The sequence below is a fragment of the Aliifodinibius sp. S!AR15-10 genome (assembly GCF_031569985.1).
Taxonomy (GTDB): domain Bacteria; phylum Bacteroidota; class Rhodothermia; order Balneolales; family Balneolaceae; genus JAMQKA01.
On the sequence record NZ_JAMQKA010000021.1, the window covers coordinates 1 to 57,671 of the forward strand.

Genomic DNA, 57,671 nt, shown 5'->3' on the forward strand with positions numbered 1-57,671 from the left:
GCTGACGCTGGTCGGGAGTTAGTTCTATCGTTGGGGCAACATTCATGAGCGTTTAATTGAGGGTTGGAGGGAATATACGATGTCCCCAGCTAATAATTACTATAATTTTTGAAATTAAGTACTAGTATCTACAACACACGCTATTGAGGGAAAAGAGATAACCGAATACTTTGGAATAGTCACCGGGGAAGCAATACTTGGTGCAAACATATTCCGGGATTTTTTTGCCGGCATTCGGGATATTGTCGGTGGCCGCTCAGCAGCATATGAGGACGAGCTGCGAAAAGCCCGTGAAATTGCGATCCATGAAATGGAACAAAAAGCGCGTGAACAGGGAGCAAACGCCGTTATCGGGGTTGATATCGACTATGAAACAGTTGGCGCCCAAGGCGGCATGTTGATGGTGAGTGTAAGTGGGACCGCCGTCGTAGCCAAATAAATCTGTTCAATAGAAATCCACCCAGTCACTGCTTTTGCGACCGGGTGGATTCTCAATTATTGGCTTAGAAATAACCTTACAATACAGAAGAACTGATCTCAATATCCGCCTCTGCCCAGGCCTCGTCAAATTGTTGTTTAACTTGTCGGGCTTCATCCTTCCTGTTCTGGGCCTCCAGGCTCTGGTAGAGCCCCATCAACGACCAACCGTTGTTCTTCAGCTTTTCGAGGTCCTGGCGATACACCTGCTCAGCCTCTGTTGCTTTGTTTGCTTTCAATAATACGGCCCCCAAAGATTGCCGCACCGGCACATGCCATGCGGCCGGTTCGCTGTAGACCAGGTTATCCTCAAATTCTACGCCCTCCTTGAGCAAACGAACGGCGTCCTCGTAGTTACCCTTTGCAGCTTCTATTTCGCCTGCCACCACACGCTGCGCCACTTTGGCAATGCTAGACGATGGATTCGTATAGTTGGCAACCAGTTCTTCAAGCGATGCATCCTCCACGAGTTGGTTCAAGGCCGTCAACTCTTCCTCAGCCTCTTTGATGTTCCCTTTCCGTACAAAAGCAATCCCACGAGCATAATGCCATACCAGCTGGTTGTGCTTGTAGGGACTGGGGTCCGGGATGGTGAGGATATCATTCCACTTTCCAAACCTCACATAGGCCAACAGCGGGGTTGAATAATAATCTTGTAAAAAAGGAAGTGCCTCCAGCATTCCCACCGGCACTTTTTCTGCCGTTTTCTTGGCCGCTTCTATCGCTGTTTCGCTGTTACCCAACAGGCTGGCAGCCGACCACAAAAAGTGGATGTTGTGCGGGAAATAGCCCAGCGGATACATGCCTTGGGAGTAGCACTGTGAAATGTAATCCTCATCGGCGGCGATGGCAGAAACATTTGCCATTGCGGCGTCTCTGTATCGCCCTACCCTAATAAAAATATGTGATGGCATGTGAACCAGGTGGCCCGCGGCGGGCATTAAACCACCTAATATTTCAGCACTGGGCACCGCCAGTTCCGGTTGTGGCAATTCCACCATGTGGATATAGAAGTGGTGAGCGCCGGGATGCTCCGGGTTTAGCTCAATTGCGGTTTCAAGGGCTTCTTTGCCCTTCAGTGTACCGGGATTCGGATTTCCCTGGCCATCCCAGTAATTCCAGGGCATCGTATTCATCACCGATTCAGCGAAGAACGTCTGGATATCCGGATCATCGGGATAATCTTGTACAACCTGTTCCATTGCTTGCATATAAGCAGTGTTTAGTGCATCCAGGTCCGATTTTAGCTCGGGGCTGGTGCGTTGCGCCAAAGCCTGGATCAATGCTTTCTCTTTTTCTGAGGCCTCCCCGTCCATAGCTATCGCCTTCTGTATCGCCTGGTAGGCGTTTATTTTTCGTTCATCATCAGGAAATGGATCGTTGATATTTGGCCCTAATGCATATGCCTGTCCCCAGTATGCCATCGCAAGGTTGGGATCCAAACGAGCAGCCTCAGTAAACGAACGATGTGCTTCAGCATGATTAAAGGCATATGCCAGTCTCAATCCCTGGTTAAAATAGGCTTGTGCTTTGCTGTTACTCGTTGACACCGGGTAATGGTGATCGCCAAGATTATCAAACAGCGGAGCCACCGGATCATCAGAAGCTTCAGCATTGAATTGAAATTTAACCGCTGATCCTATATCCACTTTATTATCCAATGAAAGGAATGCAGCTTTTGATAATTCGGCCAACTCATTACTACTCCGATCTTCAGAACAGCTTACAAGCCATAAAGAAGAGTACACGATCAAACATAGGCTTAGTAGTCCTGCTGGTTTTCTCATGAGTTATTTAATTTATTGTCAGGTAAGAAAAGCGAGATAATGACGTAAAATACTGTTTTTATTCTACTTATATCTTAAAATTTAGTTCCCTCCTGCCTGCATTGACTTTGAAATCAGGTCTACCTGAAAATCAATTCCGTATATCGAAGTACTCTTTCCTTGTCAATCGATATTGTATGACGCTGAAATATTCTGCTCCCTTTTTGATATGCTCAACCAGTTCTCCCTCTTTTATCATCCCGTTATTTTGCATCACCTTACCGGAAGCGGGATTCTTGACCAGGTGAATGGCGTAAATCTTGTTTAAATCTATTTCTTTAAACCCGAATTTTATCACTTCTTTAACAGCTTCGGTAGCGTACCCGTTATTCCAAAAGGGTTCTCCTATCCAAAATCCCAATTCGGCGCGGTTAAAGCGCTTATTCACTTTAAGGCCAATAGCCCCAATCATTTCATCCTCTTGGAGGTGACAGATTGCAAATAGATATTTCGATTTATCCTCAAAACCCTCGTTGGCCATGTTTAGCCATTTCACCGCATCTTTTTCTTGATAGGGATGAGGAATGTTAAGCGTCATCTCGGCAATTTTGGGATGACCTGCATACGTAACAATTTGTGGTATATCTCGCACTTCCGGCTTCCGAAGACGAATTCTTTCGGTCTCTATAGTCGGAAATACGTCCATAATATCTATTCCGCTAAGGTTTTAAGTCGACTTGCTGGAAAGCCGATGGTTATAAAAATAAAGTAGTCCCATAGCTACCCCCCATTGGAGTGCTACGGTTGCCACAGAAAACGGGCTGAGCGGATTATACCAGCTTTCAGGGGCATATGTAGAGGCGCTGAGATAGATCCACCATACGAGCAGAGAAATCACTTCAATCGGCACCACATACTTGATAATCACTTCCCACCATTTTCCCAGGGAGTATTTGCTACTTTCAGTATTAACCACTGTATTCCTGAATTTCCCGGGATTGAATTTAATAATAGCAAATGACATAAATGCCCCGGAGACCATCAGTCCCACCCCCCACACAAAGTCCTGGTTGGCCAAAAAGTCAACTGAGATCGCAGATGGCAAACCAAACAGAAAGCCAACAGTGCAAACGGCAACGGTCGCTTTGGTCCTTGAGAAACCCAGATCCACCAGCACGCGGCTAGCCAGTTCAATCATGGAAATCAGTGAACTAAATGCAGCGAATGTCAGTCCCAGAAAAAACAAAATAGCAAAGATGGTGCCTGCAGGCATCTTAAAAAACAGCTGTGGCATCCAGATGAATGTTAGTCCCGTTGATGCCGGACCCGATGTTTTCATGACATTGAGAATTTCCCCGTTTGTCATTTGTGGAGTAAGTGTGCCAAATACTGTAGAAAAAATGATGATAGCCGCTACCAGCGATATAATGTTATTCCCAATACCGGTCTGGAAGGCACTGATCGTTATGTCATCTTTCTTCCGCATGTAGGCTGCGTATGTCAAAATGAGCCCCCATGCAGCCCCCGTATCCCAGGCATTTTGAGTGAGAGCCTCCAACCAGACTTCGGGTCTGCTCAAAGTTGACCAGTCTGGGGTAAACAGGTATTCGATGCCGGCTCCACTCCCTGGCAGCATAACCGCCCGTACAAGGGAGATAATAAGCACCAAAAACAACGAGGGTATCAAAACTTTGTTGATTCGCTCTATTGAAGCGATGCCCTTGATAACAACATATCCTCCACCGATAATCATAAAGGCATGCATCACGGAAGGGAGTATCGATTCCTGGAATCCTTCCCACATCATATTGGCATGTACCATGCTTTCTGGGAGACCGGCCGTAACAGAGGCAATTAAATAGTAAAGACACCACCCCGCCACCACACTGTAATAGAACATAATAGCGGTGGCTACAAAACCGATAAAGCCGCCCATCCAGCCAAAATTTTCTCCCACAAGTTTTACAAACGATCCTATAACACCTCTGCGCCCATGACGACCGATACCGTATTCTGCAATGATAAGTGGGATAGAAAAGAGGAATAGGAAGCAGACCCACGCAATAAGGAAAGCTCCTGCACCAGCTTCTCCCCCATTTTGAGCTGCAATACGTGGAAACCGCCAGATATTGCCCGTTCCCACTGCAATACCAAGTACACTTAATATTAGCCCCAGCTTAGAAGAAAATAGCTCTTTTTTACCTGTGTCATCAGCAGCCATATAAAAAATTTTAGTTACAGCTTTATTGGTTGGAGTGATTTTTAATCAATTTTCAGCAGACAGGCAAATGAGGTTTTTTTACGCTATTAACAATATTAACAATCTCGCAAAAGCGCTTTGAAAGTTTCAGCAAAATAACTGAGAATTGCGCTCGTTTTGGGTTCTTTAAAAGTGAATGTAAGATGTCGTTGGTTCTCCATATTAATTATTTTGAATCCATACCACCGTTGCCTATTATTGCGTTCTCGCAAATTATCGACCTGAATTAGTTAAATAAACCTGACAAAACCGCTGGATGTTTAACGACCACAAATCGACCAATCGCACGCTTGCGCTTTTCGTTTTCCTTGCTTCTCTGATCCTTTACGTGCTAACGATGGCACCCACGGCCAGCTTTTGGGATGCCGGGGAGTTTATCGCCGTGGCCCATGGGCTGCAGGTCAACCACCCGCCGGGGGCCCCGTTCTATTCACTACTGGGGCGGCTTTTCTCGATGTTCATGCCGGCCTCTTGGGTAGCGGTCAGCATCAACTTCATCAGCGCCCTCGCTTCGGCGCTGACGGTCATGCTGTTATTCTTGATCATTGTGCGACTGGTCCGCGAGTGGCAGCCCGACCCGGACGCGATGGGTGCCGCCAGTAAGATTGCCATGTTTGGCGGGGCCGCTCTCGGGGCCCTCACCTTTGCGGTCACCGACACCTTCTGGTTCAACGCCGTCGAGGCGGAGGTCTACGCCCTGTCGATGTTCTTCACTGCCGCAGTGGTCTGGATGGCCCTGAAGTGGTCGGAGCATCATACCGAAGAGTACAGCGAGCGTTGGCTTCTTTTGATTGCCTACATGTTCGGCCTAGCCCTTGGTGTTCACCTTCTGAATCTCTTGGCACTGTTTTTTGTAGCGCTGATCGTCTATTTCAAGAAAAAGGACGTCTCGCTGCTATCAATGGCTGTAGTGGGAGCCATTGCGGTCGCCTCGTTCCTGGTGATCTACCCGTTCACCGTGCAGATGCTGCCAAGCATTTTGGATAATATCACGCGGGCAAGTTACGGTCTGATAGGACCCATTTTCTTTATTATTCTGATTATCGGGGGGATCTCCTGGGGGATCTACTACACCCACACCCGCGGGCACCGCATTGCCAACCTGGTGTTGCTGAGCTACGCCATGATCCTGATCGGTTACTCCTCCTATTCGATCATCTTTATCCGCTCGATCGCCGACCCGCCGATCGACGAGAACGACCCGGAAACCGTGGAGGCGTTTATCAGCTACCTCGAGCGGGAACAGTATGGGGACACCCCGCTGCTGACCGGCTACACCTACGACAACGCCCAGGGACGGATCAACCAGCAACAGGAGGTCTTCTTCCCGCGGCGCTACTCCCCGCAGCACGCCCAGCAATACAACCAGTACAGCAGCGACTGGGAGTTCTTCCTGGACTACCAGCTCAATCACATGTATATCCGCTATTTCAACTGGAACTTTATCGGGCGGGAGGCTGACATCCAGGACACCGGCTGGCAGGCCGGCTTCAGCGAAAGCCAGTATGAGGACAACCCTGCCCACAATAGCTACTTCTTTATCCCATTCCTGCTGGGGCTGTTCGGGATGATCTTCCACTTCCAGCGCGACTGGAAACGAGCCCTGTCGGTGTTGGTCTTGTTTATTATGACCGGTTTTGCCATTATCATCTTCCTCAACCAGACCCCGATGCAGCCGCGCGAGCGGGACTACGCCTACGTGGGCTCCTTCTTTGCCTTTGCCATCTGGATCGGCATGGGCGGGGTCGGGCTGGTGGAACTGGCACGGGAGCTGACCAAGGACAGCAAGGGCGCCGCCTGGGGCGTGCTGGGGCTGCTGTTTGCGGCCGCCCCGCTGTGGATGGGCTACCAGAACTTTGACGACCACGACCGCAGCGAGCGCTACGTGGCCCCTGACTACGCGTGGAACCTGCTGCAGTCGACCGCCCCCAATTCTATCCTGTTCACCAACGGCGACAACGACACCTTCCCGCTATGGTACCTGCAGGAGGTAGAGGGCGTGCGCACCGACGTACGGATCGTCTGCCTGAGCCTGCTGAACACCGACTGGTATATCAAGCAGCTGCGCGATCAGTGGTCCCATGAGTCGGCCCCGCTGCCAATATCACTGACTGACCAGGAGATTGCCGATATTACCGAAAGTTTAACACTGTATGAACCGGATACGGTAAACATCCCCGTCAATAAAGATCTTCTGCGAAGTGCCTTTTCCGGCGATCAGACCTACAAAGAAACCATTGGCGTAAAGCCAGACACATCCCTTCAGTTATATAAAGAAGGCGTCGATTTCAACATGCCGGTTGATTCCCTGGACAACGAAGTCAGCTGGTATTATGAAGGACGACCTGCGGGCAGAGACCAAGAGGGAAATCAACGTTTTTATACGCAGGTGCAAGACAAAGTGATCCTTGACATCCTAAAGACCAACCAATGGTTGCGCCCGGTCTATTTTGCTAACACCGTCTCCCCCAACAGCCAGATGAACCTGCATTCCTATTTCCGTTTTGAAGGAAAGGCTTTTCGCGTCGTCCCCAAAAAGCATTCCAGTCAGGGCGGTTACGGCTGGATGAATACCAAGATTCACACTGACCGGCTCAAACAATTCCGGTTCAGAGAGTGGGATAACCCGGACGCTTATTTTGATGAAAATATTCGGCGAATGCTCGGGAACTATCGGTACGGACTGACTCAACTGGCCGATAATTATCGAAGAATGAACATGCCAGACAGTGCCGCCAAGTGGCTGCGCTGGGGCGAAGATAAAATTCCATTTAATCACGTTCAGGGCAATGTAAACTCACTGGTACTCTATGCCTACTCCTATGCACAAAACGGTGCCGTAGACGATGCTTTGGCTCTTGCAGAGAAAGGGAAAGAAGAGATAATTGGGAATCTGACCAGCGTCATGGATAGCTATGATCGCCTGCAAAGCCGCATCATGGAACTGGATGCCCAGGCAAAACAGGCCAAACGAAATGCCGACATGGCCGAACAGGGCCGGCTGCGCAGCCGCATTCAAAGTGTCATATCTCAACGACAAAACATGGCTAACGAAATCAGTTACAGCATCAGTCATTTGACGATCCTGCAGCGCATCTACTTTATGGCCGGCGAAGACCAGGCCGCTATAGCCCTTGCAGAGCGCGTAAACGGCATTACGATGGACCGCGTGAGTATTCCAACTTCTGAAGAGGAGAATAAGGCCCAGGTTGACCGGTACAATATTGACTAGATTTCTTATTACAGCTAGGTATCGTATATTTGATGACTGAAGTTTGAAGATTCACGACTTAATTATGATACACGAATTCACGAAAGAAAATATAGACGCCATCGCCGACGTGCTCCAGACAAAGGCTAAACCACTGGGGAATGATGTATTCCGATTTGAAGTTTCTGATCCCGAAGAAGGTCGACGCCTGGCCCTAGAAATTCACTTGGGTATGGAGGTCAATGATGAGCGTATGAACATGGTGTCGGTATATGCGCAAAACACCTTCCTACAGCTTCACAACTGCACTGCTTTTATTGCCAGCGACATGCTTAAACAGGTTACGTTTTTCGGTAGACAGCAGCATATGACATCTGGATTGATTGTGGAGCAAGGGGCCGGATGCAGCCTCTATGCAAACGTCGAAGAAGCAATTCTGAACAGTGATTTCACCCAGCTGCCAGAGGATCTCATGATGTGTGCCATCGCCCTCTCCCTTACCGAATCTATTGACCTGGATGATTTTTCCTTTGACGACGAGGACTAATTTGAGAAGGATTGAGTGATTGGAGGATTGAAGGGGTGATGACTTGAGAGATTAAATGGATGAATGATTAAAGGATTGATTGACTGTTTGCTTTATGCCACTCAAAGAAACGGAAGTTAGCGTTTTTAACGAATCGGGTCGTTCGGTGCCCATCGATGAACGGATTGCCCGAAAATGCATCTCTGAAGTTGCCCGCCAGGAAGCCTGCTCCTTCAGCATGATTGAAGTGGTATATGTTGACGAAACAAAGATCAGGGAAGTCAACATCAAACACCTGGATCACCATTATGTTACAGATATCATTACTTTCCGTTATGACGAGGATCACACCAATACAGATATCGAAGGAACCCTGTTTTGCTGTGCACAACGCATCGCGGAACAGGCAGGAGAATTTGCTGAAGATGAAGACACAGAGTTCAAACGCGTGCTGATTCACGGTTTGCTTCATTTAGCCGGGTATAATGACAAGTCTGATGAGGGGAAAAAAGCGATGCGTGAGCGGGAAGATTTTTACCTGCGCCATATTTAGTCTAACCGTGAGCTCTGAGGTAAAAATTGATAGAGGCGCACTGCATGCGTCATTTTTGGAACAAGAGTCGTTTGTTTTACGTAGCGAAAGGGTTAGAAAATAGACAGATACGTGCGATATACTTTCCAAATACGTCGCACTTAGATCAAAAAATCTCCATTAAATGAGTATAAGATGGAAGAGCAGCCGTTAGAGAAATCCGGTCAGCAAACGGCCCTGGATGTTGCCAAAAGAAAAACCAAGAACTATGCCCGCAGCCTGTGGGATATCGTCTCTCGCTATGCGGTTACCACAAGAATCAAGGAGCAGCCGTCAGATATCGCGGAGCCTCCCCCCCGTTTTGAATACAGCCGAAAAGGCTGGCTGACGCTACTCAGCATTTTCCCATACCTCCTGCTGGCAATGTTTGTCACTTCATTCTTTTGGGACTTTCAAGGAATAATAATTGAGCCATTTGGCCTTCAGCTGCAACTGCAGGGGCTGCTTAAAATACTGAGTATCAGTGGACTGATCGGCTTTCTTACCAACTGGCTGGCCATCACCATGCTGTTCAAGCCCTCCCAGAAACGCCCGATTTTGGGATACGGATTAATTCCTGCACAAAAAGAGCGCATTGCCTGGCGACTTTCGCGGGCGGTCTCTGATGATTTGATCAACCCAGAGATCATCAAACAGAAAATCCATGATTCGCAGGTAATCAGCCGTTATCGCGAAGATGCTACACAATATCTCAAAAACATCATCGATGATCCCTCCTTTCGTGAAGAGTTAAAAGCATGGGTGGTGGAATATGTTGACGAGATGATCGCTGATCAGGAAATCAGGGCGGCTATCGCCGAAAAAATCCTGATCCAAATTGAGGATGCACTTGAGAATAAATCGATAGAAAAAGTTGCACTCAAAGCCTATTCCTTTATCAAAGGCCAGGAAATGCAGAAAATTATTGAAGAGTCATTAATACGTCTGCCTGCCTCGGTTGAAAGTGGACTCGACAAAGTGGATAACCTGCTTGACCGCCTTCCGGCTACGCTCGATAAGCACAGTGATGCCATCGAAAACCTGGTGACCTCCATCCTGTACCGACTGGTAAACCAGTTGGATGTGCAGACACTTGTTGAAGAAAAGCTTAATGAGTATGATGAACAAAAGCTCACTAATATTATTCGCAGCGCCACCAACGAACAGTTGAGATATATCCAGTACTTGGGCGCTGTCCTGGGAACCATCGGTGGTTTTGTGATTTGGGAACCTTTGCTTAGCATCCTTTTCCTGGGTATGACCGGCTCCCTCATACTTCTTATCGACTACATTGTATTTAAGCACTCCGGGAATTATTAAGCCTATATACTTAAAAATAATTATTTAAGCTTATAGACTTAAAATTTTAATATTTAAGTCTGCAGGCTTATATTAGGTGGGAACAAAAGCCAAATACCATGGGAAACAGATTAATATATGCAGTCATAACAGGGGACCTTGTTGATTCCTCAAAAGTGGGCCAAGAGCACCGCGAATTACTTATTAATACTCTAAAAGAGTCTTTCAAGCTGACAAATAGCTTGAATACGGACCCTGAAAATTCCATATCGTTTGATATTTACCGCGGAGATAGTTTCCAGGGTGTTATTCCGGATCCCAGCTTGGGATTGGCGGCAAGTCTTGTTATCCGATCCTCACTGCGCAAAGCCCAGCCCGAGAGTAGTCCCGTGAGCTGGGATGCCCGTACAGCGATCGGTATTGGGAGTATCAACAACCTGCCGGAAGCCGTATCGGAGGGTGACGGAGAGGCCTATCGGCGTTCCGGTCCCCATCTGGACAAAATGAAACCTGAGCAGCGGCTCGTGATCAACACCCCATGGAAGGAAGTAAATGATGAGATGCGTCCCCCCGCTGCCCTGCTCGATGCCGTGATCGCCAAATGGTCTCCTCCCCAGGCCGAGATTGTGCTGGAGCTCCTTAAGGATAAATCGCGAATCACAATCGGTGAAGAGTTTGGTATTTCGCAGGCGGCTGTACACTACCGTGTAAAGGGAGCCGGCTGGTTCGCTATAAATCAATTTTTACTCCGCTACAAAAATATTATTCAAAAGAAGAAAACCGAATGATTGGTCAAGCTGAAATCCTGGTATTATTTCGAATATTAGCAGCTCATCTTTTTGCCGATTTCCTGCTACAACCCCAAAGCTGGATCCAAAAAAAGAGAGACTATAACATTCGGGCGATCCAGTTCTATTATCATGTGGGGGTGGTGGGAGTGCTGACCTACCTGTTCCTGGCAGACTGGTCTCACCTTTTACTTCCTCTTTTCATCATGGGAACGCATTTTGCCATTGACTGGTGGAAATCGGAGAGGCCGGGGAAAGCCCGCTATTTCATGTTGGATCAAGCGGCCCACCTGCTGATGATCCTGGCAGGATGGATATTTTATACGGGAATAGGTACTACAGCTGGTGATTTCCTTGGGGCCTTGGTAAACAGTCCTGCCTTCTGGGTTATACTCATCAGTTATATTGTTGCAATCTGGCCCTTTGGCTACCTGGTGGCAATGATTACCACGCGATGGCAGCAGGAGCTAAGTGCAGGTGACCAAAACCAGCTGACCGGCCTGCAAAATGCGGGCATGTGGATTGGCTATACGGAGCGATTCATTATTCTAACATTTATCTTGTTAAACCAATATGGAGCGATCGGTTTTTTGATAGCAGCAAAATCTGTATTTCGGTTTAGCGGAAAGCTTGAAGGCAGCCGTGAAAGAAAAGAAGCTGAGTATATTCTGATCGGCACGTTGCTGAGCTTTGCGTTGTCCATTGTCTTGGGCATTGGCGCTACATACCTGTTGGAAACCTGGGGATAAGTGCCAGTATCCCCAAATCGGATTTGGATCTCATCGTTTTAAAGCTGCTTTTTCTTACAGCTATTTTAGCTCGCTAAACACCGGAATGAAACTTTCACCAGATAAACCGATCCTCATGAAGACAGCCAACACTATTTTAATCACTGGTGCCTCCTCTGGAATGGGAAAAACAACAGCTTTGCAACTCATTGATCAGGGGCACATGGTTTACGGGGCAGCCCGTCGAGTTGAAAAGATGCAAGAACTGGAAGAGGCTGGTGGTCGTGCTATCGAAATGGACATTACAGACGAAGAGCAGATTGTCGCTGCAGTAACCCATATACTTGAGGAGCAAGACCAAATCGATGTACTGGTTAACAATGCCGGTTTTGGTCTGTATGGTGCGGTAGAGGATATCTCAATAGAGGATGCGAAACGACAGTTCGAAGTTAACCTATTTGGGCTGGCTCGTATAACCAAGGAAGTACTCCCTCATATGAGGGAACGTAATTCTGGTACCATCATTAATATTTCTTCGATGGGTGGCAAAATATATACCCCGCTTGGGGCGTGGTACCATGCCAGCAAGCATGCGCTCGAGGGATGGAGTGACTGCCTGCGGCTGGAGTTAAAGCAGTTCAACATCGATGTCGTGATTGTTGAACCTGGAGTTATTGCTACAGATTTTGGAGATACGCTTTCCGGACCATTGCTGGAAAACTCAGGAGATGGGCCGTATGAACAGATGGCCCGGGCGATGGCACAAGCGACTAAGGATTCTTATGAAAAAGAGGGAGCTTCTTCCCCTCCATCCGTTGTTGCTGATACAATCTTGAAAGTGATCCGCTCAGACAAACCCAAAACCAGGTATCCAGTTGGCAATATGGCGCGCCTCCTGATGTTTATCCGTAAATACCTGGGGGACCGGATTTTTGACAAGGCAATCATGAGTCAACTGTAGTGCATATAGTCACCCAGCTACCAAGTGACTAACAGAAGCCAACAACTTCAAAGGCTTATTCGATGGCACATCCGCCCGAAAATCCATCTGCGGAAAACGTAGTACTGAAACTGCCAAACTTATCTTCATAAACAGCTCGCAATTCCAGGGTATGTTCACCCGAGCGCTTCGGTGAACAGTATTCCAGCACGTAAAAAGAGTTTGACGCTGCCTCTAACCGCTCGGCAACAGCCAGGAAACTGGAATTGAGTTCCAGGGAGTCTTCCGCCAGTTCAAAGCCATCTTTACCAAAACTTTCAAGCACATCCTGATCGATTTCCCCGCCAAGTCCAATAGTGAACAGGGAATGCTCGCTGCTGGCTTTGTTTACCGAATCGAGTGCTGCCGAAGTACTGACTCGTCCTGCTTGATCAGTGCCATCTGTGAACAGTACCATGGAACCGGCTGTGGCAATATCCTGGTCATCTCGAATGGAACGCAACCGTGAATCCATCACCGATAATCCCTGGATAACCGCGCCATTGAGGTTGGTTGAGGCATCATCACTTATGTCCTCCGTAATAGACTCAATTCCACTAACAAGGGTATCGCGTTCAGCTGTAAAAGACACCAGCGGGTGGATGCTTTCTTCACCATCAAACCAATATACGGCCATTTCGCGCGTACCATAGAGCTGGTCCGTCGCATCCGGCATGGTTCGTTCGATGAAGGTGGTAGCGGCTTCCTTCACCTTTGGGAGATCGGCATTATTGAGGATGCTGCCGCTGAGGTCGAGCATCAGTACGGATGAATAGAGGAATTCCCCGGGCTCTCTCTGAATCTGGGCTTGTGATTCCAGCCTCGAAATTTGGGAGCCGTCTTCATAAATTTCAAACGCCGAAGGTTCGAGTGTTGTAAACTGATTTTCCGGCCCCAGGTCAACCCTGAAAAATAACCGGATTTTGGCCGGTGGTTCGGTGTTTGTTTCAATTAGCTCAACTTGTATTTCCTCGCCGCCATCACTGCCGTTGTTACAAGCTGTAAAAAAAAGAGATGTAGATAAAAGTAGTATAGTCGTAATAAATAGCGAGCCTTTGTAAAATCCGGTCATGAGTTAGATAGATTTAAATGAATATGCTGATTCCATAGTACTTTTCATTGGCTTAAAAGTTGGAACGGTTTATTTGTTCCCGGTATTATGCGTATCACTTTTATTTTTTGGAATCATGAGAAAATTAACCCCAAAATTAATCACTTACCAAATATTCTGAAACAATGATTATCGTTCAAGTACAACATTTTCTGAACAAAGCAGGCCAGGGTTATTTTCCCCAATGGGTAGAAAAGCTTAGTAAAAAGCTACAGCGGTATAATGGATTTGTCTCAATTTGTGTACTTGAATCCCTGGAATCCTCAGATGAGTGTCATCTACAATTAACGTTTGAAAATGAAGATTCCCTCCTGGAATGGGCTAATAGTGTAGACCACGATAATCTTATCGCTGAGTTGAAACCTTACCGCAAACAAAAGCAGGTTTCTTCAATTTTCAGAGTGACAGATGAGTTTTACAGGGTTGACTAAATTTCAATTTAACAACAGACCAACAAGGTTCACCCCCTGTTCTAACCCATATAGGCTAGGTAAACTGCCATCTCTGATTTGCAAGATGCACAATTGCCGGTTAGGCATTCAACTTTCCACCGCAATATTTACAATATTCGGCATCGGAATCGTGACCCTCCCGCGAACAGTATCTACAAACTTCTGTTGAACGCCCCTTGGGCTGAGCCCGGCTCAGTTCCACCGTGACGATACCTGTAGGCACAGCAATGATTCCATATCCCATAATCATTATTACAGCGGAGAGCATTTGTCCCAGGTTGGTTTGGGGAGAAATATCACCATATCCAACGGTCGTCAGGGTTACGATTGCCCAATAGATGCCTTTGGGAATGCTGGTAAACCCATTCTCGGTGCCCTCTATGACATACATAAGTGAACCCACGATGACAGTAATTGTGACTACGGTAAATATAAATACCGTTATTTTTCTCCGCGAAGAAGCCAGGGCTTTCTGCAGCTGATTCACTTCGATTAGGTACTGGGTGAATTTCAATACTCGGAAAACCCGGAGTACACGCAAAATCCTGATCACCAAAAAATATTGGCTGCCGGGCAATAAAATGCTGATGTAGGTTGGCAGAATTGAGAAGAGATCCACCAGCCCGTAAAAACTAAAAATGTAGCCACTTGGCTTTTTTACAGATATGATCCGTAGAAAATATTCTACTGTAAACAGTATCGTAAAGAACCACTCAATACTGTAAAACCAATCTCCATACATTGCCCTATATTCAGCCACACTGTCTAGCATTACCACCAGCACGCTGACCACGATGCTGAAAATCAAGATTACATCAAACGTTTTACCTGCTTTGGTATCGGCCTCAAAAATTATCTCGTGCAGGCGATGCGTCCATTTTTCCCTGGTATTATAACTCATACGATCCGATCTTTAGCATTTCTTTGTATTCCGATCCAAATATATAAAAATCCCCTTCCATCACAGACAAAAGGGGATTTTCAATCTGGATATAGTTTCAACAGAAAAGCTACTGGATAGACTCTTTCACTTTCGTGATTTTCACCACTTTCCCGGGTTCGTTGAGCACTACATAAATTGCCCCGTCAGGACCTGGAACAGCCTCCCGAACGCGACCGTGATCTTTCAGGATGACCTCCTCATGCAGCACACGGTTGTCTTTGATATTCAACAACCGAACCTCCTGGTAAGCAAGGGCTCCAACCAGCAAACGGTTTTTCCAGTATGGGAACATATCCTTGTCGTAGAAAGCGATGCCAGAAATAGCGATTGACGGCCGCCAATAAAAGTTGGGCTGTTGCAGACCTTCTTTCTCCCGTTCTCGGGTCATAACGCGTCCATCGTAGTGAATACCGTAGGTAATCTCGGGCCAGCCGTAGTTGTTACCCGGTTTTACCAGGTTGAGCTCATCGCCCCCGCGCGGACCGTGCTCTGCATCCCACACATCGTCGGTAACCGGGTGCACGGCCAGTCCCTGTGGATTACGGTGACCAAAAGAGTAAATGGTTGGAAGGGCATTCTCATGGTTCACAAATGGATTGTCCTCCGGGACGCTGCCATCGGGATTGATGCGGTGAATCTTGCCGTTCGGCCGTGACAGCACCTGGGCATTGGGCCGCTGACCACGATCCCCAATCGAAAAATAAAGATAGCCCTGGTCATCAAAAACGATACGGCTGCCATAGTGGTGGCGTGTGCTGATATATTTGTCATGTTCTGCTTCAAAAAGAACCTGCTGGTCTACCCACTGATTGTCATTGATACGACCACGTAAAATCCGGGTCATCGCCAACGTATCCCTGTTAGCTGCTTCTACAGCATGACTGTATGAAAGATATATCCAACCATTTTCTGTGAAATTCGCGTCAGCTGTTACATCAAGCAGCCCGCCCTGCCCTTCATGCAACACCTCGGGCGTGCCAGAAACCGGTTCTTCTATCAACTTCCCGTTGATTACCAGTCGCAGCCGACCGGGGCGCTCCGTAATCAGTGCCAGGCGCTCGTTGATAAAATCGATAGCCCAGGGAATTTCGAGACCTTCAGCAAAGGTTTCCACCTTGATCTCATAATCGAGCGTTTGGAGGGTGTCTGAAGGAGCAGTATCAGCTATAGCCCCCTCCTCTTCCACTTGCCGGATGAAATCGACAACATTGCTGATCTCCTCTTCACTCAGAGAGTTGCCGAATGCAGGCATTCCCTGGTCAAGAATACCGTCGGTGATATTGCTAACAATTTCACTTCGCTCGCTGCCATATTTCCATTCCCCATCTAGAAAACTTGAACCGGTACCGCCCTTCAATTCTGCACCATGACACGATGAGCAGAGCTGATCATAGATCTGCCGGCCAGAATCCTGCGCCATTGCCGACGAAAATAAAACGAATGTAAAAAGTATAACAGAGCAAAAAAGTTTAGAAACGAATCTTACAGTAGTCATGCTAACCTGCGTTCTGGTTGATTAATATTTCGTTTGTACCCCTGAATTTTTGAATGCTGGAAAGTAAATAAATAAGGCAATTATTGAAATTCGATCTTCATAACCCTGTTCTCGTTGTAAAAGTTTCTTAATAATCTACATTCGGGAGTGACAAAACACCTCATTATTCATACGGAGCCGTCTTTGTCATGACAGGGGCTACAAAACCGAGGCCATTCTCTACATTGGAGACCACATCTGGGAGCGCCAGGTCTTCGTCCTCCAAATTCAAAAAATCGGGCCAGTCAGATCCAGCGGCGGCCACCCGCACTTGCACTGGCTTAAATCTCACAGAACTGTTACTGACTCTTAGCCTAAGCTTGAGAGCATCTTCGTCGGGATTTACAGTTACGACGAATCCATTGGTAATTCCCTCGGCATTTTCAATTTGAGAGACGGCGAGCCTGTCCCGGGGTTCCGATTCAGGTTCACTGGGATCTATAACCTCATAAATGACCTCTACCAGGGCCAGTGTTTGGACACCAAAAATGTAGATCTGGTCAACTACATCATGCTCCAGGATCCGTACATCGGGTTCCGGAAAGTCCACCGGGAAAGTAAACATAACACTGCTGTATTCCCCGTCCGACCGCATCGCCTCCAGCCGATAAGTGTCCCCGGGAATCATCTCCAGGTCGGTCCAGAAGTTATAGGCGTAGGCTTGCATGCCATATCTAAATAGCGAGTCTTCCAACGTAACGGGTTGTCCACCGCCAACGTGTTCAAGCGTAACCGTGGCATCAATTGGTCGAGGAGCCAAATACAGCGAATCACGGATAGGCATAACCCGCACCCACTGCGTATCCACAGAAACGTCCAGAAATCCATATATAGAAAAGACATAACGATCATTTTCCTGGAGTGGATCAATCGTATTGTCACAACTTGCCAAGCCCAGCGAGAGGCTCAATAAAATTAGCAACCAAGGTCCAAGACGGTTATTCATTGGGAACATGGTCATCAGTTAGCCTCCAATTTAACAGAGAGATATGGCAAAAACGGTAACTGATCAATTCGTCGTTGAGTATAGACGTCATAGTAGAAGAGGTTGGCACGATTATACATATTGATGACGCCCGCAGTTAGGTCTAGCACTCCCATTGATAAGTTTAATGAGCGTTCAACTGAAAAGTCAAGGCGGTGGAAAGCAGGTAGGCGCCCCCGGTATGGCTTGTCAAGGATAATGCGGGGTGTTCCATACTGCCGCCGGATGTCCGGCAGTGACTGCAGGTTGATAAGCTCATCAAATCCCATATGACGGGTGTACGGCATCCCCGTCCCCAGCTGCCAGTTTAAACTAGCGGTGTATTTCCCCAGCGACAGACTGATCAACCCATTCACCTGGTGACGACGATCGTGCAGGGGATGGTAACTTTGCACGGGCTCACCGAACCAAAGGTTAAAATTGTCCTGGGAAGAGTAGTAGCGCGTCCAGGAGTAGCCGTATCCTACATAAGCGTAGAACTGATTGCGATTATATTCCAGGCGAAGATCGGAACCATAGACTTTTCCCTCGGCCAGGGTTAGCTTGGTAGTAAAACGAGCAATTGAGCTCCAGACCGCCACAGGCAGATCTTTCAGCTTTTTATAATAGCCTTCCGCCGATATGTGAAAGCCATCTCCGAGCTGCTGCTGCCATCCCAACACGCTGTGCAGGGAGCTCATCATAGCGCCCCCAAACGGAGAAACCATCCAGGCCGTAAAGGGATTTCCCGCATCGCGATCATCGCCTATACCGATAATCGGCTGCCGGTACAGCCCTATTGAAGCATTCAGTTCCTGGGCATCTGTACCACGGGGATTCCACGTCATCCGAAAGCGGGGTTCAAGAGCGGGATCAAACGTCCAGGGATACACCGATAAGACAAGACCAGGATAAAGTTCAAGTTTTTCTCCCCATGGAATGTTTGTTTCCAGGTAGCCCCCAAATCCCATTATTGCCTCTTCATCATTCTGGGCCAGTTGGTACTGTTCCTGAAGGTCATAATTAAACCATTTCATCCGGATGAAAAAGCCATAATCAAAACGGACGTCTCCCAAAAACCGGGTAAGGTTCAGATCTACATGTGATTGTTGTGCATTTGCTGTTCGTTCCGGCTGTTCAGGATTACCGGCTGCATTATTTACGTAGGAGTAACCGCTGTTTAATTCAATTAAACCCGGTGATGTTTTGGGAATAAAGATACATCTTCCTCCAAACAAAAAATTGGTCCATCTAAAAAGATCACTCCCTGTCAGATCCGGGTCCAGCCGCCCGCGATCGTAGGTGTGCATCGTAAGTGCCGAACAGCGAGAGTATTCGCCGGAATAACTTACCTTAAGGTACTGGCTGCCGAACTTCAGTGGCTGTCGATCTTCTAGAAAATGGGGACTTGTCTGCTCTATTAATGAATTTTGAAATGATCCGATAAACGAAGTTTTGCCCTTTTTTAACGGTCCCTCAACCAAAAAGCCGCCCTGGAAGGGACTCATGGAAACTGATCCCGTAAACTGTTGCCGATTCCCATCCCGCATCTGCACATCCAGCACCGAAGATATTCGGCCGTGGTAGCGCGCCCCGAAGCCCCCGGCATGGAAATCCACACCTGAGACCAAGTCTTCCGGGAAAGCCGAGAAAAAGCCCACGATATGAAACGGCCGGTACATCATAGTTCCGTCTACGAGTACCAGGTTCTGGGAGGGTGTACCGCCGCGAACAAAAAACTGTCCCCCACGGTCTCCCGCCGAAACCACGCTGGGCAGTGTCTGCAGATAGTTGGCCAGATCTCCACCAGCAGCCGGGGTGGGAATACGTTGTAGGTCAATCTGGCGAATACGTTGAATTCCGTCATCGAGCTGGGCCGCTCCGCCCTTTTGGGCTATAATCACTTCATCCAACTCTTCATTGGAAATTTCAAGACTTATATTGATGGTGAGCAGGTTATATTCACCAAGTGAAATCGTATCCTGGTACGTAACATATCCAACAAAACTTATGCTAATTTTATATTCTCCCGGCTCTAGTCCCGTGATTCGATAATAGCCTCCCCGATCGGTGGCCGCCCCATCGGTAATATCGTTGCTTATTCCCTGGAGTGCCATATTTGCCCCTTCCAGCGGTTGCCCGGTCGACTCAGTTGATACAATGCCCTGGATCGTCAGGTTCTGGGCAGTTGCAGACTGTACTGCAAAGACACCCCACATTAGCAACAAAAAGAATGTAAGCACACAGACTGCAACACATGGATTAAAAAATCGAACAGCGAAGGCAGGCTGAAATATTTGTTGTAGCTTCAATAAAGCAATGAAACCGAATTGATCCAGCTGCCAATGTCTCGAATTGTTATGTCCGGGAGTTTGATCAGGTGAACTGCATGGTATGATGCTGTCATGTGCAACCATTGCGGTTGTTTTATTAGGAGTACTGGCTTACCTGAAAGCTCACTTACTAAGATAAGATGATTATCGCTTTGTGCTCAAAAGTGGCGATTAATCCCAATATCGAATATTCACATCTTTTTAGATCCGCTTGCTTAAAAATTAATATAAATCAAGAAGAAAAGATTTATTAGTTTGTAAATAGGAATTTGCAATCCCCAAATATAAGGAGAGCTGGTATGGGTAGAAAAGTGACGCAGATCATCGAGGATCAATTTAATGCCTGGAAACATCAAAACCGCAGTTCGCGCACTCCCTCCTCTAAGAAGAAGCATTACCCGGTGATTACTGTTTCCCGGGAGTTCGGAGCCCTTGGAGCAGCGCTGGCCGAACATATGGGAAAACGGACGGGCTTTAAAGTGTGGGATGAAGAACTGCTACAAGCGATAGCCAAAGAATTGGGGAGTAATGAAAAAATTATGGAGACTGTAGATGAGCGGATTCGAAAACCGGTGGAAGACACTGTTGTTGGGTTTTTAAAGAGTAAAAATACAAATGTGAACTATTTGCTTTCACTCATGCGTGTGGTTTCCACCATCGAGGAATATGGCAGCAGTATCATTGTGGGACGCGGTGCGGGTTATATCTGCCAGGAGGAAACATCATTCCATATTCGGGTGGTTTGTCCGCTTAAAAAACGGATTGAAGGCTATTCTCAAAGGGAAAATATCACCAAAGAAGAAGCACGGGAAATAATACAGGAAAAAGATGCGGAGCGTAGCGATTTTATTGAGTACAACTTTAACAAGGATGTCAACAATTCTTCAGACTACGACATCCTTCTGAACTCCGGTACATTTGACCTGGACGAAATGGCTGATATTGCTCTGCGGGCCTACGAGATCAAAATCGGGTTTCAGATCCCGGCTAAGAAAACGAAATAAGTTATTGCTGAATACAGCTCGACTCAGCTTAGTGGTCAGCAATTTTCGATGCATTGTTGCCTATTTTTGCGTTTCTTTCAGGCTTTGACGTATCGAACTTATTTCAACTGAATTACAGGGCTTATATGGATAAAGTACGATTTGGAGTGTTGAGTACAGCAAAGATCGGAGTCGAAAAAGTTATTCCCGCCATGCAACAGGGCGACTTTTGTGAGATTGCAGCAATCTCTTCCCGCAGCAAAGATCGAGCAGCAGAGGTGGCCCATAAGCTAAAAATTCCTACTACATTTGGTTCGTACGAAGAGCTTCTTGCTGATCCCGAGATCGATGCCGTTTATAATCCCCTGCCCAATCACTTGCACGTATCGTGGACACTCAACGCACTGGAAGCAGGAAAGCATGTGCTCTGTGAAAAGCCTATTGGCCTTTCTTCCGATGAAGCCCAAAAACTCATTGATGAAGCCGCTTCCTATCCTGACCTGAAGGTGATGGAGGCTTTTATGTACCGATTTCATCCCCAATGGCAAAAAGCGAAATCGTTGGTGGATGACGGTAGCATCGGTGAACTGCGGACCATTAGCTCGGTCTTTTCCTACTACAATGAAGATCCCGATAACATCCGCAACAAAGCCGAGATGGGCGGCGGTGCCATGATGGATATCGGCTGCTACTGCCTCTCCCTCTCGCGGTTTATTTTTGGGAGCGAGCCCAGCAAGATCAGTGGTTCTGTTGAATTAGATCCCGATTTCAGGACCGACCGGCTGGCTTCGGGCGTGCTGGAATTCGAGGATGGTACCTCCATCTTTACCTGTTCAACACAACTTGTGCCGGACCAAGGCGTCACTATCTACGGGACGGAAGGAAAAATTGAGATCGAAATTCCCTTCAATGCTCCGCCGGACAAGCCCACCCGCCTCTGGCTGACTGCCGGTGGGGAGACAGAAGAGATCAAATTTGAAGTCTGTGACCAGTATACGTTACAGGGCGACGCTTTTGCCCGGGCCGTGTTGGATGACAACGAAGTCCCCACGCCCCTGACCGACGCCCTTAACAATATGAAGTCAATAGAAGCTATTTTCGAAAGTGCGGACAAAGGCCTCTGGGTTAGACCGTAATTTCCAAACTTATTCCTCCAAACAAATTGCAATCAAACGCCTGAACGCTTTGCTCAAAAAAGAACAAACTATTGAAAAATTGACCAGGCAAACCATTGGCGGACAGTCAACACTGCTAAAATTTCTTCAAAATATACTCAATGAGGATCGCGATGATATCCGCCATATAGAACTGACCTATTTCTCACTTTCGGTTACCACCTTTTTCTATCTGCAGTTTGGGGGCGAGGAAGATAAAAAGGAATTACTGGATGAAGTGAACCACACGGTTTTTTCAAAAAGTATTCCCGCTTTGCAAGAGGATTTGCGATTGGAGCAGGCCCAAAATGAGTATGAACTTCGCCTCGAGGAGTACAGCAACCTGATTGTTGACCTGCTGGATGAAAGCAACGAAGATACCCCCGTCGTATCCCTTTTTATTCATTTCTATGAGAGCACAATGCAGATGTCTGCAAAGGATAAAATATTTGATACTGCCAAAGTGGGCAGAATCATGTCGAAATACATCATCGATAACATCAAACTGGTCAAAAAAAGTGTAGCTGCAAATAATTGAGGTGATGTGAACGATCTTTTTTATTCCCCTGCCTCAATGTTATGTTTGGTTTCGATGACGGAATCAGTAACATTTTAATGAACCGAATTTGTATGGAAAAATTAGGAGCGTTACGAGAAGCCATTAAAGATTACATCATGGAAAATGGGCAAGAATATGATCGTCTGCTTGTCTCAAAGGATTTCCATGACCAACTAAAGCAGGAGGCCACAGAAGCTGCTATCGACTTTCCACGAATGGAGGTTAAAACCGAGGTGGATTACGAATTTAAACTCTTACCCTAACCCCGCAATTTACTTCGTTTCCAGTTTCAGTGATAAGTATGGTACTAATGGCAGTTGATTAAAGCGCTGGTGTTTATAAACGTCATAATAAAACAAATTAACCTGGTCATAGGAATTGATCGCTCCCAGCTGAATTTCAAGTTGGGCAACAGGTAGTTCGAATGAGCGCTTAAGCGAAACATCCAGCCTGTGATAGTTTGGGAGTCGACCCTGAAACGGCTTCCCCATAATAACTCTGCTATTGCCAAAATCATCTTTCACATTGGGTAGCCCGTCCTCAAAGCTATATTGTTCATCAAACCCCATCGGTTTCGTAAATGGCAGTCCCGTACCCAGTTGCCACCTGACACCAGCCGTATATTCCCCTATTTCAATATTAAGCTGTGCATTAACCTGGTGACGGCGATCATGCAGAGGATGGTATCGCTGCGTCGATTCACCGAACCATTGCTCAAAATGATCCTGTCGGGTTTCGTATTCAGTCCAGGAATACCCGTACCCGACGAATCCGTAGATTCCCCGACCGGAGTTAATCTCAAGGCGTAGATCGCTACCATAGACCCACCCATCGGCCTGCGCCAAATCGGTGGTGAACTGTGCTTCAGGACTCCATACCGGAACAGGCAAATTCTGGAGACGCTTATGATAGCCTTCAACCGAAAATTGGACATGTTCTCCAAACAACTGCCGCCAGCCCAACAGTGCATGAACCGCCTCCATGCGTTCTTCCCCAACCGGAACCGGCATCCATGCCGTAAATACAGAACCGGCATCGCGTTTATCTGTGATTCCGGCTATCGGCTGACGATATAATCCAACCGCAAAACTCAACTCTTCTTTTTCTCCACCAAACGGCTGCCATGAACCCCGGATACGAGGCTCGAAGCTGGTAACATATGTTTCTCGGTCGATATAAAACGATGCCCCCGGACTCAGTTGAAACCGGTCGCCAATTGGGATTGTACTTCCCAGATATCCTCCCAGTTCCACCCTGAGTTCTGAATTTTCCTGGGGACCTGTTGCCAACTGGTTCAGGGCATAACTCAGTGAATTCAAATGTACGAAGGCTCCGTAATTCAGACGCACATTTCCCAAAAAACGGGTGAGGTTTAGATCAAGGTTAAAACGCGATGCATTTGAATAGCGCTCCGGCTCATTAATGTTTCCTACCTCATTGGATAAGTATGAAAAACCGGCATTGATATCGAATAATAGATCAGAACCCTCGGGCAGAACAACACATTCAGCCCCACCTACAACATTCTTCCAACTAAATGTATCTCCCTCCTCATAGTCGAGCCTGCCCTGGTCATAAGTTCGCATACCCATGATAGAGCATCGCGAGTTGCTCTTCCCAAAAAAACTGATTTTAAAGTACTGGCTGTCGAATTTTAGAGGCTGTTCTTCCCCCAAAAGCGTCGGGCTTGTATCTTCAATAAGTGACCGCCGGACTGAGCCAATCATAGATGTTCGCCCCTTTTTCAACGGTCCCTCCACAATAATTTCACCCAAAAAAGGACTCAGTGCCATTGATCCTTTGGTTTCCTCGCTATTTCCATCTCTCATCTTAATATCCATTACCGATGAGATACGACCCGTATACTTTGGCCCGAACCCTCCCGCATAAAAATCTGTACTGGACACCAAATCTTCGGGGAATGCAGAGAAGAACCCAAGAATATGAAACGGCTGATAAATGAGGGTTCCGTCAATAAGTACCATGTTTTGCGAGGGGGTCCCGCCGCGAATATAGAGTTGTCCGCCCCTGTCTCCTGTGGCCACCACCCCTGGAAGCGTAAGGAGATAACTTGCCAGATCGCCACTTCCAGCTGGTGTTGGAACCCGACTCAAATCGGTTGTAGAAATTTGCTGGCGACCGGCGTCTAAACGTGTAGCACCGCCCGTTGGCGCCACAACCAGTTCATCCAGCATCTCCTCATCTGGCTCCAGCTCAATACTTACCGTAGACCGTTCCCCTTCACCTAGAGAGAGCGTGTCGCTATAGGGTATATATCCAACAAAGCTGATACGGAGATAATGTTTCCCCGGATTTATATTACTGATATGGTAAAATCCATTGGGATCCGTTGCTACTCCCCTTACATTTTCAGATTCCAACTCTCGTAATATTACATTGGCTCCTTCAAGGGGTTGACCACTTGAACCGTCGTGGATTATACCTTGTATTGTCGCAGATTGCGCATTGCCAATCTCAACTCCTATACTATAAAAGAAAGCCAAAAAACAAAGTACGGTATAACATTTCCGCATCGGAGTATTTTTTAAGGCTGGCATGTAATAACGGTCTATTAAAGGATATTTAATTTATAGAATTAACAGATATCACCAAGGGGGCGACTCGAGTGGACACGGGATAACCCGTTCGCTATCATCAACACAACTTTTGTAAGGGATGGTTTTACTGACAATACCGGCAACATACCCTACCCCATGTTCTACATTCGTTATACCTTCGGGAAGATTGCGCCTTGGGTCATCCTCAAAGGAAAAAGCATCAAACCCGGTACCGGCTGCGGCCACATATATCTGTTTTTTCACAAGGGAAGCTCCGCCAGACAACCGACTTTTCACCTCATCACTTTCTATATAGGGATTCACTGTTACCAAGTACGTTCCCGAGACGGTGGTGGAAGAGTCCTGCAGGTGGGAAATGGTAAAGTAAGAGTCCCCTCCCCCGCTTTGTGTATTTTTCACCTGATAGACCGTTCGGGCGTCTACAAGTTGATCGACTCCATCTATAAAAACTTTATCATCATCATTGGTAAATACCGTATCCGCAATCAAAACTTCCGGAGTGGGATAGTCGGGTGGCAATTCTACGTTAAGACTGCTCAATTGACCTTCCGAATTCCTGGCAGCCAGGCGGTAATATCCACCCGGCTCGATATCCATTGTTGTCCAGTAGTTCCAGGCATACCGACCGCCACTAAAGCTGAAAAGCGTATCTTTCAAAGTGGCGGTTTTACCATCATCCAGACTTTCAATGGTTACAAGGGCATCAAGTGGCTGTGGTGAGAAAAACAACGAATCCCTGACCGGCATAACCCGAACCCATTGTGTATCCGCCGAAGCATCGAGATAGCCGTAGAAAGAGAAATGGTACTTATCATTTTTTTCCAGTGGATCAAAGTTGGGATCACAACTGACGATGAAGAGAATTAATAGCAGTGTAAAACATGATAAGCTTATCTTTTTCAGCCTATCGAATAATAAAATCAAATCCCCGAGCATATCCCCACCAGTTGTTAACCCTAACAAATCCCATTCTAATTACTAAAAAAGGGTGGGTAATACAATTTAAATATAACAAAGGCCCTTTGTAACAGGGCCTTTGTGTTTAAATAAGATTGTAGAATGTTAAGAGCTACGAACGATGTAAGCTATCTTACTTGATCTCCCAGGTTTCATTGCCGCGCAGCAACGCGTTGAGATCGCCTTTACCTTTACGCTCCAAGGCTTGGTCAATCTGGTGCTGAACGCCTTTTTCATAGAGTGGGCGGTCTACAGCATAGAGCACGCCAAAAGGTCGTGGCATATGCGTTTCGCCGGGCTTTGGAGCATCAAAAAATTGGGAAAGTAGATACGCCTTCGTCTTATCCGTTTCGTCATGAATCCAGAGATCCTCTTTGCTGTAGCTATCATCTTCAAGTGAGACCACTTCCGGCTTCAGCCCGTCCAGGCGAATACCTTTGTCGTCATCCTTACCAAAGATGAGTGGCTCGCCATCTTCCAGGTAGATCGCTTCACGTGGACGCGTTTTCCGATCGGTAAACAGTTCAAACGCGCCGTCATTAAAAACGATGCAGTTCTGGTAGATCTCCAGCATGGAAGTCCCTTTATGCTCATGCGAACGTTTCAACATTTCCTGCATGTGACGCGGATCGCGGTCCATCGTACGGGCGACAAACGTCCCGTCGGCTCCCATACTCAATGAGAGTGGATTGAAGGGATGGTCAACAGAACCATGTGGTGTTGACTTCGTGGAAGATCCTTCCGGTGAAGTCGGGGAATACTGCCCTTTGGTCAAACCGTAGATCTGGTTGTTGAAAAGCAACAGATTCACATCCACATTTCTTCGGAGAATCTGAACAAAGTGGTTGGCACCGATGGAAAGGGAGTCGCCGTCACCGGTGATGATCCAGACGCTCAGATCCTGGCGCGTCACTTTGAGTCCCGTAGAAATGGCGGGTGCACGACCATGGATAGAATGCATGCCGAATGTATCCATGTAGTATGGAAAACGAGCGGCACAACCAATCCCCGAGATAAAGACGATATCCTCTTTGGGGACGCCGATCTCAGGCATTGTTTTCTGTACCTGCTTCAGGATGGTGTAATCACCACAACCCGGACACCAGCGCACATCCTGGTCGGAGGAGAAGTCCTTGCTGGAATAATCCTCTCCATTGCCGTTGGTTACTTGTTCGAGATGCTCAGTTATTTTCGTTTGGATAGCCATGTTATAATCGAATATTCTGTATTCTAAACTAAAATGTGTTGATCACTATGCGTTTGATTTCGACGGGATCGCAGCCTTAATTTCCTGTTTGAGTTCTTCTACTCCAAACGGACGGCCTTTGATTTTATTGATCCCGATAGCTTTCATCTGGAACTTGTCGCGGATCAACCGGACCAGCTGTCCATTGTTAATTTCGGGAACCAGTACATTGTCATACCCCTTCAGCAACTCTTCCAGGTTGCGTGGAAAAGGTGAGATGTACTGCAGATGAATATGAGACACATCCATACCCTCTGTGCGCAACTCGTGAACCGCTGTTCGAATAGAGCCATAAGTTGATCCCCAGCCGAGCACAACTGTTTCACCGTTCTCAACACCATTATCCACTTCCTGCGGCGGAATAAAGTCGGCAATTTTGTCCCGCTTGGCCTCACGCTGCATGACCATCTTCTCATGGTTGTCGGGATCGTAGGAGACATCACCAGTAAGGTCCTCTTTCTCAAGTCCACCCACGCGGTGTTCCAGCCCTTTTGTTCCCGGAATTGACCAGGATCGTACGAACCGATCATCACGGACATACGGCAGGAATTTCTCTCCATCTCCGTTGGTTCTTGCCGGCTCAAACTTGATTTCTATCTCTTTGAGATCCTGCGTCTGTGGAAACTTCCACGGCTCCGATCCGTTGGCAAGGTATCCATCCGAGAGGAACATGACGGGAATCATATGTTCAAGAGCTATTCGACACGCTTCAAAAACCATGTTGTAACAATCGGCAGGTGAACGCGGAGCCACAATAGCAGCCGGACTCTCACCATTACGACCATACATCGCCTGCATCAGGTCGGCCTGCTCGGTTTTGGTCGGCATACCTGTTGAGGGACCTGCGCGCTGAATATTCAGTACAACCAGCGGCAGCTCCAGCATCACAGCCAACCCGATCGCCTCTCCTTTCAAGGCAATTCCGGGTCCGGAGGAACTGGTTACTCCCAGGCTACCACCAAAGGCTGCGCCGATAGCAGAACTAACAGCCGCGATCTCATCTTCCGCCTGGAACGTATAAACGCCAAAATGTTTCTGCTTTGACAAACCGTGCAGAATATCTGAAGCCGGGGTAATTGGATAGGATCCAAAAAACAGGGGCAGCTTGCTCTGGTGTGCTGCAGAAACGAGACCCAGAACCGTTGCATCGGTACCCGTAATATTGCGATACGTTCCGGGTTCCAGGGAAGCTTCTTTAACGGAGTAACGTGAACTGAATACCTCGGTGGTTTCTCCGTAGTGATACCCTTCCTTTAGCACCTTGACATTGGCTTCGGCAATATCCGGCTTGTCTTTGAATTTCTTTTCCAGGAAGGAAATTGTAGAATCCAGAGGGCGGCTGTACATCCAGTACAACAGTCCCAGAACAAACATATTCTTACACCGCTCCTTATCCTTGTACCCGAGATCGCTTTCAGAGAGACTCTCCTTGGTCAGCTTTGTAACATCGATCTCAAGTACGTTGTATTGCGAGAGCGTATCATCTTCAAGTGGACTGACATCACCCTCGTAGTTAGCCAAATTCAGGTTGCGGCTGTCGAAGCCGGAGGTATTGGCGATGATGGTACCGCCCTTGTTCAGCAGCGACAGGTTTGCAATCAAGGCTGCAACGTTCATAACCACCAGCACATCACACTTGTCACCGGGTGTCAAAATCTCTTTACTTCCGAAATGGAGTTGAAAAGAAGAAACACCTGGAACAGTTCCAGCTGGTGCGCGAATCTCCGCTGGAAATTCAGGGAGTGTTCGCAGGTCATTGCCTTCCAAAGCGGTGGTATTGGTAAAAAGAGAACCGGTAAGCTGCATTCCATCACCGGAATCTCCGGCAAATCGAATGGTTACTTCTTCCCGTTCTGTGGACGTTTGACTCATTGTTTAAAAGCTAGACTTTATTAAATCCTAATTACATGCCAAAGGTACGTAATTTGAATGAGATTTATTAAAAAACGGTTCCCGGGTTTCCACTATTGAATACACACCACTACCATGAAAACGTTCCTAAATAAATAATTCTTATCCCTATTTGTCCTTATTTTTATACATATAATACTCATATAACCTAATTATATTAACTTTATGAGTTTTCAAGAGATATCACTCAATAGCTCAAATATGACAAATGCTGAGCGTGACATGCTATCGGAGTAGTCTTACAGTGCATTGAGCGCATATTAATTTGTGGTAACTGGACTAGGACCCGGTCTCAAATTCCTGAATCGTACCATATCCACCAACAACAATGATTCGGTTACGCGCCCCCCAAATGTCTGTGAGATTCCATCTCGTTACATACGGCTGCTCCCTCCAAACGTTTCCCTGGTACCTCATAATGGTGCCGTTGACTCCCACTGCATAAATATTATTATCCGAGTTTCCCCATATCCCATACAGTCCATCCTTTGTCTTGCTGTCAATCTTCGCCCATTCGGTTCCGTTATAATGTAGCATTGTCCCACCCGAACCAACCGCATACACACTCTCTCCAGATAGTCCCCAAATTGTATACAAGGGCGGGAAATCCGAGGCAATACTGGTCCATTCGGAACCATCATAATGGAGTATGACCCCGTCGGAACTGACGGCAAATACATTGTCTTTGGAGGGACCCCATATGTCATTAATCTGCTCAAGCTCCGGGTGCGCCATCGACTGCCATTCTGTTCCATCAAAATGCAGGATAGAGGCACCTGACCGAGCCACAAACAGGTTATCCGCGGCACTACCCCATATGGCAGTAAGGTTTTGTGTAGCCGGAATCTGAAGCGGTTTCCAGCCTTTTCCATCATAATGTAAAGTAGTCCCGGTAGAACCGATGGCATACACGTTGTCTGAGGCGCTTCCCCAAACATCAGTTAGCGTAATATCAATCCCGGTTTCCATCTGAATCCATTCGACGCCGTCGTTGTGCAAAATCGTCCCATTTGAACCAACCACAAAAATATTGTTTACAGAACTGCCCCATATGGCATTGTAGTATTCATTGGGTCCCGGAAATTCGACCGGCTCTCTACCTATGGCAGGATCCTGGCTAAGATCGGTACAGGCTGGGATTGTTATAATTGTTGTAAGGACTACAGCCATTGACGGCATACCAATTGCTCCCCCAAAGATGCGTGACAAGATGGTATGGAAAAGTTTATTCACCATAGCTGAATTGCTGTTTCAACCAATATAGCAGGATTATCGATTAATTTTAAGGATGCTGTTTACACAGAAAAAAGAAGCCAACAATTGACTCCCCCTTGGTTTCGCCACAATGTAGCCCCCTTTAGCCCTTTTCATGGTAGTGTTCCTTGTTGTGTGACCAAATCCGCCGGCAGGCGGAGTATAGAACTTTACAAATTAATAAAATACATCTCCGAGGCTGTCCGGAAAGTATTACTCAAGATCAGGGTTCCTAATAATTTAGTTGAGACGTCTATATATGTATTGGTCAATCCTCTTTGTCCTTCACGCCAGTGGGCGGACAAGCTCTTATCCAAGGAGGAACTCTTGGGTAAAACTTCCTTGAATGCATCAAAGGCAAGTGCCGATGTCCCTCTTGGAGAAGAGGGATTTAGGGAGATTGACCAATCTTCAACTATTTAGGTGGAATACTTACCAATTTAGACTTTTGGGATAACCTCGAACCCGATGCTCCGCGTCAATACCCTATAAATTTGGACGCAGAGCGTCACTCTGGGGTACCGCCGCAGAGCGACGGTACCAAGCAAATATTCATGAACCGGGACACCAGTAAAATCCAAGAGTGGGGGGATCCCTCAAGCAATTCCTAATTAATCCATCCCCAACCCACAACTGCACTGTATCACGCCACCGGTTCGGGCGTTGGTATCGGCGTGCCAGTCAAAATGGCTGGGATTATAACCCTCCTGCTCCCACCAGAACGGCAATCTTTTTTGAGGATGATTCCCAATCTCATTCATCGTTGCAGAATCATACAGCCGGCCATTCACCATGGTGTAGCGGACGTTTTCGGTTTGACGGATGTCCTCCAGTGGGTTGCCATCCAACACAATCAGATCCGCCAGCTTGCCCTCTTCGATGGAACCGAAGGCATGATCCATGCCAATATATTCCGCCCCGTTGATAGTCGCGGTCCGCAGGGCCTCCATCGCTGTCATACCGCCCTGGTGGAACATCCACAACTCCCAGTGAGCGCCGAGCCCCTGCAGCTGCCCGTGAGCACCAAGATTTACGGTCACGCCCTCTCTGTACAGCTCTTTTGCCAATGATGCACTTTCTATGTGCCCGATTTCATATTCCTCCTGTGGAATCATCTTGCGGTGGCGGGACCGGGAATCCACAATCGATCGGGGTGTGAAATTGAGCAGGCGCTCTTTCTCCCAGACCTTGGTATGCTGATACCAATAATATTCGCCACTAACACTGCCGTAATTTACTACCAGTGTTGGCGTATACCCGGTGCCGCTTTCTCCCCAGAGCGTTTTTACATCATCATATGCCGGGTAAATCGGGATGTTGTGCTCAATACCGGTGTGCCCGTCCAGGATCATGCTCATATTATGTGTAAACGTGGATCCTCCCTCAGGCATCACCATTACCTCGAGCTCACGCGCTGCCTTCATCACCTGCTGGCGCTGGTTACGCCGCGGCTGGTTGTAGCTTTTGACAGAAAAAGCTCCATATGCCTTGGTTCGCTCAATAGCTGACTTGGCATCTTCATAGCTGTTGATAACCGCTTTGAACTCGGCATCCGCTCCGTACAGAATGCGCCCGGTGGAAAAGATACGCGCTCCGACCATATTCCCGGCTTTCACCATCTCTGCCTGCGAGAAAATCATGTCGGAATTGGCAGAGGGATCGTGTGCGGTGGTCACGCCGTATGCCAGGTTCGCAAAGTACTCCCACTGCTGCTGTGGACTCAGTCCCTGCCGAAAGTTACCGATATGGGCGTGCACATCTACGATGCCGGGCATAATTGTTTTGCCGCTTACGTCAATAACCTCGGCCCCGGATGGGATCTCAACCTCCCCCGCTGGTCCAACTGCTTCTATGAGATTCTCATTGACGATAACGGTCCCTTTCTCAATAACACGATCTTGATCATCAATCGTGATAATACGTCCCCCGGTCAAGGCAATGGTTCCAGTGGGCTTGTCGAACTGCAGTTCCAGATTTATGGCTGTCCCCTCCTTGACGTCCAGCGGCAGTTCTCTATCGCTATCCTGTGCCCCTTCTTCCAGGAAATTGAAGGCGTTCTGCAGGCTCACTGAAAAATACTCCTCTCCCAGCGTCCAGTGTAGGCTTTCGCTGTCGGCCGACCAGTGCAGATTCATGCCCGCATCTTCGGCTACGTGGGTAACCGGGATCGCATCGGTGTCAGCACTCAGGGTGATGTCGATACCTGTCTGTGGAAATGGGGCGATATACACTTTGAAAAGCTCATTAAAGGCCACCCACTTGTTATCGGGACTTACCACAAAATTATTGGCATACTTTGAGGTAAAATGGGTTCTCTCGTCGTTTCCGGACAGGTCAACACTCTTAAATGCATTGTCGAGGTATGACCCACCCAGGAAAAAGATCCGCTTCCCGTCGGCACTGAACTGGGGATCAGTCCCTTCCTCAGTGACCAGCTGTCTCTCTCCTCCATTGGCAGGCATAGTGTAAATGCCCGTATCTTTGGTATAGGTGTGCCCCTGGTGATCATTTCCATCCTCCAGGCGGAACAGTATCGTATTCCCTTCAGGTGAGAATGACGGATTCCGGTAAATGCCCTTTTCTTCGGTTATCTTTTGTGATTGGGGATCAGATTCATTCAAAGATAGCGACTTGATCGCACCCTTTGCGGTATCACTCCATGTGGTGTAGATCAGGCGGTCACCACTTGGAGAAAAAGCGGGTTCAAACTCCAAATAGTTACTATCTGTTAATCGCTGGGGAGTACCGTTGGGAAGCTCTTTCTTCCACAGTTTGCCAGCCGCATTGAACACCAACAGCTTTCCATCTGGTGAAGTCACGGCATGGCGAATAGCTTTGGCGGTAAACTCTTCGGGCGCTGGATCCTGGGTAAAGCTCACTGCGTCATAGATTTTGTGCTTGGCACTCGCTTTAAAAGGGATAACCTCTTCTTCCAGCGTCTCCACATTCAGCTTATGGATTTTGCCCTTGGCCCAGAACACAAGATGCTCGCCGTCGGGCGTCCAGTCCATGTTTGTGTAGGGACCAAAGATCGCCCATGCCTCCTGCTGGTCTTTACTGAGTTGATCGTACACAGGCTTCTCAACACCGGTTTCCAGATCGTGAATATACAGCACGCTCTTGGTGCGCACCCTTCTGACAAAGGCCATCTTCTTGCCATCGGGAGAAATCGTCGGGCTGATGGCTCCCCCCGTGCCGCCGGTAATACGCTCGGTCTCCCCGGTCTCGCGGTCATATCGCTGGATCTGGTAAATCTGGCTGTTGGGATCCTTGTTGTACTGAAAATGCCCGCCGGGATAGACTGATTCACTGTAATACACATACCGGCCATCGGGCGAAACGTATGGCTGCCCCAAATCCTGCTGTTCGTTGTTCTTCTCTACAAGCTGCACGCCCGATCCGCCGCTTTTATGGTACAGCCAGAGCTCTCCGGCACCCAGTGAACGGGTCGAAGTAAAATGCTTTTTGGCGATCAAGTAGTCTCCTTCCGGCGACCAGACGGCGTTGTTCAGCAATCGAAAATCCTCTTTTGTAACCTGCCTGGCATCACTGCCGTCTCGGTCCATCACCCAGATATTATCGGCTCCACCGGCATCGCTGGTAAAGGATATCTGGCTGCCGTCGGGACTGAATCGCGGCTGAATTGCATAGGCCAGACCTTCCCGCAGGAGCTCTGCCTCTCCCCCTCCGATCGGCATAATGTAGATATCGCCCAGCAGGTCAAACACAATCTCTTCTCCATTAGGACTCACATCCAGGTTCATCCAGGTGCCTTCATCGGTAGTAATGGTCACCTCTTTATGAGGCCCACCGGGATCGGTCACATCCCACTTTTCCTCTTCCTCATCCTGGGCATAGAGTGTTGGGGACACTGTTAACAGGTATACTAGAGACAGAAAGGGTATAAAACGTTTCATAACATGTATTAGCTGACATTGAAGATGAATTGGCTCAATGTAAAAAATTTAGGGGGAGAATAGACAGGCTTAAAAAGTTTTTATCTTAAAAGCAGGTATGAGAATAGGCCCATCGATTTATTTCAAACTGCCGGTTCATTGGGAGAGCTACCTCGGTACAACATTATACGAACAAAGTTATCCTGTCACCATTGGAATCAGGATAGGCAGGATTAGAAGATTTGCTGGATTACTTCTTATGCAGCATTACATCCTGTCATCCTCAAATCCTGTAAATCCCGGTTCCAATTTTTTGTTCACCTCGTACACGTGCTTCACCTCTCATCGTGAGGGGCAGACACCTCCAATATTCAATGTCAGGCCGTCATTAAGGTTATACGAGGTAGTCATATAGGTAATATGACGCCGTCGGACGGTCTATACGACGATAGTCAGATAGGCTATTCGACGGTAGTCAGATTGGCTGTTTGACGGTAGTCAGATTGGCTGTTTGACTATCGTCACGTAGGGTAATTGACGGTAGTCAAACAGGGTATGCGAGGGCCCTGACATAGACCGTGTCAGGGCCTGACGAAGCCTGTGTGAGGTCCCTGGGGCGAATAGCGCGAGTGCCAAGATGAATTTTGGGGCAGGTCTGCAAGAATAAAACACTTGCTTATTCAGCCATCATTGAACAGTCCCGTACCGCTACCCCTCAAGCAACTCCGCAATGCCCTTGTACATTGTCGAAAGTTCATCACGCGTAGTGCAATACGGCGGCATCAGGTAGAGCACATTCCCGAGCGGTCGCAGCAGTAGGCCGTGATTCACGGACTCTTTTTTGATGTGGTTGGCCACTTCATTCAGGTAGCCGTCCTCATCTTCATTGTCTATTTCTATGGCAGCGATGGTGCCGGTTACCCGTTGTTTCTTTAGCTTGGAATGATCCATAAGCTGGTCCAGCTCCTCCCGATGCCACTGCTCCATGGCGCTGAAGGTGGGCTCGTTTTCCTCCATCAGCTCCATCGAAGCGATTGCAGCGGCACAGCCAATCGGGTTTGCGGTGTAACTGTGACCGTGCCAGAATGTTTTCATCGGATCAGAGCTATTAAACGCTTCGTATATCTCATCTGAGCAGACGGTGATAGAAAGCGGGAGCGATCCACCGGTGAGTCCTTTAGCAAGGCAGATGATATCGGGCTCCACTTGGGCGCGATCGGACGCAAACCAGTGGCCTGTGCGGCCAAAGCCGGTCATCACCTCATCAAACAGCAACAGTGTGCCATACTGGCGATTCACCCAGTGCAGCTTCTGTAGAAAGCTTGTGCGACACATCCGCATGCCGCCGGCCCCCTGGATAAGAGGCTCAATCATGATGCCAGCATACTTATCCGGATTTTCATTAAGCATAGCCTCGAGTTGCTCGATAACGGCATCCTCTTTGTCTCCAGCTTCATCGTCGCCGATCCAGGTCTGGGGATACGGCAGGAACTCTACATCAAAGAGAAGCTCACTAAACACCTCGGTAAACATCGAGCGGGCACCGGCCGACATTGCGCCGAAGGTGTCGCCGTGGTAGGCCCCCTCAAAACAGATAAATGTCTTGCGCTCCTCCCCCCTGTTTTTCCAGTACTGCCATGCCATCTTCATGCCCACTTCCACGGCTGTGGAGCCATCATCCGAATAGAACACGCGGTTTAAATCGCCGGGCAGCCGGTTGGTCACTTGTTCGGCAACTTTTTCGGCGGGATCGTGCGTAAAGTTGGCGAAGATCACCTGCTCCAGCTTTTTGGCCTGTTCGTGGATGGCCTCAGCGATTTTGGGATGCGCATGCCCGTGGATATTGACCCACCAGCTGGAGATACAGTCCATGATGCGGCGTCCGTCTTCCAGCTCCAGCCACAGGCCATCGCCTTTTGTTACTTTCAGTGGTTCGGGTGCGTCTTGAATAATAGTGAAGGGATACCAGATGTTCTTGTGCATCGTCGAGCTCTTTTTTTGTTCTCTGATTTGGTAAGAATATCTGCCGGAGAAGTTCTTTAAGTGCACGGGAGAATGCAAGTATTTAAAGGAGGAATATTGGTATTTCCACCCGGTTCTCGGAATGACTCATAATTCTTTTAGAAGCTCATTTAACAACCGTCTAACGCTGGGATCAATGGGTTTAACGTCAGTTCGATATAATAAATGTTATTGTGGGGATGCAGCGATCCTTCGGGGGGAAATTAGAACCGGGATTTACAGGATTAGAGGATCTGCAGGATGGTAATGTTTACTGAAAAGAAATCCCGTACATCCTTTAATCCTGCCCATCCCGGTTCCAAGTGTAAAATGTGAAACACTTGTACTGCGAGCTTCAACTCGCAGTACTTTAATTCCAAATTACGTTTAAAAAATAGGTTCATACTCATTCCCACTCTTTTAGCAGAACTCTGTATCGAAACATTCTTGTAACGATTCCGGTCCCAATTCATTCATTGACGGGATCTCTGCAAGCACATCAATATTACCATATTTCTCAATGGCTTTGCGGTTACTTTCATTTTTGGGCCCATTCATCACTACACCCAAAATTTCGATATCCCGCTCCCTCATGGCTTCCAGGGAAAGGAATGTATGGTTGAGGGTACCCAGCTCACTCCTGGACACCAGTAGTGCCGGCAAATCAAGATAGCTGATAAGATCAATAATCATATCCTTCCCATTCATCGGCACCATCAGTCCCCCTGCTCCTTCAACAATGAGGTTTTCAGTATCGAATTCGGGCAGCTTGAAATCATTCATTTTAATCTCAACGCCGTCGATGGCTGCCGAGGCATGGGGTGACAGCGGTTCTGTTAGCTGAAATCTTTCCTTAACAAATTGACTATCGGGTAGTTCCGTCACTCGTTTCACGAACTGAGTGTCGGTCTCCTCTTCAAGGCCGGATTGAATCGGCTTCCAGTAGGTGGCGCTCAGCGCTTGCGTTAACATGGCCGATACAACGGTTTTACCGATTCCCGTGTCCGTTCCAGTGACAAACAATGATGTTGGGAAATGTTGCATGGTTATGATTGGTTGGTCTGACAAAATTTGTATTAACGTTAGTTCGGTATAAAATTAGTGCTCGATACCTTCCCCTATCGCCACGATGGTGTCTGCGGAATGAGAGATCTTAACTCAATTCTCCCTCGCGATCGATATGGCACTCCAAAAGCAAGTATTAGGAATTAAAAGATCCCTAAAATGAAATTAAAAATTATCTAGAACTCACATTAAAATAAGAAATTCGTCTTTCATCCTATCTCACCGCTATCACAGCTTTAAATTACTTCGTTATTTTAAAAATTAGTGCTGTAAAACTCTTTTGTAAAAATCCACTAACCCGCATTTTCTAACAATCCTTCTTGGTAAGAAAAGCGAGCTTAACTTGCAACCAATTATTTTTTTTCAAATAATATCCTACAATACTGAATAGCTATACAGATTAACACAGGCTCCAATATTATGTTTAGTAGCTATTTCAAAACAGCCTATCGGCTCTTTAAGAGGAATAAAATATATGGTGTCATCAACCTTATCAGCCTGTGTATTGGTATGACGTGTGTCATTTTGATCTATACCTATGTAAAGTATGAACTTAGCTATGATGACTTTTTCAAAAATGCGAATCGAATCTACCGGTTAGAATATTATTCTGATTTACGTGGCGAGTTAAACACCCGATATGCAAATATTAATCAGAGTGTAAATCCCGGCTCGCTTAATTCTATATTCGGCATTGAAAAGAACGTTAGGTTTGCCCCCCTGCCCGATGTTTTTGCAGAAGCTAACGGCCAAAAAATTGCGGAGTCTGATTTCTGGGCAGCCAATCCTTCTTTTTTTACTCTCTTTGACTTTCCCCTCCTAGAGGGTAACAGGAACAGCGTGCTTGCACAACCAAACAGTATTGTCCTCACGCAAAAAACGGCCCAGAAGTATTTTGGAAATACGCGAGCTCTCGGCAGAACACTGAATATTACCTTCCAAGACAAAAGCACTACTCTGACGGTCACCGGCGTAACGGATCTTCCACCCAATACCCACTTGCACTTTGATGCTATAGCTTCAAAGTCTTTAACGGAAACTTTATATAACAGTAAATTATCAGAAATATATCTCGGGTATAATTATCTGCAGCTTACAAAGGGACAGCATCCGGACGCCATCGAAAAACAGCTACACGAAATAAATAAAGTTGATTACCGCCTGAAACCGCTTACAGATATTCACCTGCTCAGCAATGTAAGAGCTGAAATAAGCCCTAACAGTGATATCCGGTATATCTATTTCCTATCGGCTATCGCCATCATCCTTCTTGTCATCGCCAGCATCAACTTCACCAGTCTGTCTACGGCCCAGGCACTACGACGTTATAAAGAAGCAGGGATTAGAAAAGTAATGGGTGCTGACAAAAGACAACTCATCACTCAATTCCTATTTGAAGCTATTATGCTTTCTCTGATGGCTCTTGCTGTCAGTTACATAGTAATCTATTATGCCCTGCCTTCTTTAAATTTGCTGACTGGGAACTACCAGTTTACTTTTCCCGACTTTTTCAATTTAACATCCATCATTTTATTTATCCTGACAGCTGTGTTAATGGGTATATTAGCCGGATTGTATCCCGCTTTTCTACTTTCTGCTTTTCAGCCCATTAAAACTCTTAAACAAGTTTCTCCATCTGGGAAAAAAGGTACTGCTATCTGGAAATCTATTGTGGTGATTCAGTTTGCGGCTTCCATCGCCATGATTATCTGCACAGTGACGATCTACCGGCAGCTTCATTACGTCCAATCCAAAGATCTCGGTTTTAATAAAGAGCGGATCATTACAGTAACCAATACACAGGGAGATAGGTATGCTCCATTGAAATCCCGCCTGCAATCACTTGCAAGCGTTGAGGATGTCAGTGTCTCCTCCTATATCCCTGGGATCAGTAAAACAAGTGGAACAGCGTTGGTGCAGATTGCATATTCTTCGGATTCCCTCACATTTAATTGGATTTCGGTCGATTACGACTTCTTTGATACTTATGGTATCAAACTGAAAGAAGGCCGGACGTTCTCGGAGGAGTATGGTACGGACTCCACCCAGGCGTTTATGCTAAATGAAACTGCGGTCAAAGCCTTGGGTTGGGAGTCCCCGTTGGGCAAAGAATTAAATGCCTTTAACAGAAATGGGACTGTAATTGGTGTTACGCAGAATTTCAATTTTCTTTCCTTATATCAAAATTACAGTCCTATTATATATCTAATTGATGAAAGTCTATTTTTCAATTTTTCTATTAAGATTGCTCCATCAAATACCATTTCAAATGCCCTCTCTCAAATAAAGGAAACTTGGGCAACGATGTTACCTAACAGCCCTTTCGAATACCAATTTGTTGACGAGCAGTTTGATGCTTTATATAAAAACGATCAACAGATGGGAACTATGTTTGCCCTCTTTGCCACCTTGGCGCTTTTTATTGCCTGTTTGGGATTGTTCAGTTTGTCTTCGTTTATGGCCATAAATAAACGAAAAGAGGTGAGTATTCGAAAAGTACTGGGGGCTACCGTTACGGATATCCTCTTGTCCCTTTATAAAAACTACGGAAAACTTATCATCACCGCCTGCTTGATCGCCACTCCTGTTTCGTATCTTTTCTTAAGAAATTGGCTGCAACAATTTGCGTTCAAAATCACAATCTCTTTTTGGGTCTTCCTGATTGCTATCGCCGCTATCCTATGTATCGCTATTGTAACGGTTAGCTATGAATCTATCAAAGCAGCCACAGCAAATCCGGTTAACATGTTAAAAACAGAATAAACTGTTTCAGTTTGCCGATTGCCGTCGGTCGTGTAACCTTATTTCAGCAGCTTCACTTCTTAATCAGTAGTAGAATCACTTATAAATGCCAAAAATTCAAACTTAGACAAGCTCTTTAATCCCGAAATTCTCCACTCCATCCTGTAAAACCCGAATGATTCCGGTCAAATGACAACCAGAGAATTTCAGCCATTCTTCAGGAGTACACAGTAATAAAAAATCATCTTACTTATGTCTTTCAAATGGCAAATCAAGAGACTTTCTGGTATGGATACATTTTTGAAAAAACTACGAGTCAAAATTCCGTTTTACGGCTATAAAAACGACATGGTAGCTTACCTGGATATTGCCATCCGATTTCTCATCCCAGTGGTTGATGAGCAGTTGCAGTTCTTTAGGAGAAAGATGGCGTCCCTGCTGCTGTGTTCCTGCTCCCACCTTTTTTATATGCCGGAAGAAATCGGCTGCGCTGTCGAACTGCTGCGTTACGGTATCCTCGTAGTAATCAACCTGCACGGGTCCCCCCGATAGTTTGATCAGGATTTCCTCGGTATCCGGCAACTCATTACCGGTGTATGGCAGTCCGAGCTCCCGACATGCTTCCTTCCATTCGGGAAAGCTTTCATTGCCCGGGAAAGAACCGAGCAATAGACCACCGGGTTTTGTCGCCTCTAAAAATTTGCCCACCGTAATAGCCGGATGTTTGAACCATTGTGCCACAAAACCGTTGACGGTCATAGCGTAGGTTTCAGGATCGGCATCAAACTCTTCGGCATCCAGTGTTCGGAAAGTAGTATTTTTATAGCCCCCGTACTTTCCACGGCAGGTTTCCAGCATTTCGGGAGAGATATCAGTAATCTCCAGCTCCCGGTCGGGCAACAGTTCTATTAGACCCTGGGTCACAAATCCAGTTCCGCACCCTACCTCAAGGATCGGGCCTTCGGGCAGGATATCAATCCACGGGCGAAGCGAGGCAATTAGTCGATCAGCAATACCACGCTGCACCTCGGCATGTTCATCGTAATATGAAGCGGCCTGGCTGAAGTTTTCTTTTACAGAATGTTTTGTGGAGTAATTCGTATCTGTAGTCATTCAATAAGTTAGGTCTTTGTCGTTGCTCAATCTGAATTATCAGAAGGGGAAATTTATCAAAAGATCTCGGTCAATTCAGGTTTTATGAAAGCCCAACACTGCTCCATGTGAGTGAATGGCAGAGCGTGGCCGGCATCTTTCACCTCAAAATAAGAAGCCTGTCCCTGAAAAATATCATAGAGCTCTCTACCCTTTGCTTTTGGAACAATGCTATCAGACGAACCGTGCAGAATACAAATTTTTTGTGCGTTTTTAATCGGTTCAATATTCAAAGTTGACCGGTTAAGAGCCTGAAGATCATCCAACAATTTCTGGGGCTTGCACTCTTTCCCATTGATTGACGGCGGGGCATCAGGTTTATAGGCATTTTCCATAAATTCCTCCAGCACCTGCTCCGGATGCTCCTGCAGAGTTCGGCTCATTTTATTCAGTATGAGCTTGGAACGTCGCCTGAACTGGGCTGCGGCAGGGTGAAACTCTCGAAATCCTCCAAAAATCACCAGCAAGTCTGCCGACCTCAGTTGCTCATCAGGACACATATGGAGGCCAAATGAGTGGGCAAAAAGAACCTTTGGTTCACTAGTCTCATCGGCTTCAACTGCATGTTGATTTCCCCAGTAACCGCGATCCCAAATTTCCATTAAATACTGGTCACTTACCAAATCTCTCCAGGGTTCCCAACACGTTCGGTCGAAGCCCCAGCCGTGCCATGCAAGTAGTTTTGTGTCAGTTTTCATTCCACCTCCGCAGCGTTTGAATAAGGCGATCTATATGTTCCTGCGTATGATTACTTGAAAGAGTAATACGTATGCGTGAACTGGCTTCAGGTACTGTCGGGGGTCGAATGGCCGTTGCCAGGATGCCTTGCTTTTTCATAAAATCTGATAACGCTAATGTTTCTTCTTCATCCCCGATAATGATCGGAATAATTTGGGTGGTGGATAACCCGGTATCATAGCCGTGTTGTTTAATATGTTCTTTCAGTCTCTTTATAGCCCGGTGATACCTGCTTCGTTCCGAGTTCATTTGGGGGATTAAGTCCACCGCTGCATCCAACGCTCCTATAACCGGTGGGGGAAGTGCAGTCGTATAAATAAACCCTGGACAAAAATTGATAAGATATTCCTTTATGTCATGTGAACATGTGATAAAAGCACCGAACGCTCCAAAAGCCTTTCCAAATGTGCCAAGAGTGATATCAATCCTCGGCATATTAAAGGCCAGTCCAAGCCCGTTGTGCCCCCACACTCCCACCGCATGAGCATCATCGACAAAAAGCATGGCACTGTAACGATCGGCCAGTTCAGTGATTTCCTCCAGGTCGCTCCGGTCCCCATCCATGCTGAAGACCGTTTCGGTTACAATAAGGATGTGGTTATAAGACTCTTGTGAGGCTTTTTCAAGCAGGCTTTCCAAGTGGGTGGTGTCATTGTGATCAAATCGCTGAAAGGTGGCCCGGCTTAACAGGCTTCCCTGCAGTAAACTGTTGTGGGACTTTTTATCCGCAAGTATAAGTGAGTTGCGATCGGTAAGGGCCTGCAGGATCGTACTGTTGGCCTGGAATCCACTGTTAAAGATGAGGGTTGCTTCAGACTTAAATGTTTCTGCCAGTTTCTGCTCAAGCTTCGAATGAATATCAAAGGTACCGCTAACAAGGCGCGAGGCGGTAGAACCCACCCCATAATTTTGCGCATATTCCTGAGATCGTTCCTTGAGTTTCGGATGACGGGAAAGTCCCAGGTAGTCATTAGAGCAAAAATTAATTAACCTGGTTCCCTCTCGTTGGATCTCAACTCCGTCTTCGAGTGGTTTAAGAGGGCTTAGCGTGCGGAGTTGGTTGTCCTGCCTGCGCTTGTTTAGCGCTTTATTGATAAAATCCCAGTGTTGAACTTCTTTTGACACCTAGTTGGCGGCCAAATTTGGTTGGTTCCAGGTTGAGTCGCTTGCAAAGGTTCTCAGCATTGCCCGGAACTGCCGGACAAATCTTCGCTTTTGATATTTCGGGGCAAACTGAATGAACCCGAGCATGAATAAACGTTGTGTTTCATCATCATAAATGGTGAATGTGACAAAAGGACCTCCCATGGCTCCTTCCGTCATACGCCACCAGCCGAGCGTTTCGTACGTTATATCACCGTTCAACTGAAAAGAGTTGGTCTCAAGGGCAACGTAATCTTCGCGATAATCAGTCGTCACATACGAGCTGTCTCGCGATCCGCGCACCCACTTTTCCCAGAGTGAATCGCGCTTGGCGTGGATCCAGTCTTCATCCAGGAAATTGATATTGGGTACATCTGATTTCCACCATGCCCAAAAACGCCGGTCATTGTTGGGCAACTGTCGCTGCATGGTATAAAAGTAATTGGTTTCCCCATTCTCTACATACGAGGTATCCAGGTGGGTATAGTAGTCGTGCTGAACCCGTATCTTCCAACCATGATTGGTCATCATAGAATCTTCAATCGCATACTTTTCTCCACGCCTGTACACTTCCTCCTGCCAGCGGGCAAGCTCTTTATCCATTAAACTACCCACGATATTGGCTTCCCCATTCCGGATTTTGGAGGCCAGTGCTGAATCACTGCCGGAAGTCAGTACCATTGACCATTGGTTACGATACCATTTATCCTGCAGAGGGAAAGCATAGGCATTTCCAACTTCGACCTCCTGCTCTACCTCATCGCTGAGCAATGCCCTGACGAAGCGGCCTACATTCGTTTCCGAATTAATCGGAGACGCGATAATTATATTCTTTTGGTATTTCAGATTTTCCAGCTGCTCATTCGTATTGAAATCCTGGAACTTGAGATCAAAACGAGGCTCATATCCCGCGAGATAGTCAATTCCCCCACCATAAGTAGAACGGATGGCATTGGCGGTCTCGCTGTCGAACTGTGTGGAATCCATCATCACCACGACCTGCCCAAACTGCCCCTGCGCCTCTTTCCTGTAATCTCCATCACAAGAGGCCAGCACGATGACCGGCAAAAGTAAAAGAGCGATCTGTTTAACGTATTTCATGGAAAATCCTCTTAACAATTGAATGATTATTGCTTACCATACTTCAACCTATGAACAAAAGCAAATACCTTTTCCTTCCATCCATTTTCAGGATAATGCTTGCGGATATTGTCGATCAGCGCACTTCCCACAATGAAGCCTTCGGCCTTTGCCGCGATTCGTTCAGCATCCTCATGTGAACGAATGCCAAATCCAATCATCTTGGGATTCCGGGTAACATTTTCATTTACACGATCGATGAAGCGAGCAACTGATTTGGCCACTTCCTCCCCATCCCGGGCACCCGTTACACCGGTGACCGACACGCAGTAGACAAAGCCTTCCGATTTTTTGTCGATAAGCTGCATACGTTCGTCGGATGTGTTTGGCGCAACCAGGTATACCAGCGACAGCCCGTTTTCCTTAGCTTCATTTTCAATCAGTGAAGATTCCTCCGGCGGAATATCCGGAATGATAAGTCCGTCAGCTCCAGCTTCTTTTGCTTTTTTGCAAAAGGCATCCACTCCGTATCGCAGGACCGGGTTCATGTACCCCATCAGTATGATCGGGATGCTGGACTTCTCCCGAACCTTTTTTATCATCTCAAAAATCTTCTCCATGGTGATCCCATTCTTGATCGCTACCTCGCTGGAATACTGAATGGTAGGCCCATCGGCCAGCGGATCGCTGTATGGCATGCCGAGTTCGATCAGTTCGGCCCCGTTTTCCTCAAATCCCAGGATCAGGTCCACAGTAGATTCCAAGTCAGGATAGCCGGCGGTCAAAAACAGGCTCATAATCTTGGAGGAATCGTGTTCCTCAAACAGCTGCTTAATTCTATCTTTCTTGTCAGTGTCAATCATTAGTTATTAGTTTTAAATAATTCCAGATCTTAATAATAGAACGCGGATTATACAGGTTTTTCTGATGAGCACAGACCGTTAATATTTATAATAATCTGGGTCATCTGCGTTCCCATTTTCTAGATGTGTTTTGATATTGTGGTCATATCTTTGTCGCCGCGGCCTGAGCAGTTCAATACCAGAATCTCATCTTCTGATGTCTGCGGCATTAGTTCCTTGAGATACGCCACCGCATGGGCTGTCTCCAGTGCGGGAATAATACCTTCCGTAACAGAAAGCAGCTTCACACCTTCCATCGCTTCATCATCCGTTATCGCTTTGTAGGTTGCCCGTTTGGAATCGAACAGGTAGGCGTGCTCTGGTCCAATGCCGGGGTAATCGAGTCCGGCGCTGATGGAGTGTGCCAGCTGGACTTGCCCCTCGCTGTTGTGGAGTAGCAGGCTTCGGGAACCGTGCAGAATGCCTTCGGTTCCAATCGTCAATGTAGCGGCTGTTTTATCAGTGTCCGTTCCCAAGCCAGCAGCCTCAACGCCGTACATCTTTATCGATTCTTCCTCTACAAAAGGTGCAAACAATCCAATCGCATTTGATCCCCCGCCGACGCAGGCAACCAGGTAGTCCGGCAGTTTGCCTTCCGCTTCCATAATCTGCTCTTTGGTCTCTTCGCCAATGACACGCTGGAAGCTGCGTACCATCTTGGGATAGGGATGCGGGCCCACGGCTGAACCGATCACATAGAAGGTATCATCAACATTGGTCACCCAGTCCCGGATCGCCTCGTTGGTGGCATCTTTCAGGGTCTGAGAACCGCTGGTAACCTCCCGAACCTCAGTTCCAAGAAGTCTCATACGGTCGACGTTAAGACTTTGGCGCTCAATGTCTTCAGCCCCCATATATACGATACATTCTACCCCGAATTTAGCACAGGCAGTAGCGGTTGCCACGCCGTGTTGTCCGGCTCCCGTCTCAGCAATTATACGGTCCTTGCCCATTCGTCTTGCCAGCAATACCTGCCCAAGCGCATTGTTTATTTTATGGGCCCCGGTGTGGCAAAGGTCTTCTCGTTTGAGGTATATCTTTGCTTTCCCGAAATGATCTGTCAGGCGGTTGGCAAAGGTGAGTTCTGTAGGGCGGCCTACATACTCTTTGAGCAGTGACCGAAACTCTTGCTGAAACTCTGGATCATCCCAGGCTTCATCAAATGCAGCTTCCAGCTCTTCCACAGCTGGAATCAATATTTCAGGTACAAACTTCCCCCCGAATTTTCCAAAATATCCTTCTTTAGTTGGTAGGTCGTATTTCATATCGGTGCTTTTTTCTGGCTATCAATTATTAAATCGTTTCATCATAGTTTTACAAGCAATTAGCCGTCAGCTTTCAGTGAAGCTGAGAGCTGACGGCTTACAACTCTTAAAGTTCTCCGATCTCCTGCTGGTCCCATATGGCTCGCATCTCATCCATGAAAGCCTCGATCTTGTCGTAGTCCTTCTCCCCCGGTTCACTTTCCAGGCTACTCGAAAGATCAACCGCATGAGGATTTGCTATTTTACAAGCCTTACGGACATTGTTGACATTGAGTCCCCCGGACAGAAAGAACGGGACGCCATCGGCCACATCTGCAATCAGGTGCCAGTCGAAGGTTTGCCCTGTTCCTCCCCACAGTCCTTCCACTTTCGTATCAAACAACAGGTAATCGACTTCCGAAAGATATGGTTCCACTTTCTCCCGTATATCTGTCTCCGAATCAGAATCACTGATGTGGATCGCCTTAATTACCTGCTTCTCAATGAGTCCGCAGTATTCCGGGGATTCATTACCATGCAGCTGCACCAGGTCGATACCGGTTTGAGTGGCAATCATGTTTACGTCATCCAGCGGCTGATTTACAAAGACACCTACGCATTCGGGACCTTCAATCCAGTTGATGATCGCCCCTGCTTCCCCGGGCTCAATATAACGGGGACTTCCTTCATAGAATATAAACCCCATGTAATGCGCCAGCGCGCCGGAGGTGAACCGGGCATCCTGCAGGTTTGTGAGACCACATATTTTTACTTTCGTTCGCTGTGAACTGTCTGCAAACATCTGTTGTGATTGATTAAAAAATTTACTTCTCAGCAATCCTGCAATACGATGCAGGACCTCTCGAGAGAAAAACGTTGATTATTAATTTATGGCTTTATCAAAAATCATTGCCCCTCGAGATCCTGAAACAAGTTCAGGATGACACATTCTATTCAAAGGCCTTTTCCTTCTCTTTCAATTCTTCAAATCCTTCCAGCAAGTTTTTTACCGCCTGACCCGGATCTTGTTGGCGCATAAAATATTCACCAATTAACGCCGCATTGATTTGTTCATCATATAGCAGCTTGATATCCTCCGGGCTACCTAGGCCACTTTCTGAGACCAGTACTGTGCCTTTGTTGGCTTTGTGCAACAACTCAATACCGCGATGCACGTCGACCTCAAACGTGTGCAGGTCGCGATTGTTGGCTCCCAGAATATAGACTTCTTCAAAATCAACAACTTCCAAGTCTTTTTCGGAATATACTTCAACCAGCGCCTGCAGCTCAAACTCCTCAGCGGCTGCAAACAGTTCTGAAAGCTGATTCCCTTCGGTTATTGTTGCAATCAACAGGACGGCATCAGCGCCATAAGCACGAGCTTCTTTTACCTGGTAGGGATCAATAATAAAATCCTTGCGCAGCACCGGTATATCGACCTCTTTTGAGGCTGTCTCCAAATACTCCAAATGCCCTTTAAACGCCGGCTCATCAGTAAGAACGGAAAGTGCAGCAGCCCCACCTTCACGATACTGCCCGGCAATACGCTGTGGATCGAAGCCCTTCCGAATTAGGCCCTTTGATGGTGAGGCTTTCTTTATTTCCGCAATAATGGAGACGGTATCTTCCTGTTCCAGGGCCTCTGCAAAATCACGTCGATCCCGCTCGTAGCACTCCATGCTTTCAAAGTCTTTGAACAAGACCTTCTTTTGGCGTTTTTTCAGATCAACCGCCGTTTGTTCTACAATCTGTTCCAGTATCGTTGCCATAAATAATTCCTATGCTACATCGTTTGTTGCTTCTACAAAACGCTGAAATGCCTTCTTAGCCTCACCAGACTCCAGGCTCTCTTTTGCTCGTTCTTTTGCCTCATCCAGGTGGTCGACTTTGCCACTGGCATGAATTCCGAAAGCAGCGTTCAGCAGGATGATATTCTTTTGAGCAGGTTCCGCTTTGTCATCTAATATATTTCGCATAATCGAGGCATTAACCTCCGCATCGCCTCCCATCAGCTGTTCCATCTCCACCCATTCAAAGTCGAGAGAGCGGGGATCAAAAGTAACGGATTGCGAAACGAACTGTTCCTTCAACTCATAAATCTCGGATTGTGCTGTCAGGCTGACCTCATCCAATCCGTCATGGGCATTGATCGTGTAGGCAAATTCTGTTTCTAAATTTGCAAGAATGTGGGCAATCTGCCGGGCGGTTTCCTTGTTAAAAGCCCCGATTATCTGTCGTCGTACGCCAGCAGGATTCAACAGCGGTCCCAGAATATTGAAGAAGGTTCGAATCCCGAGTCCCCTTCGGGCCGGCATGACGTGCTTCATAGCCGGGTGAAAATTGGGAGCAAACATAAAAACAAGGCCTGCTTCATTAAACACTTGCTCCACCTGCTCCTTCTTCAGGTCGATAACCGCTCCCATTTTCTCTAATACATCGGCACTACCACTTTTACTGGATACGCTGCGATTCCCATGCTTCAGCACAGGAACGCCTGCCCCGGCCACTACAAACATAGCGGTCGTAGAAATATTAAAAGTACCCGACTGATCACCACCGGTACCACAAAGGTCAACCGCGCCATTCACATTAACTTCAGGCTTTACAGCTGCATCGCGCATCACACGGACGAAAGAAGTAAGCTCATCGATGGTCTCCCCTTTTGTTCTCATCCCATACAGGAATGCAGCGGTCTGGGGGACATTGACTTCCCCATCGACAATAGCCTGCAGAGCTGCGGAGGCCTCGTCCTGGGTTAAATCTTCCCTGTTAGAAAGCTTCTCAAGTATATCAGCAAATTTTTCCATATTGTTTCACTACAATTAAAACTACAGAGGACACAAAGTGCACAGAGATTAATTGGCTATTCTTTTGATGCCTTGTTTTAGTTGGTTGACGTTGAAATTAATTAAAAGTCCTAAATTAAAATCACCAAGCTTTAGATATGACAATACTTGAGCTAAATGTACATCATGTATTTTCTCAACTGTCTTGAGTTCTACAACCAGTTTATTTTCAATCAGCAAATCAATACGATACCCGCAATCAAGCTCAACTCCTTCGAATATAACTGGCATTGCCTTTTCTTTCTCAGTATAAATACCTTCCTCCTCTAACAGATAATACAAGCATTCATGGTAAGCTGACTCCAATAATCCGGGTCCCAATTCTTTATGAACCCTAATGGCACAACCGATAACATCATATGATAATTGATTCAATTCCATAAGATTTTATCAAAATTCTCTGTGTCCTCCGTGCACTCTGTGGTTAACCTTTAACTTTGTTAACAACTTTGGCAGTATTTCGAAGCCAGTTCATAACCAACTTCGGACCTTCATTTGTCAGGATACTTTCCGGGTGAAATTGGATGCCTTCAATGGGATGTTTCCGGTGACGAACGCCCATAATCACCTTGTCCTCACTTCGTGCCGTAACCTCCAGCTCCTCGGGAATTTGGTCTGGATCGAGCACTAAAGAATGATAGCGGGTGGCGGTAAATCCGTCTTCAACGCCCTCGAATATCGACTTCCCATCGTGGTAGATCTGGGAGGTCTTTCCGTGCATCAGCTTGGGCGCATGAATGACTTTTCCACCAAAGACTTCTCCGATCGCCTGGTGGCCCAGGCAAACACCCAGCACCGGTATACGATCGCCCAGTGCTTTAATGACCGGTTCTGTGATGCCCGCCTCATCTGGTCGGCCCGGACCCGGAGAAATGAGAATGCCATCCGGATTTAGCTCCTCAACCTCTTCCACCGTCAGCTGATCATTGCGAACCACACGGTAATCATCCGTTTGCTGGCCCACAATGTGCACGAGGTTGTAGGTAAACGAATCGTAATTATCTATAATCAGGATCATATATCGTAATGTTTACTTATTGCTTCAATCATTTTCTTCTTCCCAGCCTTATTTTCCTCATATTTATGCGTATGAAATAAACCTGTTATTTTTCTTATGGGATCCATTACCTCTTCTGCTCTTTCACGAGCCTTTTCGCCTCCCTCTCGTAACACATCAACTACATAATCCATGTTTTGGGCCAACTCCCTGCGCTTCTCGCGGACATCCCCAAAATAATCGTTAATCATGCCAAGCAGCTCTTTTTTGGCGTGACCGTATCCATAGCCGCCTGCTTTGTATTTGCCGGCAATCTCATCCTGCTTTTCCTGGTCCGCAAAAAGTTTAATCAGTGCAAACACATTGCAGCTTTCCGGATCCTTGGGATCATCCAGCGGTGTGGAATCGGTCTCAATCGACATTACTTTTTTCTTTAGCGTCTTGCCTTCGTCAAAAATACCGATCGTATTACCATACGATTTGCTCATCTTTTGGCCGTCAATGCCCGGCACCACGGCCACCGATTCGACGATATGCTCTTCCGGCAGCTTCAAATAATCACCGCCGTAGTTGTGATTAAATTTGCCCGCCAGGTCACGACAAATTTCAATATTCTGCTTTTGATCCTGTCCCACGGGCACGATGTCTGAGTTATAGATCAAAATATCTGCAGCCTGCAGAATCGGGTAGGTAAACAGCCCGATATTGGGGCTCAATCCCTGTGCGACTTTATCTTTGTAGGCCACACCCTTCTCCATCAGGCTCACCGGGCAGAATGTGCCTAGAATCCAGGCTAGTTCCGTAACCTGGGGCACATCGCTCTGGGCAAAAAACGTGCATTTTTCGGGATCTAATCCCAATGCCAGGTAATCCAAGGCAATATCATAGGTATTCTGCCGGATTTCATCGCCGTCAGTGATTGAGGTCAGCGAGTGGTAATTAGCGATAAAGTAAAAGGCATCGCCCTGTTCCTGCATCTGGATATGCTGCCGAATTGCACCAAAATAGTTACCGAGATGCAGTTTCCCGGACGGGGTAATTCCAGATAAAATCGTTTTTGTTTCGTTTTGACTCATTTCCATTTATAAGTTTTAAAAATTTCGTATTGCGTATTCATTAAAAGCAAATACCAATACGGAATACGCATTACGCAATATCCGTATTATTTATTCAAATTTATTCTCACTTAAGTAATATCGAGTGCTACACTGAGCGCCTTCACCAGCGCCCCGGCCTTGTCCTTCGTTTCAAAGTATTCTTTCTCCGGATCGCTGTCGGCTACGATACCAGCTCCCGCCTGAATATACACTTTGTTTTGGGAGACTACCATCGTTCGAATGGTAATGCAGGTATCCATATTCCCGGAGAAATCGAAATAGCCGACCGCCCCGGCATAGGGACCCCGTTTCGTGGGTTCCAGCTCGTCGATAATTTCCATCGCCCGGATTTTGGGTGCACCACTCACTGTACCTGCCGGAAAGCACTGCATCAGTGCATCCACCGCAGTCTTACCGTCGGAAAGCTCACCTCTCACATCCGAAACAATATGCATAACATGAGAATACCGCTCTATCACCTGGTTTCGTACCGGTTTCACTGTGCCCGACTTACAGACACGCGAAAGATCATTTCGCCCCAGGTCGACCAGCATCACGTGCTCGGCAATCTCTTTGGGATCATTTTTGAGATCCTCTTCCAGCGCTTGGTCCTCCTCCGGCGTTTCGCCTCGTGGTCGCGTACCCGCAATGGGGAGTAATTCTGCTGTGCCATCCTGTACGCGTACCAGTACCTCGGGTGAAGAGCCAACCAGTGAGAATTCATTGAAATCCAGGTAAAAAAGATATGGCGATGGGTTAACCATCCGAAGAGCACGGTAGAGCATAAAACGGTCGCCTGCAAAGTCAGTATCAAAGCGCTGGGACAAGACCACCTGGAAAATATCGCCCTCATAAATATACTCCTTGGCCGTCTCCACCATCTGCTCGAACTTGGGTTTCTCCATATTGCTCTGGAGCTTTTCCGGGTGGATATCGAACGGCTCCGTCTTGCTCACCGGTTCCATTACCATCGCTTCCAGTTCATCCAGCCTCTCCTTCGCGGACTGGTAACGCTCTTTGATATCAAGCTCTTCCTCATCGTCCTCAATAAACGCCGTTTTTATAATGATGACCTGCTGCTTCACGTGATCAAATGCAAAGATTTCATCGTAAAACGCCCAGATCGCTTCGGGCAGCTCCACATCCTCTTCAGGACAGTCAGGCAGGTGCTCCACATCGCGCACCGTGTCGTACGATGAGAATCCGACAGCTCCACCTGTCAGGCGGGGCAGGTCAGGAAGTTTCGGCTCGCTGTAGGCACTCGTCAACTCTTTCAGCGATTCAAAATAGGAAGATTCAAGCTCTTCAGGCTCCTGCTTCCCTTTTTGAAGCGTCACCTGGTCCCCGTCGTAGTGTAAAATTTGATATGGATTGCGTCCCAAAAAAGAATAACGTGCCAGTTGTTCTCCCCCCTCCACAGACTCCAGCAAAAAAGGAAAGTCTGTATCTTTCCGAATTTTCAGGAACAGGGAAACCGGTGTTAAAACATCGGCCATAAGTCTGCGATAGACCGGGACGGCGTTGTATTCTTGCGCTAATGATTTAAACTGCTCGTATTTCATCAAATAATTTTTATTACCACTCGACTTTTGAGTGGAAGTTCATAACTGTTAACAACAAAAAAACCCACTTCCGATTAGGAACAGTGGGTTCTGCAACTTAGAAATTCAAGGTTAGCTCATACTCTACCCACTGCCTGTATGTTATTCCAAACAGGCCACCACCAATTGAGGTTGATATGAGCGTAAACTTTTGTCATTTCGCCTCGAAGATAATGGGGGTAAGTGCTAAAATCAACTGCTTTGTTATCTTGGTTAAGAAACAATATTATAGACCAACTTGAGCACTTAATATCATTCAATGGACAACCCCCTTTTGAAACCGACACGTTTACTTGCAGCGCTATTTTTTTTGATGTCCACCTTCTTGAATGCAAATGCACAGGTTGTAGGACCGGTGCCCTCCCCTTTCGAATCGATTGAACAGAACAGTGTTTCCAACATGGAGGCGTTTGGGGATACGCTTTGGATCGGGCCGGGATTGAACAGAAATATTGGGAATGGTCCAAACTGGTTTCTGCCGGAAGGAGCAGACAGTGTGGTTGCGGGTCGCGGCCGGGTTTACTCCCTTGCGCTGGCCTCTGACACCGTATTTTCGGGTTTGGGATTCAATTTCCAACAGGCAGAGAGTAGCGTGCAAACGGGCGTGGGATATCAAGTCTCCACTGATGGCGGCGACAGCTGGTCGTTTCTCCCCCTCCCCCTGGATACCGAAACCGACAGCACTTTTATTTATGGAGGAAACAGTTACCGGCAATTACCGATCATCGTTGCGCAGCAGTCGCCCCCTTTCAAAACAGATTTTCAGGGACAAACAGTGTTTTCGGCAAACTGGGCCTCGGGCCTCATGCGTAGCCGCGACTTCGGGCAGCGGTGGGAACGAATGATACTGCCACCGCAGTCAGCCGATAGCCTTGTACCGGAAGAAAGCTACACCTTTATATCACCCGACGGTAGTGAAAGGTACGACCCGCGGGGCGATCAAAACCTGCTGGGGTTTTCCGTGATGATTGACAGTGATGGCGATGTTTGGGCCGGTACGGCTGGTGGTGTTAATATCTCTTCCAATGCCCTGACGGCTCCCCGAGATAGTGTCCACTGGAGTCATATCCAGGCGGAAGGAAGCGATTTGTTGGGCAATTGGATCATTTCAATCGAGGAGCAACCCTCTAGCGGAGATATCTGGATGACGAATTGGGCCTCAGGAGTAAGTGCCGGAGAGGGTTACGGCATTGTGCGGACAAGTGACAATGGAGAGACTTTTGATCAATTTTTACAGGGGCTGCAAATCAATGACATCGGCTTTATGGGAAACCATGTTTTTGCCGCCGGGGAGGGAGGCCTTTTCATAAGTCCCAATAACGGGCAAAATTGGCAGCGAATCGAACAGATAAAGAGCCCAAATTCCTTTATCAAACCTTCTGCAAGCTATTACAGCGTGGCAACCACCAACGATCGCGTATGGATCGGTACTTCTGACGGAATTGTTTCCACCGCCGATTTTGGTGAAACATGGCAGATTTCACGCGTCAATTTCCCACTTGCAGGGGGTAATCAATACCGCACCGATGCCCCAGACACAGAAGCTTTTGCCTATCCCAATCCTTTTTCTCCCTCCCGGCAAGAAATTGTTCGCCTCAAATTTGAAGTCCAAAGCCAGGGCAATGTGAAAATCCGGCTGTTTGATTTTGGGATGAATCTCATTCGGGAGCTGGAAAACCGGTCGTTTGCGCCCGGTACGTATGAAGCGACCTGGGATGGTCGTAGCAGGAATGGCAACATTGTGGCCAACGGGCCGGTATTCTACCAGGTTGAAACAGCAGATAACGTGATCCGCGGTAAAATTTTAGTGCTGGATTGATGCAGAATATTAGTAAAAAAATAAATTTCATTGCGGCTGGAAATACACGTTCAGTCATCCCCCTTATTCCCCCTTCTAAGGGGAACTTTACAAAGCTTGGGAATACAGCTCCCTCCCAAATTATACTTCTGATCTTACCTCTATTTCTCCTCCCTTCCCTCCTGTTTGCGCAGGCTGGTGGTTATGCCGGGTCGTTTTCCAGGATGGGATTTGGCCCACGCGGCATGGCGATGGGTAACGCAATAAGCAGTGTTCCAGGGGAAGGAATATACAGCTATTACAATCCGGCCCTGGTGGCGTCGAAAATCAACGGCCAGCAGGTGGACCTTTCGACTTCACTCATGAGTTTTGATCGCAGCCTTCACCAAGTCGGTGGCTCATTTCCCCTGCCACCCCAAGCAGGATTTGCTTTATCCATCACAAATGCGAGCGTCTCAGATATCGACGGCCGTACCGTCAGCGGGTATCCAACTGGAACGCTATCGACCAATGAGTATCAATTTGCTTCGGCTTTCGGGCTGCGGATATCCACCAGATTGCATGTGGGAGTAGGTATCAAACTGTACCTGGCCGACTACCACACCGCGCTTCAAAGTGTCTCCAGCTTTGGATTTGATCTCGGTGCGTTGTATCAAGCCTCTCCCAAGCTCCGTTTTGGCCTGGTTGTCCAGGACCTATTGGCAGAATATCCCTGGGATTCCGGTGATCTGTATGGTGATAGTTCCAGCGGCTCATCAGTTGATGAATTTCCCCTCCAATTCAAGCTTGGTTCTTCTTATGAAGTATCAGATGAGCTTCTTATTGTGCTGGATCCCGGTCTGGTGCTGCCACCCGGTAACATCGATCCCATATACCAGTTGCGAACCGGCAGTCGATATCATCTCCATGAACGAATTACAATACGCGCCGGATGGCAGATTAGCAATCTTCAATCGATCGAGACCAGCAATAATTTTAGTGCAGGATTTTCGGTACATCTGCCTTTTGATCTCTTCTCACCTTCCGTAGATTACGCTTTCGTCCCGGAACCCAACTACATTTCCAGCATGCATGTTTTTGGATTGCAATTGAATCTATGAGAAAACGCATTATCACTTTCATTACGCTCCTGTTATTTAGCTCGTGGCCAATTTCAGGCCTTGCCCAGTCAAGTGGACTCGATTTCCTGAATATCGGTCCGAACACGCGGTCGCTCTCCCTTGGGGAAGCCGTCACCGCCCTGCCGATGGGAGGTTCTGCAATCTATACCAACCCCGCCAACCTCGCGTTTGACAGAACCTCAACACTAACCGCCGACTACTCACTTTGGGTAGCCGACCTGTACAACAGTCATATTGCGGTAAACCTGAAGCAAAATAATAACCAGTCGCTTGCTTTCGGTCTTTTGAATAGCACTTCAGGTAGTTTTGAAGTACGCACGGCACCGGGGCCTTCTGATGGTTCTTTTTCGGTTAACTATCTCTCCTTGTCAGGTGCTTATGCCTGGTCATTAAAGAACATATCCGTTGGAGCGGCCGCCCACTATATCAGGGAGGAATATTTTATCAACAACGCCTCGGGGTACAGTCTTAATTTTGGTATTTCAAGTCATTGGCTAGAGGAGCGTTTACGTGTGGGGACATCCCTGTTAAGTGTGGGTAAAATGAACAAACTGAGAGACGAGGCCACGGAGTTACCAACAAATTTGAGAGCAGGTGTTATAGCTGAACTTTTCCAGTTCATACCACCAAAAAATGAAGAACTTCCCATACTGGTCACATTCTATGGGGATTATATAAATTTATGGGAAGAAGTAAATTCAAATGGATCAAACTCTTTCTTCAACTTTGGACTATCTTTTAATGTAGCCACATTGGTTGAAGTACGAGGGGGATATAAAATCGGGGACACCGATCGAAATTTTTCAGTTGGTGTGGGCATAAATACCGAGTCGCTAAGCTTTAATTACAGCATGATCCCCTTCGAAACCGGGTTTGGAACGGCACATTCCATCGGGATAGAGTATTATTTTTAGGGCCGTCAGGACTACGTGCGACGCACTTTGAAAGTGCGTCGCACGTGATTTAGTAGAGCTAAATTTCCTCGCCAAAGGCTTCCTGCCAGAAGGTGATTCCGCCCACGATAAGTCCCTTTATCACGAAGGCAGAAAAGACAATAATAAGCCCGATCTCCTGGAAAAGAACGATCACAATCCCGTAGAAAAGGAACAGGAAGATACGGCCTTTGTATTTCCTGATGGATTCACGATCAAAACTGGGCATTTTGTCGAACGGAATCGTGCTTACCATCAAAAAGGAGAGAAGTACAATTACAGGTATCAGAACCGTGTTGATACCGTTTTTTAAATCAGCAAACATCTCCAGCCGATCATAAAAGGTGAGGTAAAATGCTGCCAGCATGATAGCCTGTGCGGGCGTTGGTAATCCCTTGAAAAAATCAGTGCGCGCCTCTTGGGCCTCTACGTTGAATCGGGCCAGTCGCACGGCTCCGCAAAGGGGCGGCAAGGCACTCAAAATTATGCCTACAAACGGGAGTTCATTAAGACCAAAATTGTAGAGCAGAAATCCCGGGGCCACACCAAATGAAACAACGTCGCTAATGGAATCAAGCTCGATCCCGAACTGGCTGGCTGCATTAGAGAGCCGGGCCATAAAGCCATCGAGGGCATCAAATAATCCGGCAAAAACGATCAGCCAGGCCCCAAAATAGAGGCTTCCCTCCGATACACTGATAATCGAAAGGAAACCGCAGAAAAGGTTCATC

At 47.2% G+C, this 57,671-nt stretch carries 47 protein-coding genes and 1 pseudogene (1 of these 48 running past the window's edge); 18 read left to right on the forward strand and 30 right to left on the reverse strand.

Annotation, left to right across the window (positions count from 1 at the left end):
* Positions 1–127: 127 nt before the first annotated feature.
* Positions 128–439, forward strand: a pseudogene (locus NC796_RS14295) (heavy metal-binding domain-containing protein); the annotation flags it as partial.
* A gap of 76 nt (positions 440–515) precedes the next feature.
* Here the strand turns inward: NC796_RS14295 and NC796_RS14300 are convergent.
* The 3 genes from NC796_RS14300 to NC796_RS14310 form a co-directional block, all read right to left on the reverse strand.
* On the reverse strand, positions 516–2,264 hold the full coding sequence (locus tag NC796_RS14300; protein ID WP_310685336.1) for a hypothetical protein: 1,749 nt from the start codon (positions 2,262–2,264) through the stop codon (positions 516–518).
* 130 nt (positions 2,265–2,394) lie between these two features.
* On the reverse strand, positions 2,395–2,949 hold the full coding sequence (locus NC796_RS14305) for a GNAT family N-acetyltransferase (protein ID WP_310685338.1): 555 nt from the start codon (positions 2,947–2,949) through the stop codon (positions 2,395–2,397).
* 21 nt (positions 2,950–2,970) lie between these two features.
* Positions 2,971–4,464 (reverse strand): sodium-dependent transporter, encoded by a 1,494-nt coding sequence (locus NC796_RS14310; protein ID WP_310685339.1) that lies wholly within the window; start codon positions 4,462–4,464, stop codon positions 2,971–2,973.
* 295 nt (positions 4,465–4,759) lie between these two features.
* On the opposite strand from NC796_RS14310, the gene NC796_RS14315 reads away from it, so the two are divergent.
* From NC796_RS14315 to NC796_RS14345, 7 genes are all read left to right on the forward strand, one after another.
* Complete coding sequence (locus NC796_RS14315; RefSeq protein WP_310685341.1) at positions 4,760–7,735, forward strand: DUF2723 domain-containing protein; 2,976 nt, start codon at positions 4,760–4,762, stop codon at positions 7,733–7,735.
* Between the two features lie 64 nt (positions 7,736–7,799).
* Entirely contained in the window at positions 7,800–8,261 is a 462-nt protein-coding gene (locus tag NC796_RS14320; protein ID WP_310685342.1) for a hypothetical protein, read from the forward strand.
* Positions 8,262–8,355: 94 nt separating this feature from the next.
* On the forward strand, positions 8,356–8,793 hold the full coding sequence (gene ybeY, locus NC796_RS14325; RefSeq protein WP_310685344.1) for an rRNA maturation RNase YbeY: 438 nt from the start codon (positions 8,356–8,358) through the stop codon (positions 8,791–8,793).
* A 174-nt stretch (positions 8,794–8,967) separates the two neighbouring features.
* Positions 8,968–10,131: a DUF445 family protein gene (locus NC796_RS14330; RefSeq protein ID WP_310685346.1), complete on the forward strand. Its 1,164-nt coding sequence runs from the start codon at positions 8,968–8,970 to the stop codon at positions 10,129–10,131.
* A 98-nt stretch (positions 10,132–10,229) separates the two neighbouring features.
* Complete coding sequence (locus NC796_RS14335; RefSeq protein ID WP_310685347.1) at positions 10,230–10,898, forward strand: hypothetical protein; 669 nt, start codon at positions 10,230–10,232, stop codon at positions 10,896–10,898.
* Entirely contained in the window at positions 10,895–11,647 is a 753-nt protein-coding gene (locus NC796_RS14340; protein WP_310685348.1) for a DUF3307 domain-containing protein, read from the forward strand. The genes NC796_RS14335 and NC796_RS14340 overlap by 4 nt, the downstream gene beginning before the upstream one ends.
* A gap of 85 nt (positions 11,648–11,732) precedes the next feature.
* Complete coding sequence (locus tag NC796_RS14345; protein WP_310685349.1) at positions 11,733–12,587, forward strand: oxidoreductase; 855 nt, start codon at positions 11,733–11,735, stop codon at positions 12,585–12,587.
* A 55-nt stretch (positions 12,588–12,642) separates the two neighbouring features.
* On the opposite strand, the gene NC796_RS14350 is transcribed toward NC796_RS14345, so the two are convergent.
* On the reverse strand, positions 12,643–13,365 hold the full coding sequence (locus NC796_RS14350) for a vWA domain-containing protein (protein ID WP_409070379.1): 723 nt from the start codon (positions 13,363–13,365) through the stop codon (positions 12,643–12,645).
* Positions 13,366–13,566: 201 nt separating this feature from the next.
* On the opposite strand from NC796_RS14350, the gene NC796_RS26820 reads away from it, so the two are divergent.
* Positions 13,567–13,629 (forward strand): Vmc-like lipoprotein signal peptide domain-containing protein, encoded by a 63-nt coding sequence (locus tag NC796_RS26820; RefSeq protein ID WP_409070380.1) that lies wholly within the window; start codon positions 13,567–13,569, stop codon positions 13,627–13,629.
* A 212-nt stretch (positions 13,630–13,841) separates the two neighbouring features.
* The gene (locus tag NC796_RS14355) at positions 13,842–14,147 is read left to right on the forward strand and encodes a hypothetical protein (RefSeq protein ID WP_310685354.1); all 306 of its coding nucleotides are present in this window, start codon (positions 13,842–13,844) and stop codon (positions 14,145–14,147) included.
* Between the two features lie 100 nt (positions 14,148–14,247).
* On the opposite strand, the gene NC796_RS14360 is transcribed toward NC796_RS14355, so the two are convergent.
* The 4 genes from NC796_RS14360 to NC796_RS14375 all read right to left on the reverse strand — a co-directional run bounded on the left by NC796_RS14360 (position 14,248) and on the right by NC796_RS14375 (position 19,852).
* Positions 14,248–15,069, reverse strand: coding sequence for an ion transporter (locus NC796_RS14360; RefSeq protein ID WP_310685355.1), 822 nt, complete (start codon positions 15,067–15,069; stop codon positions 14,248–14,250).
* Positions 15,070–15,178: 109 nt separating this feature from the next.
* Entirely contained in the window at positions 15,179–16,531 is a 1,353-nt protein-coding gene (locus tag NC796_RS14365) for a PQQ-dependent sugar dehydrogenase (protein WP_310685356.1), read from the reverse strand.
* A gap of 238 nt (positions 16,532–16,769) precedes the next feature.
* Positions 16,770–17,606 (reverse strand): hypothetical protein, encoded by an 837-nt coding sequence (locus NC796_RS14370; RefSeq protein ID WP_310685358.1) that lies wholly within the window; start codon positions 17,604–17,606, stop codon positions 16,770–16,772.
* Positions 17,606–19,852, reverse strand: a complete 2,247-nt coding sequence (locus tag NC796_RS14375; RefSeq protein ID WP_310685360.1) for a TonB-dependent receptor — start codon at positions 19,850–19,852, stop codon at positions 17,606–17,608. Before NC796_RS14375 ends, NC796_RS14370 begins: the two co-directional genes overlap by 1 nt.
* 389 nt (positions 19,853–20,241) lie before the next feature.
* On the opposite strand from NC796_RS14375, the gene NC796_RS14380 reads away from it, so the two are divergent.
* The 4 genes from NC796_RS14380 to NC796_RS14395 all read left to right on the forward strand — a co-directional run bounded on the left by NC796_RS14380 (position 20,242) and on the right by NC796_RS14395 (position 22,901).
* On the forward strand, positions 20,242–20,946 hold the full coding sequence (locus NC796_RS14380) for a cytidylate kinase-like family protein (protein WP_310685362.1): 705 nt from the start codon (positions 20,242–20,244) through the stop codon (positions 20,944–20,946).
* 125 nt (positions 20,947–21,071) lie between these two features.
* Entirely contained in the window at positions 21,072–22,061 is a 990-nt protein-coding gene (locus tag NC796_RS14385) for a Gfo/Idh/MocA family oxidoreductase (protein ID WP_310685363.1), read from the forward strand.
* A 49-nt stretch (positions 22,062–22,110) separates the two neighbouring features.
* Positions 22,111–22,617, forward strand: a complete 507-nt coding sequence (locus NC796_RS14390; protein WP_310685365.1) for a hypothetical protein — start codon at positions 22,111–22,113, stop codon at positions 22,615–22,617.
* 92 nt (positions 22,618–22,709) lie between these two features.
* Positions 22,710–22,901 carry a hypothetical protein gene (locus tag NC796_RS14395; protein WP_310685367.1) on the forward strand — a complete coding sequence of 64 codons (192 nt, stop codon included), beginning with the start codon at positions 22,710–22,712 and terminating at the stop codon, positions 22,899–22,901.
* A gap of 9 nt (positions 22,902–22,910) precedes the next feature.
* Here the strand turns inward: NC796_RS14395 and NC796_RS14400 are convergent, their stop codons facing one another.
* From NC796_RS14400 to bioD, 8 genes are all read right to left on the reverse strand, one after another.
* The gene (locus NC796_RS14400) at positions 22,911–25,196 is read right to left on the reverse strand and encodes a TonB-dependent receptor (protein WP_310685369.1); all 2,286 of its coding nucleotides are present in this window, start codon (positions 25,194–25,196) and stop codon (positions 22,911–22,913) included.
* Positions 25,197–25,244: 48 nt separating this feature from the next.
* A complete protein-coding gene (locus tag NC796_RS14405; RefSeq protein WP_310685370.1) occupies positions 25,245–26,153 on the reverse strand; it encodes a hypothetical protein in 909 nt (302 codons plus the stop codon).
* Between the two features lie 154 nt (positions 26,154–26,307).
* Positions 26,308–27,381, reverse strand: coding sequence for a 2-oxoacid:ferredoxin oxidoreductase subunit beta (locus tag NC796_RS14410; protein ID WP_310685371.1), 1,074 nt, complete (start codon positions 27,379–27,381; stop codon positions 26,308–26,310).
* A 45-nt stretch (positions 27,382–27,426) separates the two neighbouring features.
* Positions 27,427–29,292 carry a 2-oxoacid:acceptor oxidoreductase subunit alpha gene (locus NC796_RS14415; RefSeq protein WP_310685372.1) on the reverse strand — a complete coding sequence of 622 codons (1,866 nt, stop codon included), beginning with the start codon at positions 29,290–29,292 and terminating at the stop codon, positions 27,427–27,429.
* Positions 29,293–29,610: 318 nt separating this feature from the next.
* Positions 29,611–30,567 carry a hypothetical protein gene (locus tag NC796_RS14420; protein WP_310685373.1) on the reverse strand — a complete coding sequence of 319 codons (957 nt, stop codon included), beginning with the start codon at positions 30,565–30,567 and terminating at the stop codon, positions 29,611–29,613.
* 629 nt (positions 30,568–31,196) lie between these two features.
* Positions 31,197–34,502, reverse strand: coding sequence for an amidohydrolase family protein (locus tag NC796_RS14425; protein WP_310685374.1), 3,306 nt, complete (start codon positions 34,500–34,502; stop codon positions 31,197–31,199).
* A gap of 687 nt (positions 34,503–35,189) precedes the next feature.
* Positions 35,190–36,491: an adenosylmethionine--8-amino-7-oxononanoate transaminase gene (gene bioA / locus NC796_RS14430; protein WP_409070381.1), complete on the reverse strand. Its 1,302-nt coding sequence runs from the start codon at positions 36,489–36,491 to the stop codon at positions 35,190–35,192.
* 411 nt (positions 36,492–36,902) lie between these two features.
* Entirely contained in the window at positions 36,903–37,526 is a 624-nt protein-coding gene (bioD, locus tag NC796_RS14435) for a dethiobiotin synthase (protein ID WP_310685376.1), read from the reverse strand.
* Positions 37,527–37,967: 441 nt separating this feature from the next.
* Between bioD and NC796_RS14440 the strand changes: the two genes are divergently transcribed.
* Positions 37,968–40,310: an ABC transporter permease gene (locus tag NC796_RS14440; RefSeq protein ID WP_310685377.1), complete on the forward strand. Its 2,343-nt coding sequence runs from the start codon at positions 37,968–37,970 to the stop codon at positions 40,308–40,310.
* A 288-nt stretch (positions 40,311–40,598) separates the two neighbouring features.
* Here NC796_RS14440 and NC796_RS14445 read toward each other — a convergent pair whose 3' ends face one another.
* The 13 genes from NC796_RS14445 to trpE form a co-directional block, all read right to left on the reverse strand.
* The gene (locus tag NC796_RS14445; RefSeq protein ID WP_310685378.1) at positions 40,599–41,402 is read right to left on the reverse strand and encodes a methyltransferase domain-containing protein; all 804 of its coding nucleotides are present in this window, start codon (positions 41,400–41,402) and stop codon (positions 40,599–40,601) included.
* Positions 41,403–41,458: 56 nt separating this feature from the next.
* Positions 41,459–42,139: an alpha/beta hydrolase gene (locus NC796_RS14450; protein WP_310685379.1), complete on the reverse strand. Its 681-nt coding sequence runs from the start codon at positions 42,137–42,139 to the stop codon at positions 41,459–41,461.
* Positions 42,129–43,304: an 8-amino-7-oxononanoate synthase gene (gene bioF, locus NC796_RS14455; RefSeq protein ID WP_310685380.1), complete on the reverse strand. Its 1,176-nt coding sequence runs from the start codon at positions 43,302–43,304 to the stop codon at positions 42,129–42,131. The genes NC796_RS14450 and bioF overlap by 11 nt, the downstream gene beginning before the upstream one ends.
* Positions 43,305–44,423, reverse strand: a complete 1,119-nt coding sequence (locus tag NC796_RS14460) for a DUF4837 family protein (protein ID WP_310685381.1) — start codon at positions 44,421–44,423, stop codon at positions 43,305–43,307. It abuts the gene before it with no gap.
* Between the two features lie 26 nt (positions 44,424–44,449).
* Positions 44,450–45,265, reverse strand: a complete 816-nt coding sequence (trpA, locus tag NC796_RS14465; RefSeq protein ID WP_310685382.1) for a tryptophan synthase subunit alpha — start codon at positions 45,263–45,265, stop codon at positions 44,450–44,452.
* A gap of 119 nt (positions 45,266–45,384) precedes the next feature.
* Positions 45,385–46,569, reverse strand: coding sequence for a tryptophan synthase subunit beta (gene trpB / locus NC796_RS14470; protein ID WP_310685383.1), 1,185 nt, complete (start codon positions 46,567–46,569; stop codon positions 45,385–45,387).
* Positions 46,570–46,675: 106 nt separating this feature from the next.
* A complete protein-coding gene (locus tag NC796_RS14475) occupies positions 46,676–47,350 on the reverse strand; it encodes a phosphoribosylanthranilate isomerase (protein WP_310685384.1) in 675 nt (224 codons plus the stop codon).
* A gap of 148 nt (positions 47,351–47,498) precedes the next feature.
* Positions 47,499–48,317: an indole-3-glycerol phosphate synthase TrpC gene (trpC, locus tag NC796_RS14480; protein WP_310685385.1), complete on the reverse strand. Its 819-nt coding sequence runs from the start codon at positions 48,315–48,317 to the stop codon at positions 47,499–47,501.
* 9 nt (positions 48,318–48,326) lie between these two features.
* A complete protein-coding gene (gene trpD, locus NC796_RS14485) occupies positions 48,327–49,355 on the reverse strand; it encodes an anthranilate phosphoribosyltransferase (protein ID WP_310685386.1) in 1,029 nt (342 codons plus the stop codon).
* A 48-nt stretch (positions 49,356–49,403) separates the two neighbouring features.
* Entirely contained in the window at positions 49,404–49,775 is a 372-nt protein-coding gene (locus NC796_RS14490; RefSeq protein ID WP_310685387.1) for a GxxExxY protein, read from the reverse strand.
* A gap of 43 nt (positions 49,776–49,818) precedes the next feature.
* On the reverse strand, positions 49,819–50,412 hold the full coding sequence (locus tag NC796_RS14495; protein WP_310685388.1) for an aminodeoxychorismate/anthranilate synthase component II: 594 nt from the start codon (positions 50,410–50,412) through the stop codon (positions 49,819–49,821).
* Positions 50,409–51,467: a tryptophan--tRNA ligase gene (gene trpS, locus NC796_RS14500; RefSeq protein ID WP_310685389.1), complete on the reverse strand. Its 1,059-nt coding sequence runs from the start codon at positions 51,465–51,467 to the stop codon at positions 50,409–50,411. The genes NC796_RS14495 and trpS overlap by 4 nt, the downstream gene beginning before the upstream one ends.
* 110 nt (positions 51,468–51,577) lie before the next feature.
* The gene (gene trpE / locus NC796_RS14505; RefSeq protein WP_310685390.1) at positions 51,578–53,050 is read right to left on the reverse strand and encodes an anthranilate synthase component I; all 1,473 of its coding nucleotides are present in this window, start codon (positions 53,048–53,050) and stop codon (positions 51,578–51,580) included.
* Positions 53,051–53,402: 352 nt separating this feature from the next.
* Here trpE and NC796_RS14510 point away from each other — a divergent pair, with 352 nt between their 5' ends.
* From NC796_RS14510 to NC796_RS14520, 3 genes are all read left to right on the forward strand, one after another.
* Positions 53,403–54,908 carry a hypothetical protein gene (locus NC796_RS14510; RefSeq protein WP_310685392.1) on the forward strand — a complete coding sequence of 502 codons (1,506 nt, stop codon included), beginning with the start codon at positions 53,403–53,405 and terminating at the stop codon, positions 54,906–54,908.
* A gap of 203 nt (positions 54,909–55,111) precedes the next feature.
* Entirely contained in the window at positions 55,112–55,987 is an 876-nt protein-coding gene (locus tag NC796_RS14515; RefSeq protein ID WP_310685393.1) for a hypothetical protein, read from the forward strand.
* Positions 55,984–56,922 carry a PorV/PorQ family protein gene (locus tag NC796_RS14520; protein ID WP_310685394.1) on the forward strand — a complete coding sequence of 313 codons (939 nt, stop codon included), beginning with the start codon at positions 55,984–55,986 and terminating at the stop codon, positions 56,920–56,922. Before NC796_RS14515 ends, NC796_RS14520 begins: the two co-directional genes overlap by 4 nt.
* A 58-nt stretch (positions 56,923–56,980) precedes the next feature.
* Here NC796_RS14520 and pssA read toward each other — a convergent pair whose 3' ends face one another.
* Positions 56,981–57,671, reverse strand: the 3' portion of a protein-coding gene (gene pssA, locus NC796_RS14525; protein WP_310685395.1) for a CDP-diacylglycerol--serine O-phosphatidyltransferase. Its footprint extends 113 nt past the window's final position; 691 of the gene's 804 nt are visible here — the last part of the coding sequence; its start codon lies off the right edge, out of view; it ends in the stop codon at positions 56,981–56,983.

What these genes read in the sequence shown, in the direction of transcription:
- NC796_RS14300 (WP_310685336.1), bottom strand. Translation starts at nt 2,264, where the DNA reads ATGAGAAAACCAGCAGGACTACTAAGCCTATGTTTGATCGTGTACTCT.
- NC796_RS14305 (WP_310685338.1), bottom strand. Translation starts at nt 2,949, where the DNA reads ATGGACGTATTTCCGACTATAGAGACCGAAAGAATTCGTCTTCGGAAG.
- NC796_RS14310 (WP_310685339.1), bottom strand. Translation starts at nt 4,464, where the DNA reads ATGGCTGCTGATGACACAGGTAAAAAAGAGCTATTTTCTTCTAAGCTG.
- NC796_RS14315 (WP_310685341.1), top strand. Translation starts at nt 4,760, where the DNA reads ATGTTTAACGACCACAAATCGACCAATCGCACGCTTGCGCTTTTCGTT.
- NC796_RS14320 (WP_310685342.1), top strand. Translation starts at nt 7,800, where the DNA reads ATGATACACGAATTCACGAAAGAAAATATAGACGCCATCGCCGACGTG.
- ybeY (WP_310685344.1), top strand. Translation starts at nt 8,356, where the DNA reads ATGCCACTCAAAGAAACGGAAGTTAGCGTTTTTAACGAATCGGGTCGT.
- NC796_RS14330 (WP_310685346.1), top strand. Translation starts at nt 8,968, where the DNA reads ATGGAAGAGCAGCCGTTAGAGAAATCCGGTCAGCAAACGGCCCTGGAT.
- NC796_RS14335 (WP_310685347.1), top strand. Translation starts at nt 10,230, where the DNA reads ATGGGAAACAGATTAATATATGCAGTCATAACAGGGGACCTTGTTGAT.
- NC796_RS14340 (WP_310685348.1), top strand. Translation starts at nt 10,895, where the DNA reads ATGATTGGTCAAGCTGAAATCCTGGTATTATTTCGAATATTAGCAGCT.
- NC796_RS14345 (WP_310685349.1), top strand. Translation starts at nt 11,733, where the DNA reads ATGAAACTTTCACCAGATAAACCGATCCTCATGAAGACAGCCAACACT.
- NC796_RS14350 (WP_409070379.1), bottom strand. Translation starts at nt 13,365, where the DNA reads ATGCTCGACCTCAGCGGCAGCATCCTCAATAATGCCGATCTCCCAAAG.
- NC796_RS14355 (WP_310685354.1), top strand. Translation starts at nt 13,842, where the DNA reads ATGATTATCGTTCAAGTACAACATTTTCTGAACAAAGCAGGCCAGGGT.
- NC796_RS14360 (WP_310685355.1), bottom strand. Translation starts at nt 15,069, where the DNA reads ATGAGTTATAATACCAGGGAAAAATGGACGCATCGCCTGCACGAGATA.
- NC796_RS14365 (WP_310685356.1), bottom strand. Translation starts at nt 16,531, where the DNA reads ATGGCGCAGGATTCTGGCCGGCAGATCTATGATCAGCTCTGCTCATCG.
- NC796_RS14370 (WP_310685358.1), bottom strand. Translation starts at nt 17,606, where the DNA reads ATGACCATGTTCCCAATGAATAACCGTCTTGGACCTTGGTTGCTAATT.
- NC796_RS14380 (WP_310685362.1), top strand. Translation starts at nt 20,242, where the DNA reads ATGGGTAGAAAAGTGACGCAGATCATCGAGGATCAATTTAATGCCTGG.
- NC796_RS14385 (WP_310685363.1), top strand. Translation starts at nt 21,072, where the DNA reads ATGGATAAAGTACGATTTGGAGTGTTGAGTACAGCAAAGATCGGAGTC.
- NC796_RS14395 (WP_310685367.1), top strand. Translation starts at nt 22,710, where the DNA reads ATGGAAAAATTAGGAGCGTTACGAGAAGCCATTAAAGATTACATCATG.
- NC796_RS14400 (WP_310685369.1), bottom strand. Translation starts at nt 25,196, where the DNA reads ATGCCAGCCTTAAAAAATACTCCGATGCGGAAATGTTATACCGTACTT.
- NC796_RS14405 (WP_310685370.1), bottom strand. Translation starts at nt 26,153, where the DNA reads ATGCTCGGGGATTTGATTTTATTATTCGATAGGCTGAAAAAGATAAGC.
- NC796_RS14410 (WP_310685371.1), bottom strand. Translation starts at nt 27,381, where the DNA reads ATGGCTATCCAAACGAAAATAACTGAGCATCTCGAACAAGTAACCAAC.
- NC796_RS14415 (WP_310685372.1), bottom strand. Translation starts at nt 29,292, where the DNA reads ATGAGTCAAACGTCCACAGAACGGGAAGAAGTAACCATTCGATTTGCC.
- NC796_RS14420 (WP_310685373.1), bottom strand. Translation starts at nt 30,567, where the DNA reads ATGGTGAATAAACTTTTCCATACCATCTTGTCACGCATCTTTGGGGGA.
- NC796_RS14425 (WP_310685374.1), bottom strand. Translation starts at nt 34,502, where the DNA reads ATGAAACGTTTTATACCCTTTCTGTCTCTAGTATACCTGTTAACAGTG.
- bioD (WP_310685376.1), bottom strand. Translation starts at nt 37,526, where the DNA reads ATGCAACATTTCCCAACATCATTGTTTGTCACTGGAACGGACACGGGA.
- NC796_RS14440 (WP_310685377.1), top strand. Translation starts at nt 37,968, where the DNA reads ATGTTTAGTAGCTATTTCAAAACAGCCTATCGGCTCTTTAAGAGGAAT.
- NC796_RS14445 (WP_310685378.1), bottom strand. Translation starts at nt 41,402, where the DNA reads ATGACTACAGATACGAATTACTCCACAAAACATTCTGTAAAAGAAAAC.
- NC796_RS14450 (WP_310685379.1), bottom strand. Translation starts at nt 42,139, where the DNA reads ATGAAAACTGACACAAAACTACTTGCATGGCACGGCTGGGGCTTCGAC.
- NC796_RS14460 (WP_310685381.1), bottom strand. Translation starts at nt 44,423, where the DNA reads ATGAAATACGTTAAACAGATCGCTCTTTTACTTTTGCCGGTCATCGTG.
- trpA (WP_310685382.1), bottom strand. Translation starts at nt 45,265, where the DNA reads ATGATTGACACTGACAAGAAAGATAGAATTAAGCAGCTGTTTGAGGAA.
- trpB (WP_310685383.1), bottom strand. Translation starts at nt 46,569, where the DNA reads ATGAAATACGACCTACCAACTAAAGAAGGATATTTTGGAAAATTCGGG.
- NC796_RS14475 (WP_310685384.1), bottom strand. Translation starts at nt 47,350, where the DNA reads ATGTTTGCAGACAGTTCACAGCGAACGAAAGTAAAAATATGTGGTCTC.
- trpC (WP_310685385.1), bottom strand. Translation starts at nt 48,317, where the DNA reads ATGGCAACGATACTGGAACAGATTGTAGAACAAACGGCGGTTGATCTG.
- trpD (WP_310685386.1), bottom strand. Translation starts at nt 49,355, where the DNA reads ATGGAAAAATTTGCTGATATACTTGAGAAGCTTTCTAACAGGGAAGAT.
- NC796_RS14490 (WP_310685387.1), bottom strand. Translation starts at nt 49,775, where the DNA reads ATGGAATTGAATCAATTATCATATGATGTTATCGGTTGTGCCATTAGG.
- NC796_RS14495 (WP_310685388.1), bottom strand. Translation starts at nt 50,412, where the DNA reads ATGATCCTGATTATAGATAATTACGATTCGTTTACCTACAACCTCGTG.
- trpS (WP_310685389.1), bottom strand. Translation starts at nt 51,467, where the DNA reads ATGAGTCAAAACGAAACAAAAACGATTTTATCTGGAATTACCCCGTCC.
- trpE (WP_310685390.1), bottom strand. Translation starts at nt 53,050, where the DNA reads ATGAAATACGAGCAGTTTAAATCATTAGCGCAAGAATACAACGCCGTC.
- NC796_RS14510 (WP_310685392.1), top strand. Translation starts at nt 53,403, where the DNA reads ATGTCCACCTTCTTGAATGCAAATGCACAGGTTGTAGGACCGGTGCCC.
- NC796_RS14515 (WP_310685393.1), top strand. Translation starts at nt 55,112, where the DNA reads ATGGGATTTGGCCCACGCGGCATGGCGATGGGTAACGCAATAAGCAGT.
- NC796_RS14520 (WP_310685394.1), top strand. Translation starts at nt 55,984, where the DNA reads ATGAGAAAACGCATTATCACTTTCATTACGCTCCTGTTATTTAGCTCG.